This is a genomic window from Pseudomonas bohemica (assembly GCF_002934685.1).
GTDB classification, from domain to species: Bacteria; Pseudomonadota; Gammaproteobacteria; order Pseudomonadales; family Pseudomonadaceae; genus Aquipseudomonas; species Aquipseudomonas bohemica.
Map to the genome: position 1 here is coordinate 1 of NZ_NKHL01000116.1, position 57,671 is coordinate 57,671.

Below are 57,671 nucleotides of genomic sequence, written 5' to 3' on the forward strand. Positions count from 1 at the left end.
GTTCGTAACGCTTTGCCATGCGGGCCTCCAGCCAATCATGGCGGCAATCTACCCGCACCGACTTTTCGTACAAAACCTAGATAATCAAGGGACCTTGACTGAAATACTCTCTGTCGATAAGCGTCATCATCAATGATGATAACGAGGGCCAGGCTTATTGTGTTGATTCCAGTAAGAGAGTGTTGTCTGTTTTCTCTGTATTTCAGCGCAAACGACATTGAAGTGCCGGATTCGTGATTTATTTGTAGAGGCATCCGGAATAAACCCCGAGCGGGCGCGTCTTGCCTATGTACTGCACGGGACGCGAATGCGTTCACACCTTCTCCCAGCTCGAGATCATCGCTCATGTATACCCGCAAAATTCGCTCCGCACTCGTCGGCGCCGCGCTCGCCCTTGGCACTGTCGGCATCGCTCATGCCGCCCCGGCGGCCTCTGTTCACAACATCGTCCTGGTTCACGGCGCTTTCGTTAATGGCGCGGGTTGGAAGCCGGTCTACGACATTCTGGTCAAGGACGGCTACCACGTGTCTGTGGCCGCGCACCCGTTGACCTCCTTCAACGACGACGTAACCGCGGTCAAACGCATTCTGGCGATGCAGGACGGGCCGACCATTCTGGTAGGGCATAGCTACGGTGGTGCGGTGATTTCCAATGCTGGCGAGGACACCCATGTCGCGGGGCTGGTGTACATCGCCGCCCACGCTCTGGATGTGGGTGAGACCGAAGCGGCCAATGGCAAGCTTTATCCGAACGCCACCAAAGCGATAAAGAAGACCGACGATGGCTTCCTGTACCTGGATCCCGCGTTCTATCCGGCGGATTTCGCCGCAGACCTGCCCAAGGCTCAAGCTGAATTCGAGGCCAACGCGCAAGCCCTGACCTCGGCCGCGGTGTTCACCACTCCAGCGACCGTGGCTGCGTGGAAGACCAAGCCAAGTTGGTATGCAGTGGCCAAGTCTGATCGAATCATCAACCCGGATCTGGAGCGCATGTACGCCAAGCGCGCCAAGGCCCACACCATCGAGATCGACGGCGCGAGTCACGCGGTTTATGAGTCGCATCCCAAAGAAGTCGCCGCCCTGATCGAGCAGGCTGCGCAGCACGCGCTGGACGGCCAGTAATCCGACACCTGTTCGGACATTGCACGGGCTGACTGGCGCAACAAACCCGTAGGAGCAGGGCTTGCCGTCGGTGGCGTTTGCAGGATCGCCACCGGCGCACAGCCACGTCGCTGCGGCCGCCAGGTTGAAGTTGAATTCCCGGGGTCTGGCTCGCATTCCTTCATGGAATCCATGCTATGAAAAACATGAATTTTATTTATGGAGATCAACGCTCTACCGTGTGCGGATAAGCCACAAACACGGAATCAAGATGACCGTCCTGCAGACTTCCGCCGCCGTTGAGGAACACTGGAAACGCAACCTCACGGTCTGCGTTTTCGGTGCGTTCACCACCATCGTCGCCATGACCTTGCTGCTGCCGTTCCTGCCGCTGTACGTCGAGCACCTGGGTGTCACGGACCAAGCGGCCATCGTGCAGTGGTCCGGCGTAGCGTTCGGCGCGACCTTTCTCTCGGCGGCATTCACCGCACCGTTGTGGGGGCGGCTTGGGGATCGTTACGGGCGCAAGCTGATGCTGATCCGCGCAAGCCTCGGCATGGCGATTGCGATGTCGCTGATCGGCCTGGCGCAGGACATCTACCAACTGGTGGGCCTGCGGCTGTTGGCCGGGTTGCTCGGCGGTTATGCCTCCGGCGCGACGATTCTGGTCGCAACCCAGACGCCTAAAGAGCGTTCCGGCTGGGCGCTGGGCATGCTGTCCTCGGGCATCATGGCCGGGAACCTCACGGGGCCGTTGATCGGTGGGCTATTGCCACCGCTGATAGGCATCCGCAATACGTTCTTTCTGGCGGGTGGGGTTATCTTCCTGACCTTTCTTGCGACGTTGTTCCTGATGAAGGAAGCGCCGCGCCCCAAGCGCGCGGCAGGAGACTCCAGGCCCGTGGCGGTGCGACCATGGGACGTGATCCCGGACAAGAAACCGGTGATCACCATGTTCGTGGTGGCCTGTCTGGTGATGTTCTCGATCATGTCCATCGAGCCGATCATCACGGTTTACCTGACTCAGCTGCACACCGCCAACGTGACGATGATGGCCGGTCTGGTCATGTCGGCCACCGCTTTGGCGAGCGTGCTGTCGGCGTCGCGCATCGGCAAGCTGGCGGACCGCATCGGGCACTGGAAAGTGGTGATGGGCTGTCTCACCGCTGCGGCCATCACGCTGGTTCCTCAAGCCTTCGTGACCAACGAATGGCAATTGGTGGCGCTGCGGTTTCTGATGGGCATCGCCCTGGGCGGCCTGTTGCCGTGCATCGCGGCGATCATCCGCCATTCGGTGCCGGACATCGTCGCTGGGCGCATGTTGGGCTATTCGACCTCCAGCCAATACGTCGGGCAAGTGCTTGGGCCTTTGACCGGGGGCTATCTGGGTGGGCATTTCGGCATGCCCGTCGTGTTCATCGCCACCTGCGTATTGATGGCAGCGTGCGCCCTGGTGATGTTGGTCATGCGCCCACTCAAGCGCTGAGAGGCTCGGCAAAACGGCGTTTCGATGAATTTATGCCCGTCGGCATCGCGGCTTTGACAAAACCATGACATGGCATCCGGATAATCGGCCTCGGCGGCGCACAGCCCCTTGACCCGAGTATCGTTACCCACGGAACCCCATGGATATCAAACACAGCCTGAAGCAACGGATTGTGATTGTCTTCGCCTTGATGAGCACCCTGGTCGCCGGTGTATTTGCGGTCGGCATCATCGCCACCGTGCACCTGGTCGAGACTCGACTCACCATTATCAGCCTGGGCGGCAACCTGCATCGACAACTCACCCAGGACCGCATCGAAGACTGGCGCCATCGTCCGGAGAAGGATGAGCTGTTCTATGCCGATGACGGCACTGGCGATGTGGCGATGGCCGAGGACTTGAAAAATCTGAAACCGGGTTTTCAGGAGTTCTTCCGCGGTAAGAGAGCCTACTACGCGATGGTCGAGACGGTCGGAGATCGTCGTTACGTGCTGCTGCGCGATCAGCGCAAATTCGAGAAGCGCGAGCGCATTCTGTTCGGCGTGGTGCTGATCGGGTTCATCTTGAGTGTGCTGCTGGCCATTCTGCTGGGCCGGCTGTTGGCGTCCCGGGTCATGGCCCCGGTCTCGCGGCTGGCGGGACAGGTCCGCCATCGCGACCAGTTGCTTGAGCTGGCGCCAGTGCTGGCCAATGATTACGCGCAAGACGAGGTGGGCGCTTTGGCGCGTTCGTTCGACGAGACCCTCGGCCGCCTGCGTGCGGCATTGGGTCGCGAGAAGCTGTTTACCAGTGACGTCAGCCACGAATTGCGCACGCCGTTGATGGTCTTGGCGACCTCCTGCGAGCTGCTGCTGGAATATCCGCGTCTGGACGACCGCTCGCGCACGCAGGTGCAGCGCATCAGCAAGGCAACGGCAGGCATGAATCAGCTGGTCGAAACGTTTCTGTTGCTGGCGCGGACCGAGGGCAAGAATGCTCCTTCGGGTCAACGCGCCAGCCTTCTGCAAATCGCCGAGGAGCTGATCGAGATCTGGCGTCCGGCAATCGAAGAGAAAGGTCTGACCTTCATCTTCGAGTCCTGCGCAGACGCCGAAGGCCTGTACAACACGGCCTTGCTGCGCTCGGTCATGGGGAATCTGCTGCGCAATGCCTGGCACTACACCGACCAGGGTTTCATCCGCCTGGCCCTCAACCGCCATGGTTTCAGCGTCGAGGACACCGGCATCGGCATCCCGCTGGAGAAGCAGCAGGCGATGTTCCAGCCGTTCGTGCGCGGCGATGAACAACGCGGGGAAGGATTGGGGCTGGGGCTGTCCTTGGTCCAGCGCATCTGTGGCAACCAGCAATGGACCGTGACGCTGAGCAGCCGGGAGCCGGCCGGTTGCTGTTTTACCGTCGTGCTTGAGGCGCCGGGACAGCTGTCGGTTTGAAGGTCGTCACTGAAGGTTCGAGTCGGCCTTTGGCTACCAGATGTCCGACTCAGTACCGTTGCCTGGAAGATCGCTGGCAAGCCGAGCTCCTGCGCGCTACGGCCGGAGGTCGACGCCATGCGCCGCGGGATTCGTATCGCTGCCCGGCGGCGACGGCAATCTTGCGGGCACATCACCCTGTAGCGGCCGAACACCGACCAGGCGTCGTACGGCCGCCTCCGCAGGCCGGCGGATCAATCAGCAACGACGGCAATCACATCGATCTCCATCAACCATTGCGGCTGCCCCAACGCCGCCACCACCAATCCCGTGGAAATCGGAAATACGCCTTTGAGCCATTTTCCGACCTCGCGATAAACCTCTTCGCGATAGCGCGGGTCGATCAGGTAAATCGTGATCTTGACGATGTCCTGCAGCTGGCTTCCAGCTTCCTCGAGCAGCTGCTTGACGTTTTTCATGGCCTGTTCCGCCTGGGCGCGGGCATCGCCGAGGCCTACCAGATTGCCGTCGAAATCCGTGCCCAGCTGGCCGCGCACGTACACGGTGTTGCCGGCGCGAACGGCTTGGCAGAGGTCGTTGTCCAGCGACTGGTTGGGGTAGGTGTCCTTGGTATTGAACATGCGGATGCGGGTATGAGTCGGCATTTTTCTGACCTGAATATCTGAGGAAGACGAGCGCCATCCGTGGCGGAGTTCGGGAACAGGAGAGGGCGTTTACAGCGGCGGTGCGTCGAAGTAATCGGCACGTACTGCGGCACCGATCAGGTTGACGATCAGCCGTCCGGCAGTGATGCAACTGAGGTTGTTGACGTCGATGGCCGGGGTGATTTCGACGATGTCCATGCCGACCACCTTGCCCTTTTTCACCAGGCCGTGGATCAGTTGGCGAATCTGCACATAGGTGATGCCACCCAACGCCGGACCCGCCACGCCAGGCATGATCGAAGGATCGAGGCCGTCAGCGTCGATGGTCAGGTAGAAGTTGCCGCCGTCGGGGATCTTGTCGAGCACCGAAGACATGCCGTTCTCGTGCACGTCATAAGCGGTGATCAGGTGCGCGCCGTAATCCACCGCGGCCTGGAAATCCGCAGGCCGTCCGCTGCCCTGGGCGCGCAGGCCGATCTGGAAAATCTCGCCGATGTGTTCCATTTCCGATGCACGGCGGATAGGGCTGGACAGACCGTCACGAACGCCGTTGATTTCGTCGCGCCAGTCCAGGTGCGCATCGATATGGATCAGGGTGATCGGGCCGCGACCTTCGTAGGCGCGCAGCACCGGGATCGGAATGCTGTGATCGCCGCCCAGGATCACCGGCAGCGCACCGGCATCGAGGATCTTGCGCACCGCCTGTTCGGCTCGCAGGCTAGTGCTGTTCAGGTCGGTGGGGTCGGCGGGCACGTTGCCGCAGTCGACCACTTTCAACGCGCGGTTATCGTAGATCGGTCCGCCCACGTCGAAGTCGTAATGGTGCAGGGCGCGGCATATCCGGTCGCTCATGGCGCGGATGGCGTCCGGCGCCTTGCTCTGGTCGTTGCTGATGTGCTCGGCGACGTAGGCCTTGCCGAACGGGATGCCGAGGATGGCGACGTGTGCGTCGAGCTGATCGAGGTCGGTGCAGATGGGCGACCACAGAAAGCTCTGATGCTTTTTCGAGGGAGCAACGGTCAACGGGAAATCCATGGGTGTCTCCTGAGTGAGTAAGGTCCGCGGGCAGCGGTCAGTGATCCAGAGAAAGAAAGCGCCGCAGCTCGATGGTCTGCGGGTTATCGAAAAGTGCTTGAGGTGGACCGGATTCGTGGACCTGGCCCTGATGCATGAAGATCACCCGATCGCTGACGCGCCTGGCGAACGCCATCTCATGGGTGACCATGATCAACGTCATGCCCTCGGCAGCCAGGCCCTCGACCACCTGCAGCACTTCGCCTACCAGTTCGGGGTCCAGCGCCGAAGTGATCTCGTCGCAGAGCAGCACTTGCGGGTTCATCGCCAGCGAGCGAGCAATCGCCACACGCTGTTGCTGGCCGCCGGAAAGCTGATCGGGGTAGTAGTCAAAGCGCTCCGCCAGGCCAACTCGGGCCAGCAGCTTGCGCGCGTGACGTTCGGCATCGGCGCCCGAGGTTTTCTGCACCAACCGGGGCGCGAGCATGACGTTCTGTCCGGCCGTGAGATGGGGGAACAGATTGAAGCCCTGAAAGATCATGCCGACGTTCTGTCGCAGCTCGCGCAGGGCCTGGCGATTGTCCGGGCGGATCGGTTGGCCATCGACACTGACCGACCCTTCCTGCAACGGCTCCAGGCCGTTGAGGCAACGCAGCAGGGTGCTCTTGCCTGAACCGCTCTTGCCGATGATGCATACCACTTCCTTGCGCGCGATCTGCAGGTCCACACCCTTGAGCACTTCGTTGTCGCCGAAGCGCTTGCGCAGGCCGCGAATGTCGACCAGCGCGAAGGCCGCCGGAATATCGTTGTGAGGTGATGGAGTCATGTGGCGAGCCCCTTATCGGCGAAGTTTGTGTTCAAGGCGACGGCTGTACAGCGACAGCGGAAAGCACAGGGCGAAATACATCAGCGCCACCGAGCCGTAGATGAAGAACGGCTGGAACGTCGCGTTGGTGATGATTTGCCCGGCGCGGGTCATTTCGACGAAGCCGATGACTGAGGTCAGTGCGGTGGCCTTGACCACCTGCACCATGAAGCCCACGGTCGGGGCAATTGCGGCGCGTAGCGCCTGCGGCAGGATGACGTGGCGCAGCTGCTCGCCGAAACTCAGGGCCAGGCTGCTGGCTGCTTCCCATTGGCCGCGGTCGATGGACTCGACGCTGCCGCGCCAGATTTCGCTGAGGTAGGCGCTGGCGTAAAGGGTCAGGCAAATCGACGCGGCCACCAGCGCGGTCGTCTCGATGCCGAACATCGACAGGCCGAAATACACCAGAAACAGCTGCAGCAGCAGAGGCGTACCCTGGAACAGCTGCACATAGAGCATGATCAGACGCCGCAGGGTGCGCGTGCCGGTCAGGCGCAATACCACCAGCCCGCCGCCTACCAGCCCGCCGCCAATGAAGGCGATCAACGACAGGCCGACGGTCCAGCGCGCCGCCAGCAGCAGGTTGCGCGCGATGTCCCACAAGGTGAACTCGTACATGGCTGGACCTCAGCGACCGAAGATGAAATGCGGGCCGACCCAGTTCAGCAGGCGGCGCAGGGCGATGGAGAGCAGCAGGTACAACGCCGCGACGACGATGTAAGTCTCGAAGTTGCGAAACGAATTGCTGGCGATCTGATTGGCCGCGTAGGACAGCTCTTCGGCCGAGATCTGACTGCACACCGCCGAGCCGAGCATGATGATGACCATCTGCCCGACCAGTGCCGGCCACACGCGTTTGAGGGCGGGAGGCAGAATCACCCGGGTGAAAATCTGCCAGCGATCCAGGGCTAGGCTCTCTGCGGCTTCGATCTGCCCATTGGGCGTGGCCTCGATGCCGGAGCGGGCGATCTCGCTGACGTAGGCGCCGAGGTTGACCACGTTGGCCAGAATCGCGGCGGTCAACGCGGTCATCTTCAGCCCCAGACCCGGCAGGCCGAAAAAGATAAAGAACAGCTGGATGATGAACGGGGTGTTGCGGATCAACTCCACGTAGGCACCGATCAGCCAGCGCGCCCACCGCGGGCCTTTGCTGCGAATGACGCCGCAGGCAATCCCCAGCACAGTGCCGAAAACCGCCGCCAGCAGGGTGAGAAATACCGTCAGCAGCAGGCCGTCGAGCAGCAGCGGCCATTGCTTGAGTGCCACGGAAAAATCGAGGGTCATGATTCAATCGTTTCCACTGTGAGCGCTTCGGGTGCGAGCAGTCGCCGCACCTCGGGAAGTTGTTCCAGACGCAGGAGGTCATCGAAAAGCCGCTGCGCACGGATGTCGCCCAACGCATCACCGCTGCAATGCATGAACTTGTCGTGCAGCTGTTCGGCTGACAGCGGGCGTGAAGCAGCGCCCAGCGGCATGGCGCAGAAGCGCTCGACGCTGCTGCCATCGTGGCGCAAGACCCTGACCCAGGCGCCCTCGGGGGCGGTGTCGAGCAGGGCCGATTGCCAACGCTCGCTGCTGCCCATGCGGACCCGCCCCATGAGTTGCCGCAGGTCGGGGCGGGCAAGCACGCCAGGGTCGAGTGAGGCGAGGGTGATGTCGCCCAGCAATGCGGTACAGGCCAGGGCGAACGGCATGCTGAATTGCGCCTGCTGACGGGTGATGGGTGCGTCGTGGATCAGGTTCTGGATCACGATCGGTGGCACGTCGCAGATGATCTTGCCGATGTCGGAAACCCTGATCTCGCCTGGTTCCAGCATCTCGCGCAGGGCATCGATGGCTGCATGGGAGGACAGGCAGACCGGCACGCGCTTGATGTCCACGCCCGGCTCGATCAGGCTCCAGACGCTGCCAAGCTTGGGCAGCGGCATGAGCAGGCCGTCGTTGAACATTGCCGCCAGACCCTTCTCATGCTCGACCACCGCCAATGGACCGCTGCTACCGTGGCTGGCCAACAACGCGGCGACCACGCCGGCCTCGCTGCTACGCCCGGCCAGGAGCATCTTGGCGTCGCTGCCGAAGCCGGCCTTCATGCCGCCGGTTCCCGTGATGGCGATGGCCAGCGCGGCAGCGGTCTGGTCTGCGTTCAGGCCCAGCGCATGACTGGCCGCTGCGCAGGCGCCGACGACGCCGAGTACCCCGGTGGTCCACCAGCCGCGGTCGTAGATCTGTCGGCTCAGCGCCTTGGCCAGCGCGTACTCGCATTCGGCGCCGGCGACGAACGCCGCGAGCAACTGCGCGCCGCTGAGATCGCGCATCTGCGCCACCGCCAGCGCGGCGGGCATGATCAGCGCCGAGCCGTGGACGAATCCGGGATAGCAGTTGTCGTCAAAATCCAGCGCATGGGCTGCGGTGGCATTGACGAAGGCCGCGGCTGGCGCCGCCAGAGAATCGCGTTGACCGAACACCGCCGAATGGCCCTTCGCAGCACACAGACCTGCGACGGTCCGCGCCTGCTCAGCCACTGCGCTGCGACTGCCGGCCAGCGCTACGCCCAAGGTGTCGATCAGGCAACGTCTGGCAGCGGCCCGTACCGCTGGCGGGATGTCCGCCAGCTGCAAGGCCGAACTCCAGCGCGCCAGAGTGACCAATGAGGGAGTGAAGTCGCTCATGGTTACTCTGGAAGCTCGCCAGCCGGGGCGCCCAGCCATTTCTGCGAGATCGCATCCAGCGTGCCGTCAGCCTTGGCCTGACGAATGATCTCGTTGACCTTGTTGCGCAACTCAGGCTCGTCCTTGTTCATGCCGATGTAGTTGGGCGCGTTGGACAGCACGACCTTGAGCGTGATGTCCATGTTCGGATTCTTCTGTTTGAGAGCGGCTGCCACGGTCGTGCCGATGGCGACCATCTGCGTTTGTCCGGACAGGAAGGCCGAAATACTGCTGTTGTTGTCTTCGAAGCGTTTGGTGATTGCCTCGGGTGCCATGTCGGTCAGTTCGCGATCCTGCATCGAGCCGCGGGTCACGGAAACGGTTTTGCCCGCCATGTCGGCCATCGACTTGACTGGCAGCTCCGACTTGCCGAACACCGCATCGAAGAACGGCGAGTAGGCGATGCTGTAGTCGATGACCTTCTCGCGCTCAGGGGTTTTGCCCAGCGACGAAATGGTGAAGTCCGCCTTGCCGGACTGGATGTAGGCCACACGGTTGGGCGCGGTCACCGGCACCAGTTGCAGCTTCACGCCCAGCTGTTTGGCCATCAGATTGGCGACATCGATGTCCAGCCCTTGGGGCACCATGTCCGGCCCGACATAGCCGTAGGGCGGGTAATCCACGGGCACGGCGACGCGCAGCTCCTTGCTTTTGAGGATGTGGTCCAGCGCCTCACCAGCCTGGGTCAAGGTGGAGCAGAACAGGGCGCTGAGCCCTGCGAACAGGCTCGCGGTGAGAAGGGATTTGCTCAGTGGCATGCACAGTCTGGCTTTCATCAGGACGCTCCGGTAGATGAGGGTTCGAAACAGATCAAAAACGGGCAGGGACTGAAAAAAGCTCAGCCCAGGTCCCACCACTCGCCGAGGGCAAGCAGTTTTTCTTCGGTGAGGGTGACCGAGGCTTCTACGTCCCTGGTTGAGGCGGCCGACATCAACGCCACCAGCATCTCGCTGACCAGCATGGCCGGGACGATGGTGTCGTAGAACGACGGGGTCTGGTTTTTCACGATGATGCTTTCTGCTGCGAGCCGCGCGGTGGGCGAGGTCAGGCTGTCGGTGATGGTGATGATGCGCACACCCTGCTGATGCAGATAGTTGGTCAGGGTGATCAGCCGGCGCGAATAACGCGGCAGGCTGCACACCAGCGCGACATCCTTGGGGGTGGTCTGGTTGATGATCGACATGACACCGCTTTCGCCAGCGCCTTCGACCAGCCTGACGTTCTTCGCGAAGTAGGACGCCACGTGGGAGAACTGGAAGGCCACGCCGAACGATGAGCGCATGCCCAGGCAGTAGACCTGTCGCGCGCCGGCGAGCAGGGCGACGGCGCGGGAGATGGCGCGCAGGTTGTCGTTGCTGCACATCGACTGGATCTGCTCGATGGCGTTGTTGGCCATGTCCTGAATCACCCGCTGCTCGCCCACCCGCTGCTTGAGCTCCACCAGATCGTGAGCGCGAGAGCCGTAAGCGCTGTTCTGGCCGCGCAGGGAGTCGATGAACAGCTCACGCAACTGGTCGTAGCCGGTCATGCCCATGCGCTTGGCCAGACGGGTCATGGTCGAGGGCGGCACATTGGCCAGCCGGGCAATGTCGCGCATCGACATCACGGCAATTTCGTGGGGGTTGTCCAGAATGAAACTGGCAGCTGCGCGCTCCTGCCGAGGAAAGCTCTCGAACTGTTGTTTGAGCTGGGTGCATAGCAGATCGCGGTCCATCCGGCGTATCACCTGAAAGCGGAAGTTGCAGGTGAAATTGCAACGCTTGTGCCAAAAAATTTCGAAATGATTCAACTGATTCATTTCATGGGCGTGGTCATTCGCCGCACGAGGGAACAGGCGGCGAACGGACGCGGCGATTTCGATTGGAATGATTCAAAAATTGTCGGAAATGATTCAGCTGTGACGACAACGGATACCTCAGTTGCCTGTGTGGTCGCTGAAATGCGCGGGCAAGACGTGCATCAAGTGGGTGCGCCGCACCCGGTCGGTGCGAGATCCGTCCTTTGCGGAGGTTTGAGCATGGCTTTCCTTTTGTCGCGCTTTATAAACAGAAAGCGGGGCACCGCTGGCCATCGAGCTTGCGGTGTTGAACGAGGGGCTGACTGTTTTGAACAGTGCCTGGCGGAGCTTGACTGCGCGAACGGCTGATTCAAAAAACGCACGTCCCTCGCTCGGCGCACTCAAACCACTGCATTCACCACACAGAGCCAGTAGCCATGAGCAGCAAAACTCCTGCGGTCGTTCCGGATCGCGCCAACCACCTGGATGACACCCCCGAGTACCCGCTTTCAGCGCCGATCAAACCGGACGACCCGGAACGTCGCAGCGAGCAATCGAAAGCCGAGACCGAGGGCTGCGTCGAAGAGCAGACGGACGCCGGGCAAGCGCCAAAACCCTGAAGCCGATTCAGGCTTACACCGCAAGTGTTCGCCAGCCAGGATGATTGTTCTTGGAAAGCGGCGTCAAAACCGCAAGAATGGGCGTTTCGTCGTGCGCATCATTCGCACCGCTGACGATCACTGGCGGAGGAAGCACATTGAATCAGCTAAAACGCCTTCAGAGCGGAATTCAAGGACTGGATGAGCTGCTGAAGGGCGGGTTTGTCGCCGGGTCTTCTTACATCATTCAGGGGCGCCCGGGCTCCGGCAAAACCATTCTGGCGAACCAGATCGGCTTCAATCACGCCCGCGACGGCGGACGCGTGCTGTTCGCCACGTTGCTGGCCGAGCCCCATGAGCGTCTGTTCCAGTTCCTGTCGACGTTGAGTTTTTTCGACAAGGACAAGATCGGCGATCAGATCCAGTTCGTCAGTGCCTTCGACACCATGGAAAACGACGGCCTGGACGAAGTGGTCAAGCTGCTGCGTCGTGAGATCGTCCGGCAGAAATCCACCGTGATGATTCTCGACGGACTGCTCAACGCCCGCTCCAGGGCGGATTCGCCGCTCAACACCAAGCGTTTCATTTCCGAATTGCAGGGCCACGCCGCGTTTGCCGGTTGCACAGTGTTTTTCCTGACCAGTTCGCAACTGGACGACGGCAGCCCTGAGCACACCATGGTCGATGGCGTGATCGAACTGGGCGAAGAGCTGGTCGGTACCAAATCAATTCGCCGAATCAAGATGCGCAAGACCCGTGGCAGCGGCGCGATTCCCGGTTCCCACGAGTGTGAAATCACTGAAGACGGGCTGGTGGTCTATCCGCGTCTGGAGAGCACGGTCACCCACTCGGCGATGCGCGACAGCGATCAGTGCAGCCTGATCCCCAGCGGGCTCACGGGGCTGGACCCGTTGATCGGCGGCGGGCTGGTGGCGTCTTCGGTCACGCTGTTGATGGGGCCGTCGGGCGCTGGCAAGACCTCGATCGGCATTGGCTTTCTTGGCCAATCGACCGTCGAGGAACCCGGACTGCATTTCGGCTTCTATGAATCGCCGCAACGCCTGCGCATGAAAGCCGCGGCGCTGGGGGTGGATCTAGCCAGACTGGAGCAAGAAGGCGCGCTGTCGATCATGTGGAATTCCAGCACCACCGAGCTGGTCGACAAGTTGGCGCTCAATTTGTTGCGAGTCGTCGAAGAGAAGTCCATCAAGCGGGTGTTCCTCGACAGCCTGGGCGGCATGTCCCGTGCCGCGGCCGACAAGACACGCATGCTGGACCTGTACACCGCGTTGATGAGCGAGTTGCGCGCACGTAATGTCACCGTCATAGCGTCCTGGGAAGTGCGCAGTTTGTTAGGTGGCGAAATCGACGCCCCAGCGCCCGATCTGTCGGGCATCGTCGACAATCTTCTGGTGCTGCGTTTCGTTGAGGAACCGGCTGAACTTAAACGCCAGCTGTCCATTCTTAAAGTCAGGGACAACCCCTACAATCCAGCATTACTGGAGATCGTTTTCGGTGATCAGGGTCTTGACGTAAAAAAGGTTCACTTCCATGCCCTTGGCGATACCAACCACGTGTAATGCTCGCGGTCGCGATCTCGCTCCTGGCTGGTCGAGCGGACCGAGGGCGTTATGACCACGATATTGATTGTCGACGACGAATACCTGATCGCCGACGTACTGAGCTTCGCGCTCGAGGACGAGGGTTACCTGACCGTGACCGCAGGCAGCGGCAAGCGCGCATTAAGCATTCTCGATCGGGAAAAGCCGCAGTTGATCATCACCGATTACATGATGCCAGGCATGAACGGCATTGAATTCGCCGAAGCGGTGCGGGCTCACCGATCGATGCAAGGGGTGCCGATCATGCTGATGAGCGGCGCCCAGGCACATCTGGGCATGGCGCGCCCGGATCTGTTCGTGCAGGTGTTCGACAAGCCGTTCGATATCCACGCGGTGGTGTCGAAGGTCAAATCCTTGCTCAAACCTGACGACACATGAAGGCCCTGGGGCAAATTAGCCGAAGCCTGTGATCCTCATCGGTTCATAATGCGCGAACGCCACCTTCTTCGGCTCGAGGCAAATCATGCAGCAACCCGCACCACCATCAGGATTGCTCTCCCAGGAAGACCGCTACCGGTTGCTGGTCGACGCGGTTATTGACTATGCCATCTACATGCTCGACACCACTGGCATCATTTGCAGCTGGAACTCCGGTGCGCGGCGGATCAAGCAATACGAGGAAGCGGAAATCCTCGGTCGTTCATTTTCGCTTTTCTATACCGAAGAAGATCGCCGGGCGGGATTGCCTGCCAAGGCCCTGGAAATGGCCGCTACCATGGGGCGCTTCGAAGGCGAAAGCTGGCGGGTCCGAAAGGATGGCACGCGGTTCTGGGCGCTGGTGGTCATCGACCCCATACACGCCAGCGACGGCACGCTCATCGGCTTCGCCAAAGTCACCCGCGACCTGACTGAGCGTCGCATGGCGCAGGAAGCCCTGCGCCGCAGCGAGCAGCAGTTCAGCCTGTTGGTGCAGGGGGTGACCGACTATGCCCTGTACATGCTCGACCCCGCTGGCATCATCACCACCTGGAACGCCGGCGCGCAGCGAATCAAGGGCTATACGCCCGACGAAATCATCGGTCAGCATTTCTCCCTGTTCTTCGAAGCGGCCGATGCCGAAGCCGGAGTGCCGCAGCGGGCGCTGGAAGTCGCCGAGCGAGAAGGGCGCTTCGAAGGCCAGGGCTGGCGAGTGCGCAAGGACGGATCACGATTCCTGGTGCACGTGGTCATCGACCCGATCCGCGACAACGCAGGCGACATCATCGGGTTTGCAAAGATCACCCGGGACGTGACCGATTCGGTCCAGGCCCAGGCGGCGCTGAAAGAGGCAAGGGAAGCGCTGTACCAATCGCAGAAAATGGAATCCATCGGGCAGCTCACTGGCGGCATCGCCCACGACTTCAACAACCTGTTGACGGTGATTCTCGGCAGCCTGGGCATCGTCAAAAAACGCATGGTCGGGGACTCGAAAACGGCTTCCCTGCTGGACAATGCCATCGCTGCCGCTCATCGCGGCTCGTCCTTGACCCAGCGCATGCTGGCCTTCGCCCGCCGTCAGGAGTTGGACCCGCAACCGGTCGATGTCGGCCTGTTGATCAGGGGCATGTCCGAACTACTGGGTAGCTCGCTGGGTTCCAATATTACCGTGGAGACCCGTTTCCCCTTGATGCTGCGCCAGGTGTTCGTCGACGCCGGACAGGTGGAAATGGCGATCATGAACCTGATGATCAATGCCCGGGACGCCATGCCGGAGGGCGGCAACATCGTGGTTTCGGCCAAAGAAGCGTTGTTCTCGCGTTCCGGCGTGGCCTCGGAGCAGGAGAAATTTATCTGCATCTCGGTCACGGATGCGGGCAGCGGAATGGACGAGGCCACCTTGCAGCGGGCGATGGAGCCGTTCTTCACCACCAAGGGCCTGGGCAAGGGCACAGGGTTGGGCCTGTCGATGATTCATGGGCTGGCGGAACAGTCCGGCGGCAAGCTGGTGCTCAAGAGTGAGCCTGGCCAGGGCACGACCGCGGAGCTGTGGCTGCCGATATCGACGGCGGTGGCCGAGCGCTCAATGTCCGGTGAAGAACAGGGTTGTGCCGCATCCGTCAAGCCGAGACAGCTCAAGGTACTGATCGTTGACGACGATCCGCTGGTGCTGCTCAGCACCCGGGCCATGATCGAGGATCTGGGCCACCGAGCGCAGGCCGCCTGCGACGGCGACGAAGCCCTGGCCCTGATTCGTGAGCACAACGATTTCGATCTGGTCATCACCGATTACGCCATGCCGAGCATGTCCGGCTCCGAGTTGGCCAAACATATAGCGCGTCTGCGCCCGGCACTGCCGATCATCATCTCGTCGGGCTTTACCGACGCGCCATCCTTCGCCACCCTGCGCCTGCCCCGACTGCCCAAGCCGTTCAACCAGACGGAACTGGAACGGGCAATGGCGTTGATCGGATCCTGATCAATGGATTCGTGATCCATTTTCAGATGAGGTGCGGAGTCGTCCGGGGCGACGCATCGCGAATGAATTGGCAAACAGAACTCCTGCCTGACGCGACTAACGCAGCACGATGATCTTGGACACCAGATCAGCACTGTTTCTGGCCTGCAGTTTTTTCATCAGCCGGGCGCGGTGCACTTCGACCGTGCGATGGGAAATGCAGAGCTTGCGCGCCACTTCCTTGCACGTAAGGCCGTTGACGATGTGCGCGGAAATCTCGCGCTCCCTTGGGGTCAGGTTGACGGTCGGACGGAATGCACGGTCCATGCGCTCGAAATGCCAGACCATCAGCTCAAAGGGTTGCTCGGGCGTGAGCGTATAACCGTTGGCGCGGGCCCAGAACACTTCGCCACTGCGGTGCTGCATGAAACGCTCATCGCAATAGGCACCGTTGTGGGCGTTGCGCAACCAGCTCAGGCTGCGCTCGCCAATGGCCTGATAGTCCGCCTGCGAGGGGTAGAGTTTGAGGATCAACTGTTCGGCGAGGTCTTCACGGTCATATCCGAACAGCTCGAGGAAGGCGTCATTGAAGTCCAGCATTCGACGATTGCCAGTGATCACCTGAGGTGCCGGGGATACCTGGAACGCAAGTCGCTCCAGATCCTGTAGCTGATCCGATTCGTCCTTCATCGTCCTGTCTCGCTGTTTTCTTGTTTTGGGTGCGACCAGTATCGGCCGGTCCGACTACTCATCCATATACGTAGTTATACGAACTGGCGAGCGTGGTTTGTCGTGGGCCATTGTAAGGAACGCCTGTTCATAAGGAGAAAACAAAAATGGCCAATGACTCCGTATCCATCGTCGCTGCCGGCCACACGCAGTTTGGGCGCCTGAGCGAGACGACGCTTGAGGACCTGATCGTGCAGGTCACTCGCCAGGCGCTGCAGGATGCCGCGATTGACGCCGCCGAGATCGACGCGATCTTCCTCGGGCATTTCAATTCGGGGCTGGTCGCCGATGGCTTTCCCGCCTCGCTGGTACTCCAGGCCGACCCGGCCCTGCGCTTCAAACCCGCGACTCGCTGCGAAAACGCCTGTGCCTCCGGTTCGGCCGCGGTGCAGGCAGGCATCAACGCGATCCTCTCCGGGGCTGCCGAGCTGGTGTTGGTGGTCGGGGCGGAAAAGATGACTTCCAACTCCACGGCCCAGGTGACCAAGGCGCTGGCCGGTGCCGGTTATCAGAATGACCCGGAAGAGGCCAGCTTGAGCTTTCCGCAATTATTCGGCCTTGCCGCCGGGCAGTATCAGGAGCGCTACCAGAGTCCCTTATCAACCATGGCCGCCATTGCCGCGAAGAATCACGCCAATGCGATGAGCAACCCCTTGGCGCAGATGCACAAGGCGATGACGTTCGAGCATTGCAACGCCGTGTCAGAGAGCAACCCGTTGATCGCTGCACCCTTGCGCTTGAATGACTGTTCGCTGATCAGCGATGGCGCGGCGGCGATCGTCCTTGCCTCGTCGAAACGCGCCCGGCAGTTTCGCCGGGAAGTGCAGATCCGCGGCACCAGTCAGGTCAACGATGTGCTGCCTATCGTCCAGCGCGACATCCTGGCGTTCGAAGGCCCGCAGCGGGCGATCGTCACGGCGTTGCGCAAGGCAGGCACGACTCTGGCCGATATCGATTTTGCCGAGGTGCATGACTGTTTCACCATCGCCGAATTGCTGATTTACGAGGCCATGGGACTCACGCCCAGAGGCGAAGGTCATCGCGCGGTGGACGAAGGCATCGTGCAAGCGGGGGGGCGTCTGCCAGTGAATCTCTCGGGCGGGCTCAAGGCCAAGGGGCACCCAGTGGGCGCAACCGGGGTTTCGATGCACGCATTGGCGTTTCATCAACTGACCGGCGATCCCATTGGGGTTGCTGCGCCTGACGCCGAATTTGGCCTGCTGTTCAACATGGGCGGCATGGCCGTCGCCAACTACGCCACCGTATTGCAAGCGCGGAGGGCTTGAGGATGAATATCGCCAATTGGCTGAATGAAGCGGCGCGCCGCTGGCCCGAGCGTCCGGCGTTGTTCCGGGGCGAGGTGGAAGTGGCCGACTACGCAGGATTTGCCCGGCGTGCCAGGCTTCGAGCCGCGCAGCTCAGGGCGGTGCACGGCGTTGAGGCAGGCGACCGTGTCGGGTTGTTCATGAAGAACTGCTGCGAATACCTGGAGCTGTTCTATGCGATCTGGTGGATCGGCGCGGTGGCAGTGCCGATCAACTGTAAGCTGCACGCCAGTGAGGCCGGCTGGATCGTCGAGAACGCCCAGGCGCGCTTGATCTTCACCGATGACGGGCAGGTGTTCCCCCCCGGTGAACTGCCCGAAGAATGCCTTGAGCTGGCGGCGTTCGGCGACTTCGCTTCGGCGTCCCTGCAGGCCGATTCGCGCGAACTGGCCGATCCGCTGTCGCGTAGCGCCGGTGACCTGGCCTGGCTGTTCTACACCTCTGGCACCACCGGGCGCTCCAAGGGCGTGATGTTGTCTCACGGCAACCTGATGGCCATGTCGCTGTGTTACCCGCTGGACGTCGATCAGGTCAACGCTGAGGATGCCGTGGTCTATGCCGCGCCGATGTCCCATGGCGCCGGGTTGTACAACTTCATCCACGTGCGGTGTGGCGCGCGGCATGTGGTGCCCGACTCTCGCGGGTTCAAGGCGGCCGAGCTGTTCGAGCTGGCCCGTGGTCTCAAGCAGGTTTCGCTGTTCGCCGCGCCGACGATGGTCAAGCGCATGGTCGAAGAAGCCCGGCGCCAGGGTTATTCCGGCGAGGGCCTCAAGAGTGTGATCTATGGCGGCGCGCCGATGTACGTCGCCGATCTGCGCGAGGCCGTGGAGGTGTTCGGGGCGCGTCTGATCCAGATCTACGGTCAGGGTGAGAGCCCGATGACCGTCACCGCCCTGGGGCGCGCCGCCATCGCCGACCGCCAAAGCCCGCAGTGGGAGCGTCTGGTCGCGTCGGTGGGCATGGCGCAATCCTGCGTGGAAATCAAAGTGGTCGATGCCCAGCGACAGACCGTCCCCACAGGCCAGGCCGGAGAGATCGCCGTGCGCGGGGCAACGGTGATGCAAGGTTACTGGCGCAACGACGCAGCGACTCGCGAAACGCTGGTCGATGGCTGGTTGTTCACCGGCGACATCGGCTATCTGGACCCGGACGGCTGCCTGACCCTGACCGATCGCTCCAAGGACGTGATCATTTCAGGGGGCAGCAATGTGTACCCCCGTGAAGTCGAAGAAGTCCTCGCCACCCATCCTGGGGTATTCGAAGTCTGTGTGGTCGGTGAAGCCGATGCGGAGTGGGGTGAGTCGGTGGTGGCGTTCGTGGTGGCGCGGGAAGAAAGCACCGTGGATCAGAACGCCCTGAACAGCTGGTTCGTTTCGCGCATGGCCTCCTTCAAGAAACCGAAAAAGTACGTGTTCTGCGCCGAGCTTCCCAAGAACAGCTACGGCAAGGTGCTCAAGACCGATCTGCGAACGTGGCTAAAGGAGCGCAGCACAGCAACTGCGTGAAAAAACGATTCTTCACCTGCTGGTTTTCCTTGAATAACAACAAAATACGGGAATACGAACATGGCAACTCAACTGCAAAATCCTGGGCGTCAGCGTCGTCGCGCCTTTATCGGGGCCATCTCCGGCCACCTGATCGAGTGGTATGACTATGGCGTCTACGGCTTCCTGGCGGTGTATATCGGCCAGGCGTTTTTCGTCTCTGACAACCCCACCACGAGCCTGCTCAGCAGCTTTGCCGCGTTTGCCCTGAGCTTCTTCATCCGGCCGTTGGGCGGGCTGTTCTTCGGTCCATTGGCCGACAAGATCGGGCGGCGCAAAACCCTGGTCACCGTGCTGGTGATGATGGCCGGCTCGACCTTTCTGCTTGGGTTTCTACCGACCTACGCGACCATCGGACTGGCTGCGCCAGTACTGCTGATCCTGATCCGCTGCTTGCAGGGCTTTTCCGCGGGTGGAGAGATCGGCACCATCACCAGCTTTATTTCCGAATATGCAGGGCCCGGCCGGCGCGGCTTCTCGACCTGCTGGCTGATGGTCACCGCCGTATTGGGGTTGCTGCTGGGCGGCGCTGTGGCCAATGGCATGACTTGGGCGCTGGGCGCCGATGTGATGCAGTCCTGGGGCTGGCGCATTCCGTTCATGATTGCAGGCCCCATGGGACTGATCTCCATGTACATCCGCCTGAAGCTGGAAGACAGCCCTGAATTTCTCGCCCTGCAAAAGGCAGGTGAAACCTCCAAGGCACCGCTGCGTGAAGTCTGGCAGTGGAAGCGGGCGATTGCGCTGGTGTTCTTCATCATCACGCTGCACAGCTCGATCTTCTATCTGGTGCTGACCTTCGCCTCGACCTACATGTCGCGCCTTCTCAAGTTCGACAGTGGCACCACGCTGTTCTACGTGTTCATCGCCAGCCTGGCCGCGGCTTTCGTGATGCCGCTGGGTGGGGCGTTTACCGACCGTTACGGCCGTAAACCGTTTCTGATGGTGGTCGGCGTGCTGGCGACACTGGCGATGTACTGGTTCTTCAAATCCGCCCCGACCGCGACGCCGGCCTCGTTCTTCTGGCCGCTGATGGCGGTGGCGATCCTCTTCGGCCTGTACGCTTCGTCGACCTACGCCACCATGAGCGAGCTGCTGCCGACGCGCATCCGCTCCACCGGCATTGCCGTGGCCTACAACATTCCGGTCGCGGTGTTTGGCGGCAGTGCGCCGTTGATTTCGACCTGGCTAATCCAGCAGACCGGCGATATCAGCTCGCCCTGGTATTTCTATATCGGCACGGGGGTTGCGTCGCTGATTGCGCTGACGGTGTTGCGCCAGGAGGACTTCGTTGCCTGTACAGGTGCTGCGCAGGTTCCAGCGGTGCCGGTGGGGCGTGTGGTTACCGAGCAGGTTGCAGCGTCGGGCAGTCAGGTTTAAGGCTCGTCTGGCGACTGCATTCGCGCTCTCGGGGGAGGACGTTACCCCTGTCACAGCATGGCTTGCCAAAGACAGCGGTCTTCAAATCGCCGCTGCCGCCAAGCCGTACTGCGACAGGATCGGTGTCTGTACATTCCCACGGAAAGCAAGGTCCGAGGCTGGAACCCCCTACCGGTTGAAGCGCTCTGCCAGGCTATGAAGATATTGCGCCATCTGCTCCAGCTCGCGGCTTATGTTCGAACCTTGCTGGGCCTGGCCTGCGCTTTGATCGCACAGTTGGGCGATGCGGTTGATCTGCTGGTTAATGCTTTCCGCGACGTGGGTCTGTTGCTCTGATGCCGAGGCCATTTGCTGACTCATGCCGGTGATCCGCGACACCGCCTGACTGATGCCGCTCAAGGCGTGCTGGACCGCCTCGACACTGGCCACGCTTTCCTGGGACATCGCCTGCCCACGCGTGGCGGTGGCGACCGCGCGGCTGGCGCCTTCACGCAGCTCACCGATGATGCCCTGGATCTGTTCGGTCGAGGTCTGGGTGCGCGATGCCAGCGAGCGCACCTCATCGGCCACCACGGCAAAACCTCGGCCCTGCTCACCGGCACGCGCCGCCTCGATCGCTGCGTTGAGCGCCAACAGATTGGTCTGCTGGGCGATGGAATTGATGACATCGACGACGCTGCCGATCGATTGCGTGGCAGTGGCCAACTCACCCACGGCCTGACCGATTTCCGACACCGCATTGGCCATGTGCCGAATCGCCAGCAGACTGTCGTCCGCCAGGCCTCGACCTTCTTGCGCCAGGGTATCGGCCTCAAGGGCCGCATGCGCGGTGTTCTGAACGTTGTGGGTGACTTCCTGGATGCTCGCCGCCATCTGCGTAATCGCCGTGGCCGATTGATCGGTTTCATTGCGTTGCTGGTCAAGTGCTTGGGCCTGCAGCAGCGACAGGCTGGCGGACTGTCCCGCACGCAATTTGACGCTTTCGCCGGCATCTACCAGGCGGGTCAGCGCCGTCTGCAGGCGCGCTTCTTCGCTGAGCAAGGCCAGGTCAAGGCGCGCCTGAGGGCCTCGGTTGTCGCTGTAGGTCAGTGCGATCAGCGGGTCGGTGAAAGCTTTGGGATGGTCGTTGAGCAGGGCCTTGAGGGTCTGGTTCTGACGCCATTCCAGCAGCGCGCTCAGGGCGATCAGAGTCAGCAGCATCACCACCAGCACGGCGTGATCGTTCAGCAGGTAATTGCACACGCCGAGCACCACTGCGGCGATGATCAGGGGTAACTGACGCGCCAGATGGTAGCGCGCCGTACTGAGCGGCGAGACCGCCGGTTTACCCACGCGCAGTCGCGCGTACAGGGCCTCGGCCCGGCGCACCTGATGCCGGCTGGGCAGCGAGCGTACGGATTCGAAGCCGGCGATCTTGCCCTGTTCGTAGATCGGTGTGACATAGGCGCTGACCCAATAGAAATCGCCGTTCTTGCTGCGATTCTTGACCACACCCATCCAGGGCTTGCCCTGCTTGATGGTCTCCCACATATGGGCGAACACCGAGGGCGGCATGTCCGGGTGGCGTACGAGATTGTGTGGCTGGCCGATCAGCTCCTCGCGGGTGAAACCGCTGAGAGTGACGAAGGCGTCATTGCAGTAGGTGATGTGGCTGCTCAGGTCCGTCGTGGAGATCAGGCGCTCATCGGCGGAGAAGGTTCGTTCCTGCTGTGTGACCGGCATGTTCAAACGCATAAGGCCGTTTCATCCTTGATATCGCGGGACGGGTTAATTGCCAGTAGGTGTACCACAACATTGCCGGAGGCCGAACGGCAGATGCCCGGCAATGGGAAATCGTTCCCAAAAACCGGGCGCCATGGAGCATCGCGGTCAGTTGCCGTCGGCGACCTTGCGCTCGATTTCCGCGGTTTTGCGTTCCAGTTCCTCGGCCTCCTGCTCTTTGGTGCGAATGGACGTGGGCGTGATGACCTCATCCACGCCGCGGGTGTCATTGTCACGGTCCTCGAGATCACGCTCGACCACGTTGACCGGTTTGCCGGAAGCATCGGTGGGCGGCGCGTTGAAAGGGCGGTTGGACGACTCGGGGGTGCTGCGGTTGTCGTTGCTCATGTCGATATCCTCGGGTGGCTTGTTGATTGGATGCCAGGGCCTGAGACGAGTTCGAGAAATTTGCGGGCAAGCGAGCAGCGCTGAATGGCGGGCATAAAAAAGCCCGCTGGGGAAGACGGGCTTAAAGAGGATCAAAAGGAGTAAGTGCAGACTGAACCCCCTGGCGTGAACATTTCGTGAAAACGGTTTTATGACTGATTCCTATTTATAAAAAGGCGACGGACGGTCTACTGCTGACTGGGCTCACTGAGGCTCAGGGGTCGAATGCACCGGCTTGTGCCAGAGCGCTGGATCAGCGCTCTTGACCCATTCCACTGCATTCTCGTTATGCCTCAGCGCGGCGTGGCGGGCGGCAGGGCGGGCGCTCGCGCAACGGCGTCAGTTCATTCCCGAGCACCCGCTTCCAGGCACGTGAACGTCTGCCTCTATATGTCACGTGGCCGTATAGGTCGGGGCGCCTAAACGTGCTCTAATCACCTCCACTCAAACAGGGGAACGGCCAACGCTTTGTCTGTGCTGACAGGCACCTGCGGCACGTTCCTCGATACCCTCAGGTTTTTCGCAAAGGGCTGTCATGGATACGGGGTCACGACTCAAGTTGGTGCGGGAAAGCTACAAGATGTCCCAGCGAGAGCTGGCCAGACGCAGCGGTGTCGCCAATGGCACGATCTCGTTGATTGAGTTGAATCGCGTCAGCCCCTCGGTCAGCTCGCTGAAAAAACTGCTGGAAGGGTTTCCCATGACCCTGGCGGATTTCTTCTCCTTCGACCAGCCGCCCCAAGAGCAACGCTACGTGTTCCGCGCCGGTGAACAGCCGGACCTGGGCCGAGACGGACTGCGCCTGTTGCTGATCGGCGCATCGGTGCCGAGCCGCCAGATGCGCATGTTGCGTGAGCAATACGCTCCCGGCGCCGGTTCCGGTGACGAGCCCATCGTTCACGCGCAAGGCGAGGAGTGCGGACTTGTCACACGCGGCACCATCGAGCTGACGGTGGACGGGCAGATCAGCATCCTCAATGCTGGCGACGGCTACTACTTCCCGACCACGCTGCCCCACGGTTTTCGCAACATCGGGCAAGACGAGGCCGAGATCATCAGCGCCAATACGCCTGCCAACTTCTAAGAACCCTACTCGGGCGCCGTGAGTGCTGTAGCGGCAGGCTGGCCGGCAGTAGCGATATTGCGGATGTCACCGCCGGCCAGCCGGACGGCTATCGGAGGGTGATCCGCGCGGTGGGGGGGCGACGGAACAGATTGCCTGCACGCCATCAGCCAAGCCAAACGCGGCCAACGCGCGGTCTACAGCATCCCCGCTCAAAAAGACCTTGGTTTCTGGATGTAACACTAATTAGAATCAGTCTCATCTGTGACATCCCAACCAGGCTTTCTATACATGAGCGACGCAGCGACGCCTTCGGAGCACACTCTGCATGCCCTTTATCGCGATCATCATGGCTGGCTGGAAAGCTGGCTGCGGCGGCGCATGGGCAATGCCTGGGATGCGGCGGATCTGAGTCAGGACACGTTTGTGCGGGTCATCTCAAGCTCGCAACAGATCGCCGACCTTCGCGAACCGCGTGCTTACCTGTTGACTGTCGGCAAGCGTCTGTTGAGCAATTTCTACGCCCGGCAAAGCCTGGAGCAGGCCTATCTCGAAGCCTTGGCACAGTTGCCGGAAGCCTGCGCGCCGTCACCGGAGCAACGTTGGGCGCTGCTGCAAACCCTGCAAGCGCTGGATGAGTTGCTCGACGGTTTACCGACAGTGGTGCGCAAGGCGTTTCTGCTCAGTCAGCTCGAAGGGCTCGGCTATCGCGAAATCGCCGAACGCCTGCAGGTCAGCGAACGCACCGTCAAACGCTACATGGCCCAGGCTTACGAACACTGCCTGCTGGTGGATTGGTGAGCCGCGCCGCTCTGTCCAGCGAAGAGCGTGACGTGCTGCGCAAGGCTGCGCAGTGGCTGGCGCTGCTGGAGTCCGGTGCGGCTTCTGACGACGATCACGACGCGCTGCAACGCTGGCGCAACAGCGATGGCAACCACGAGCGCGCCTGGCAGAAGGCGCAACAGTTGCGCCAGCGCTTCAGTGACCTGCCGACGAGCCTGGCCATGGCGACCCTCGATCGACCGGATCAGGCGCGCCGCGCCGTGCTTAAACGCGCGCTGGGCATCGCCGCCCTGGCGCCAGCGGTGTGGCTGGTGGGGCGGCAACTGCCCATTGATGTCTGGCGCTCAGATCTGCACACCTCAACCGGTGAACAGAAACGCTGGCAATTGGCCGATGGCAGCACGCTGCAACTGGACACGGCCAGCGCCGCCAACGTCGATCTTGTCGCCCGCCGCGTGACGCTGATACGCGGTGAAATAGCGCTCAAGGTGCCGGGCGAGATACCGTTGACGGTCGACGGGCCCTATGGCCGGATCATCGTCAGCCACAGCGAAGTCTGCGTGGCTTTGCGCGATGACCAGTGTCGGGTTCAGGTGGTCAGTGGCAGTGTGCAGGTGCAACCGTTGCAAGGTCCGCTGGTGACGTTGCAGGGCGGTCAGCAGGTAGAACTGCGGCGCGGTGGTGCCGGAGCCGTCCGTGCGTTCGATGCGACGCTGCCGGGTTGGCGCCAGGGTGTGCTCACTGCGCAGAATCAGCCGCTGGGGGATTTCCTGCGGGAGCTGGGCCGCTATCGCAGTGGATTATTGCGCTGGGAGCCCGAGCTTGAAGCCCTGCGCGTCACCGGCAGTTTCCGCCTCGATAACACTGACCGCATCCTTTCGCTGCTGGCTGCCAGTCTGCCGCTGGACGTACACGCGCGCACCCGCTACTGGATCACGCTGGTGCCGCGCGCGAACCCATCGCCGAAAAAAAACGCGTGAAGCCTGTCCCTTTTTTTCACCTCGCCGGTCATTCCAGGTAAGTGAACAAAATACGAGAGCTTCCTTCCATGTCCGCAGTTTCGCCGTACCGCTTGCGCCCGTTGTTGCATATCAGTCTATTGTTGACGCTGAGCTCCAGTCCGCTGTTCATCTCGCCCAGTTGGGCGGAAACCGCAGGCCGCCGCAGCTATGAGGTCCCTGCCGGTAGCCTGGGCGCGGCGTTGACCCGGTTTGCCGGGCTTGCCGGAGTCAACTTGTCCGTCGATCCGGCGCTGGTCCGCGGTCGTAACAGCACCGGTTTATCAGGCAACTTTGAGGTCGAGGAAGGCTTTGCCCTGCTGCTGCAGGGCTCGGGTCTGCAACTGGTGGCCGTGGGCGAGCAAGCGTACACACTGATCCCGGCGCCGGACGGCAGCAGCTTGCAGCTGGCGCCAACCTCGATTCTCGGTGCCAACGACAGCACCGACGGGCAGTCTTACCCCGGTGGCCAGGTTGCACGCCGCGGGTCGCAAGGTCTGCTCGGCGCCCGGGACTTCATGGAGACGCCGTTCAGCCAGACCACCTACACCAGCGAAACGGTGAAAAACCTGCAAGCGCGAACACTTGGCGACCTGGTCGCCAGCGACCCTTCGGTGCGCGCCACCAACCCCGCTGGCGGGCGGTACGAGCAGTTCACGATTCGCGGCTTCAGCCTGTTCAACAGCGATGTGTCCTATAACGGTCTGTACGGCATTCTGCCGACGTACACCATCGACATGGAAATGGCCGAACGGGTCGATATCCTCAAGGGCCCGAGCCAACTGATCAATGGCATCTCGCCCCGGGGCAGCGTCGGCGGAGGCATCAACGTGGTGCCCAAGCGCGCCACCGACAAGCCGATCACTGAATTCACCACCAGCTACGCCTCCAATAATCAGATCGGCGCGGCGGTGGACGTGGGGCGTCGGTTTGGCGAAGAAGACAAGTTCGGCATTCGCTTCAATGGCGTGAAACAGTCCGGTGACACCGAATGGGACCACCAAAGCGTCGATCGCGAGATGGCCGTGCTGGGCCTGGATTTTCGTGGCGAGCGCTTGAGGCTCTCGACCGACATCGGCCACACCGAGCGCAACACCGATGCCCCCCAGGAGCGGGTGCAAATCGGTGCCAACGCCAAAGTGCCTAACCCCAACGACGTACGACACAACTACGCCCAGGCCTGGAGCAAGGCGCGAACCGAGGACACCTTCGGCGCGGTGAATGGCGAATATGACGTCAGTGACTCGGTGATGCTCTACGGCGGCGTCGGCGCGCGCAAGAGCGACCACGACTTCCTCCGGCACGCGGTTTCGATCACCAACAACGCCGGTGATTTCAGCGTGCAGCCCCGGGATTTCACCCGTGACGAAAATGTTCGGACGGCCACCGCCGGGGTACGCAACTGGTTCCAGACCGGCCCGGTGAGCCATGAGGTCAATCTGGCGGCCAGCTATTTCTACATGGACTTCGAGAACGGCGGTGCGCGTTATGCGGCCGCACCGAGCAACCTGTTCAACCCCGTGGATACGCCCACGCCGGGTACTCCGACTCGGACCGATGCCAAGGTCTACACCGAAAACCGTTTCAGCGGCGTAGCGTTGTCCGACACGCTGGGTTTCTTCGAGGACCGCTTGCTGCTGACCCTCGGTGCGCGATGGCAGCGGGTCAAGGTTGATGACTGGACCGACGGCGTCAAAGGCGATACGTCGTATGACGAAGAGAAGGTCTCGCCGTCGGGCGGGCTATTGTTCAAGGCGACCGATCGACTGTCGCTGTATGTCAACTACATGGAAGGCTTGAGCCAGGGCAAGATCGCGCCATCGACTTCGGTCAACGAGGATGAAATCTTCCCGCCGTTCATCAGCCGTCAGGTCGAAGTCGGCGCCAAATACGATCTGGGTTCGTTCGCGCTGACGGCTGCGGCGTTTCGGATCAAGCAGCCCGCCTATGAGACCAATGCCACCTCGCGGGTGTTTGGGCCTAACGGCAAGCGTGAGAACAATGGCGTGGAGTTGAGTGTGTTCGGCGAACCGCGCGAAGGCTTCCGTCTGCTCGGGGGTGTGATGTACATCGACAGTGAGCTGACCCATACGGTCAATGGCGCGTTCGATGGCAACCGGGCGCCGGCCACGCCCAAATATAACGTGAACCTGGGCGCAGAGTGGGATGTGCCGAATGTTCGGGGGCTGACGCTGACCGGGCGGGGGCTCTATTCGAGTTCACAGTATCTGGATCAGGCCAATAGCAAGGAGATTGATTCGTGGGAGCGTTTCGATGTGGGCGCGCGTTATGCGTTCAAGGTCGAGCAGAAGGATGTGACGGTGCGGGCCAGTGTGGAGAACGTGCTGGATAAACGTTATTGGAGTTCGGCGGGCGCCTCGGATGACAGCGAGCCAGGGCTGACGCTGGCGACGCCAAGGACCTATTTGCTGTCGGCGACGATCGGGTTTTGATCGAATCGTCCAGCTGCGCGCCAGGATTTGGCTCACACGCCTGGTAGCAATACAGATTGCGGGCGGCAGCGATATGACGGGCGCCACCGCTGGTAAGCCAAGCTGCCATGAACCAATGTCCGCACCCAAAAAAGCCCCACCTGACGTAATGCCAGGCGGGGCTGTCCGCCAGGGGTTGGTTCTATATCACGCTACATCCACCAACACGATCTCGCTGTCTTCGATGGCTGTCACCCGCAACACCCGCTCATCCTCGACGGCGACCCCATCACGCGCCTCGGCGCGCAGGCCGTTGACCTCGATGATCCCGGTCGCTGGTACCAGATACGCCCGGCGGCCTGCGTCCAGCGTGTACTCGGCCGTTTCGCCGGCCTTGATGTTGGCCGCCACCAGGCGCGCATTGGCCCGGATACGCAGCGCGATATCATCGCCCACCTTGCCACTGGCCAACGTCACGAAGCCCTCGCGATTGCCTTTCGGAAACGGCTTGGCGCCCCAGGAAGGAGGAGCCCCGACCTCGTCCGGCATGATCCAGATCTGGAAAATCCGCGTTTGCTTCGACTCCAGGTTGTACTCGCTATGGGCCACGCCGGTGCCGGCGCTCATCACCTGCACATCGCCCGCTTCGGTACGGCCGCGGTTGCCCAGGCTGTCCTCGTGAGTGATCGCGCCTTCACGCACATAGGTGATGATTTCCATGTCGCGGTGCGGATGACGCGGGAAGCCGGTGCCAGCCTCGATCACGTCATCGTTCCACACCCGCAGTTGACCCCAGTTCATGCGGTTCGGGTCGTAGTAGTTGGCGAACGAAAAGTGATGATGGGCGTTCAGCCAGCCGTGATCCGCGCCGCCAAGGGATTTGAAAGGACGGAGTTGCAGCATGATCAGTTCCTCCATAGCAGGGCCGGCCTAGGCAGCAGCGCCGCTGGTGATGACTTTTCAGTCGATGGAGCAATGATCTGCCAAATTTCTATCGATAAAAAGCGTAAGTTTTGCGTTATTCCAATCGAAATATCGAATATCTTTGCCGCGCCTGAGCTGCGTCTTTACCTGCACTTGATCGGCTAACCCCATGAGCATCCAGCATTTCGCTGGAGCTTGACGGCGAATGGGGCGACCATAGGCGCCTTCTCGTTCAATGCTGATAGACGGAGCCTGCGTGTCGCACGATTTTCCCGCCGAGCCACCCCACGATCCAGCCACTGATTTGCCTCCCGACCTGACCGTTCCCGAGCGTCTGCCCTTCTTCAAACGCCTGCTGGCCCGGATCATCGGCCGCGGGCTGTCGCGCATGCAGGCCCAGCACGTGCCGTCGTGGCGACAGGGGCATGCCGACGGCTTCCTCAACGGTCACGCCGAGGGGATGAACGAAGGCTACGCCGAAGGGCATCTGGACGGCATCGAAGAGGGCCGTCGCGTGCTGGTGATTCGCGACACTCGCCCACTGGAGCACCGTGGGCCGCGCGTTGACGATCACCTGTTCGATGACTGGCGACTGCCGCTGACCAACGAGCTGAAGAAACGCATCAAGGCCGACGTCGCCGAAAAGCTGCCCGCCCACGCTCAGCCGACCGCCGCTCAATGGAAGATGATTTTCAGCGACACTCCGTCGACCTACGTCATCGCCGGAGCCGGGGCAGGAAAGTCGACCTCGTTGGTGCTGCGGGTCCTGCTGCTCAACCACTATTTGGGTTTCGAGCTGGATTCCATGACCGTGGTGACCTTCACCCGCGAGTCGCGCAAGGACTTCATCACCAAGCTCATCGAGGTCATGGGGCTGTGGGGGCACAACCTGTCGCTGCGCGAGGCCCGTGACGTAGTGCTCACGTTCCATTCGCGCATCCTGCCGCTGGTTCGCAGCCTGCCGGGTTTCGAGCAGTTGCAGGCGTTCGAAAACCTCGGCAGTCAAAACGCAAATGTGCCTGGCGGCGATCTGTTCGGCGGCAAGCTGCTCGACGACGGCGCTGACAGCAACCCGTTCGACCTGCGCATCAACGACGCCCAGCGTCAGCGGATGAACCTGTGCTACCGCGATCTCTACGCTGCAAACCCGCGCTTTCGCGAGGTGATGGCGCCGCTGTATCGGCATTCGTTGCAGCTCAAGGCGCTGGACCGTGATCATCCGGACGTGCAGAAACGCATCACCGTGATGGGCCTGTCGTCCAGGCGCGACGAGGAATTGTGTGACGTGATCGAGGACCTGTGGATCCGCGCAGGCGCTTGGCCAATCCAGGGTGTCGAGCCGATGCGACAGACGGTCGAGGTCAGCGGGCTGACCTTCCACGTACACGGTTACGCCGCAGAGCTGGATGCGTGGATCGTGCTGGGCTTTGACCCCAGCGAAGACCAGCACCTGCGTCGTCCGGATGCCAAGCTGCCGGTCTGGGCCGAATGGGTGATCAAGCGCACGCTGTTCCAGGCGTTCTGCCGCAAGCCGGTGATCTGGCTCGAGAACTACGAGGCGTCTCGGGGGATGATGCAGTCGCTGTCCGGTGCCGCGGTGGCCGGTCCGGGTTTCGATTACAAGGTCAAGGGCGAATTGAGCGCGGCGCCGCTGCTGGACTGTTTCGTCGCTGCGGCCGGCTTCATCGAAAACCTGGGGCTTGATGTGCCGGATGCCGTGTCGCAGATGAATTTCTCCGATCAGGACCCGGACCGATTCTTCTTCGAAGCCCTGAGCCTGTTCTGGAAAGCCTTCGAAGACCATCTGCTCGAGCAAACGCCGCCAGTAATGACCTATAACCGAATGTTCGCGCTGTTTGGCGAGAAGTCACCGGAGAACCTCAAGCTGGTCAGCGACGAGGGCTTGCGCCCGCTGTCGCACCTGATGATCGACGAGTTTCAGGACGTGTCGCCGCAAATCGTCTCCTGGATTCGCGCCAGCCTTCGGGAAGTGCGCAGCCGCGGCCCGGCTTTGCATGGGGGGCGTGGCGCCCAGCGTTCGTCGTTGCTGTGCGTGGGCGATGATTGGCAGTCGATCTACGGCTGGCGGGGTAGCTCGCCGAAATTCTTCATGGAATTTCCCAAGGAGTTCTCGTCGCCCTCGACCACCAGGGTCATGCTCAGCGACAACTTCCGCAGCCATCAGCACATCATCGATGCCGCCGAGCACATCGTCCGTGCCGCCCCTGCGATCAGCGGCAAGAAAGCTCGCGCCAGTGGCGCAGAACAGGAACTGCTGCCGGTCACGGTGCTGGATCGTGATGACGATCGACTCGTGGCGACCCTGATCGAGCACTACAACGCGGGTGAATCGGTAATGCTGCTCTATCGCAAGGGCAGCGAACGCAGCAAGTTGCCCGAGTCGCTGCAAGCGCTGATGCAGGCTGATTATGCATTGCCTCCCCAGGAGCGACGTCTCAAGCAATTGACTTACCACAGCTCCAAAGGCTTGCAGGCCGACGCGGTGTTTCTGCTCGGGGATTGTCAGCACCTGACCCAGTCGCCGTACAAAAATCAGGTTTACCAGCTGGCCGGCTTGGGCAAGGAGGGCGATCTGGAAGCGTTCGACAATGCGCAGAAAGACGAAGTGCTGCGCCTGGCTTATGTGGCAATTACCCGCGCGGTGCGGCATTGCTACTGGTTCATCGATGCGGTGGGGAACGATGATGCGGCGGTGCCGAGAGCATCGGCGAGGATTGCCGGGGACAAGGCGTTTTTCGAGGATCGACGCGGGGCCGTCGTGGAGCAGTAATAGAGTTCTGTAGCAGCACGGCTCGCCGGCGATCGCAAGCCTGAGGATATCGGCGCCGGCAAGCCGTGCTGCTAAAAATGGGGGTTCGAGTTCGGTGGCGGCCGGTTTCAGGCCCGGTTCAGATACGACGTCTGCTGCGGCACGAAGGTCTCCAGCTCAAGCTCGATCGCTTCGATGATGCGCTCCACGTCCATGGCGTTCATCACGGTCGCACAGGGGATCCCGGCAATCGCGATCACCGTTTCGCCACTGGCGCGATCAAAAAGACGCGCGACCATACTGCTGGGTGCATCCATGTTGGCTTCGAAGCCCACTGGATGAAAATGCCAGCGCATCAGCTGACAAGCGTTGGGGAATGTGACTTTGTTCATGAGACCCACCTCGTTCAATCGAGCAATTCCAGAGCTCCGCAGGGCAGGGAAAACGGGATCTGTCAGCCAGCTTCGAGGAACGGCGCAACACGTGTGGCAGAGCACAGCGCAGCTTTGTTTTCGTTCCGTGTTGGTCGAAGCGCGGACCCCACAGATCGCGAATCAGATAAAGGTAGCACCGAGTTCTGACAAGAATGAGAAAAAAATCCTACAAGAAGCAATATTTACCCTTTAATGATGCAGGTCATATTTCGTTATAGCTGAACAGTATTTAAAAAGTTTGCTGAATCGTTATTTTTTTAATAAGGCATTGAGCTATCACTGTGCGTCCGGTCTGGACCGTCTCAAATGTGATTCATGTACTGGACTCACGGATGTGAAACGGTGTGAAAAATCGTGCTATTGCGGTGTGAAGTGTATTAAGAAAGTTACAGCCAAACGTTTTATTTGTTATTTTTGACGCCAGAAAAAAATCCGAAAAAAAATATTAAAGTCCACTGAATAAAACAGCAGTGCCTGCCGATAGCCCATCAAGTGCAAGCGAACTGTTCTAAATCACTTTTCGAATTGCAGTCATCATTTACCAACGAGACCCTGAAGTTTCTGGTGTTTGATCGTCGCAGGGATGCTTTGAGCCCCGCATCTATAATGAGAGAAGTGCCATGTCGATAAGAAACATGAATATTGCGCCACGCGCGTTCCTGGGGTTTGCCTTTATTGCCGTTCTGGTGATCGGGCTCGGTTTTTTCTCTCTCAACCGCATGGCCCTGATTCGCCAGGCCACCACCGACATGGAAACCAACCAGCTCCCCAGTGTGGGTTACCTGGGCAACATGCTGGAAAACACCTTGCGCCTGCGCATCACTTCTTTCCGCACGCTGGTCAACCGTGAGCCAGCCGCGCTGCGCGAAACCGACGGGCGTATCGCCGAGCTGATCGGCAAGTTACAGGAGGCCAGGAAAAACTACGCTGCGCTGCCTGCCGACGGCGAGGAGCTGTCGGTGTTTCGGCAGTTCGAGGCGACGCTGGCGACTTTCCTCGATGTCCAGGCCCAGGTGCTGGATTTGTCGCGTCAGGAAAAGATCGAAGACATGCGGACCCTGATCAATACGCGCATGAAAGATGCGACTGACCTGATGGGTGTTCAGATCAACCAGCTGATCAGTATCAATAAGGCTGCCGCAACAGCTGCTGCAGTTGTCTCCAAACAACAATATGACGGTGCCAATGTCGGGGTTATTGTCATGTCGGTTATCGCCGCGCTGCTGACTGTCTTACTTGCCTGGTTACTGACTAAAAGTATCGTGAACCCGCTTTCCAGAGCAGTGCGCGCGGCTGAAGAAATCGCTGCGGGTGATCTGACCCGGCCTATTGAAGTCGATGGTAAAGACGAAGCGGCGCAACTGTTGAAGGCCTTGGCCACCATGCAGCAGAACTTGCGCAAAACCATTGAGTTGATTTCTGGCTCTGCCACACAACTGGCCTCTGCCGCCGAAGAATTGAGCGCGGTGACTGAAGAATCCTCCCGTGGTCTGCAACAGCAAAACAATGAAATCGAGCAGGCGGCGACCGCTGTCAACGAGATGACCGCTGCCGTCGAAGAAGTGGCGCGCAATGCGGTGTCGACTTCCGAAGCGTCGCAGCAGTCAAATCAGACCGCTCGCCAGGGGCGTGATCGGGTGGTCGAGACGGTCAAGTCGATTCATGCCATGACTCAGCAGATCCAGGCGACCACAGGCCTGGTTGAAGGCCTGGCGGAGCAGGGGCGTGATATTGGCAAGGTGCTGGATGTGATTCGCTCGATTGCCGAGCAGACCAACCTGTTGGCGCTGAACGCAGCCATCGAGGCAGCGCGCGCCGGTGAGGCAGGACGTGGGTTCGCGGTAGTGGCCGATGAAGTGCGGGCACTGGCCCATCGTACGGCGCAATCGACCACCGAAATCGAGCAGATGGTGGCCGGGATTCAAACCCGCACTGGCGATGCGGTGCAATCGATGTCGCGCAATACTGACAGTACGCGCAGCACATTGAGCCTGGCCAGTTCAGCAGGGGATGCGCTGGAACTCATTACTGAAGCGATTGCCCAGATCAACGAACGCAACCTTGTGATCGCCAGCGCTTCGGAGGAACAGGCACAGGTTTCCCGTGAAGTGGACCGTAATCTGGTGAACATCCGGGATCTTGCCGCGCAAACGGCGGCAGGCGCGAATCAGACCAGCGCGGCCAGTCATGAGTTGTCACGCCTGGCGGTGGATCTCAAGGCGATGGTGACGCGGTTTGTGGTTTGACGCGGTTCACGGTTAAACGCTGATTGTCCTGCAAATCCGCGTTGCAACACATTCATATGTAGGAGCGCGCGTGCCGCGATGGCGTCATACCAGACATCTCAAGGGTTGCTGATGTGAGCTATCGCGGCAAAGCGCACTCCTACAGGTTATGCGTGTTTCCAGGCCTCTTTATTCACCAAGTCCTTCGGCCGGTCCCCGGCCAACGCACTCAGCAGATTCTCCACCGCACATCGAGCCATGGCTTCTCGGGTTTCGAAGGTCGCCGAGCCCATGTGCGGAGTTGCCACCACGTTATCCAGTTGCAGCAGGGGAGAGTCCGCTGCCAGTGGCTCGCGCTCGAACACGTCCAGGCCCGCCGCGCGGATTTGCTTGTTGCGCAGGGCTTCGATCATCGCCTGTTCATCTACCACCTTGCCCCGGGCGATGTTGATGAAGATGGTCTCCGGACGCATCAACGCGAACTGCTCGGCTCCAATCAGACCTTCGGTCTCGGCCGTCAGCGGCAATGTCAGGCAAACGAAATCGGCTTCCTGCAACAGCGCCTCAAGGCTGCGGTACTGCGCATTGAAACGGGCTTCGACAGCCGGCTTGGGCGAGTGGCTGTGGTAGATCACCGGCATGCCGAAGCCGAAATGCCCACGTTGCGCCAGCGCCTCGCCAATCCGGCCCATGCCAATAATGCCGAGGGTTTTGCCATGCACATCGGTGCCAAAATGCGTCGGGCCGATATTTTCCTTCCATTGGCCGTCGCGAACCATGGTCGCCAGTTCCACCACCCGCCGCGCCGTGGCCATGAGCAGCGCAAAACCGGTGTCGGCGGTGGTTTCGGTCAGCACGTCCGGAGTATTGGTCAGCAGGATGCCGCGTCTGGTCAGGTAGTCGATGTCGTAGTTATCGACTCCCACCGAGACGCTGGATACCGCCTTGAGCTTCGGGGCGAGATCCAGCAACTGCGCGTCGAGCTTGATACTGGCTCCCAGCAGGCCGTCAGCCCCGGGCAGGGCATCACGCAGACGAGCGAGGCCCTCCGCGCTTTTAGGGTTTTCGATCAGCGTCACCTGCGCGACCGCTTCAAGACGTTCCATGAGGGGCGCCGAGAGTTTTTTGTACAGAACCACATGCTTTTTCATCGATTGTCTTCCAGATCAAGGGTGCGCAGGTGTGCGACGAACATTCGTCTCATCGCGCAGGGGCTTTGCGCTGTTGTCCGGTTTGAGCAGCAGCGTGAGCACCACCGACAGCAGCAGTGCGCCGCTCATGAACAGGTACGAAGCGCTCAATGTCCCGGTGACGCCGTTCAGGTAACCGACCAGATACGATCCGGCGAACGAACCCAGTGCGCCGAGGCTGTTGATCAGCGCCATCGCACCACCGGCGACGTTGGCCGGCAGGATTTCCGGGACGATGGCGAAGAATGGCCCGTAAGGCGCATACATGCAGGCACCGGCGATCACCAGCAGCGAATAGGACCACCAGAAATGCTCGGTGCCCAGCGCGTATGAGCCGTAAAACGCGAAGGCTGCCAGCAACAGGGGCGGCCAGACGAACAGTTTGCGTTTCTGCAGTTTGTCCGATGCCCACGACACCACCACCATGCCGATCACCGCAGCCAGATAAGGCATGGCCGACAACCACCCGGCTTCGACCATGTCCATCTGCATGCCTTTCTTGATGATCGTCGGCAGCCACAGCACGAAGCCATAGACGCCGATGCTCCAGCAGAAATACTGCGCGGCCAGCAGTAGGACTTTCGGCGAGCGGAAGGCTTCGGCATAGTTTTTCACCGGCTTGATGCCGACTTGCTCGGCGTCCAGACGAGCTTGCAGTTCGGTCTTCTCTTCGGCGGTCAGCCACTTGGCCTGCGTCGGGCGTTCGTCCACCAGGCGCCACCAGATGAAAGCCCAGATGATGGCGGGCGCGCCTTCGACGATGAACATCCAGCGCCAGCTGAAATGCGCCACCAGATAACCGGACACCACCGACATCCAGAGCATGGTCACCGGGTTGCCGAGGATCAGTACGGTGTTGGCCCGCGAGCGTTCGGCCTTGGTGAACCAGTAGCACAGGTACACCAGCATGGCGGGCATCACCGCCGCTTCGACCACGCCGAGCATGAAGCGGATGCCGATCAGCATGTAGGCGTTGGAGACGATCCCGGTCAGGGTCGCCAGGCCACCCCAGAGGATCAGGCTGACGAAAATCAGTTTCTTTACGCTCTTTTTCTGCGCATAGATCGCACCCGGCACCTGAAAGAAGAAGTAGCCGAGGAAGAACAGTGCCCCCAGCAACGACGACATGCCGGGGGTTATGTGCAGGTCTTCGGCCATGCCCGATGCGGTGGCGAAGCCGTAGTTGGCGCGGTCAAGATAGGCCAGGCTGTAGGTGATGAACACGATGGGCATGATCAGCAGCCAGCGGCGCTTGAGGCCTGCGTGTTTCACGGTTTCGAGTAGCTTTTCCATGTCGGGCTCCCTGAGGATGTTGTTTTTGTCGCAGCAGGTGATGGGAACGGTGTGTGCAAATCGATGGTTCTGATTGAAAAGGCTCAGGCCGTCTGTCGTCGCGCTGCAGACGCGGCTTCGGCGGTACGCAGCGCGGCAAGCGTCGGCAGGCCCTCCATGTCGCCGCGGCTCTGCACCGCCTGACTGCCGATCCAGTTGCCGCGAGCGGTGGCCTGGGCGAAATCGAGGTTTTCCAGCAGCGCACTAATCACGCCCACCGCGAAGCCATCGCCCGCGCCGACGGTGTCGACGACCTCAGTCACCGGCACGCCGGGCACGAACGCTTCATTGAGTTGGGTGCGGTAATACGCGCCTTTCGCGCCGAGTTTGATCACCACCGCTTCGACGCCCAGGTCCAGATAGAACTTCGCGATGTCGGCCGGGGTGTCGAAACCGGTTAGCAACTCACCTTCGGCCATGCCTGGCATCACCCAGTGAGCAAGGCTGGCGAGGTGGTTCACTTCACGGATCATCGTCGCCTGGCTCGACCACAGCGAAGGCCGCAGGTTGGGATCGAACGACACGCTGCGACCCGCGTCGCGCATCTGCGTCATCAGCACATGCGACAGCTCGCGACAGGTGTCCGACAAGGCTGCCGGAATACCCGTGGCGTGCAGGTGACGGGCTTTCAGCAGTTCGGGCACGATGTCGTTCACCGACAGATGACTGGCCGCCGAGCCGCGGCGGAAATACTCGACTACAGGGTCCGCGCCTTCGAGTTCCAGCGACTTGAACTGAAAGCCCGTGGGGTGCGCCGGGTCAACCGTCACATGGCGACAATCGACGCCTTCATGCTGCAGGCTGTCGGTGACGAAGCGGCCCATGGAGTCATTGCCCACACGGCTCAGCCACGCCACTTTGAAGCCAAGCCGGGACAGGCCAATGGCGACGTTGCTGTCGGCGCCGGCGATGCGTTTTTCGTAGTGACGGACGGCGGCCAGATCACCGGTCTGTTCGGCGACCAGCATGGTCATGGTTTCGCCGAAGGAGAGGATATCGATCTCAGACATGGCTCAGGGCTCCCGACGTTTGCTGGCTGAGAGGAGGCTGATGCAGGCGTTGTCCGAGGCTGGCGAGGGCGTCGACTTGGGTACGGGTCACCTCCAGCAGATCGTCGCCTTGTAGCGGGTATTCGACGGCGCGGGGCACGCCGACCGGCATGTGCTTGAGCAATTGCTCCCACAGATGCAGATCCGTCTGACGCGGAGGCACGGCGACCAGTTTGCTGGCGGCATTGCGCGACACTGCCTTGCAATGCAGGTATTCAACGTAGCGGCCCAGCTGTTGGGCGGCGGCGCTGGCCGATTGTTCCTGCCACATCCAGTTGCCGATATCGAAGGTCATGCCAATAGGCATCTGCAGCGCGTCGATGCGGGCGAAGAAGTCGATGAAAGGCTCGATGCGTCCGCCTTGTGGCGTCTGGTCGTTTTCCACCAGCAGATGCACATCGTGGTGAGCCAGACGATCGGCCAGGGCGGCAACATCGCTGTCTTGGCTCAGATGTCCCAAAGAGACCTTGAGCCAGGCGGCGCCACAGGCGGCTGCCCGTTGCAGGGTCGGTTGCAGTTCGGGGTTGGGCAGGTTCTGGCCTTCGAGCCACAGCTCCAGCGGCGCCGAATACAGGCATTCCAGGCCCTGGGAGCGGATGGCTTCGGCCAGCGCCGGCAGGTCCTGACGGGCGAGGTCGCCGGTGAACAGTTCTTCACGCAACTCGATGCGGGTGACGCCGGCCTCGACCAGCAGCGGGATGAAGCTGGCCTGGCCGCGCTCACGCACGAGGTCGGCACCGAAGGCGCCCAGGCTGATGGCAACGGGGAATCGGTTCATTATTTTTGTCCTCTGAAACCGGTTTCATTTTTGTTCGAACTGACGAACTCGGGAAAAGTTCGCCGGAAAATCGATCGACTGACCTGCGGTGTTATCGGATGTATACAGCCGGAGCGATCAGGGGCGCTGTCGCGTCGAGCCGCGCACGATCAAACGGGCAGGGAAGTCGTACAGCCGCACCGGCTCCTGATCGCCACGCAGCCGGTTGAGCAAGCATTCGAAGGCCGTCACGCCGATGTCGTGGGTGGGTTGAGCCAGGGAAGTGATGCCGCTGCCCACCAGCGGGTACCAGTCGAGTTCGTCGAGGGCGATCAGGCCGATGTCGTCGAACAGCTGGCAGCCCAGATCGTGCAACTGGCGTGTGGCGCTCAAGGTGGCCACGCCGTTGCCGGTGAAGAGCGCCTTGGGGCCGTGTTCGCTCTGGTCGAGAAATGCGCTTAACGCACCGCGCAGCATTTCACCGGTTTCACACACCTGGCCACGCATGCCGGCACGTTGGGCAATCCCTCTCTCGAACGCCTCGACCCGCTCGACACGTGAACTGGTGCCGTCCCGGGGTTCGGTGACCATGAGAATGTCGCGATAACCGGCTTGCTGCAGATGATCCAGCGCCTGCTTGACCGTGGCGATGTTATCCAGACCCACCAGGTCGCTTTCCAGTTGATCGACCTTGCGGTCCACCAGCACCATCGGCAATTCGCTGTGCAGTTCGCGCAGTTCGTCGAGGTGATGGCCAAGTGTGTTCACGATCAGGCCTTCGATGTTGTACGAGCGCAGCGCCGCCAGATGCAGGCGTTCCTGTTCGTCGTCGCGATCGGTGTTGCACACCACAAGGCTGTAGCCGTGTTTGCGGCAGGCGGTTTCGACGCCATGCATTACGGCGATGGAGTAGGGATTGCGGATGTCGGCCACCAGCATGCCGATCAGGCGGGTACGGCCGCGTTTGAGGCCACGGGCCATCTGGTTGGGGCGATAACCGAGGGTTTCGATAGCGTTTTCGATGCGCCGGGCGATGGCTTCGGACAGCAATTGACGATCTTCGCCAATGAAGCGCGAGACGCTGGCTTTGGAGACGCCGGCCATATCGGCAACGTCATTCATGGTGACGCGGGCGCGCGTCGGCGTGGGAATACTGTTCACGGCCTGACCCTTATTGGATTTGTCAGCAGGCTTTATTACGCAGAGCGTGTGTGGCTCTGAAACCGGTTTCAGGAAACACCAAAGTGCGAGCGTCGTCAACTCGGGATCGGATGAAAGGTGATGTGGGCAGAGGTTGAGTCAGCTTCGGACACAATCCTTGTTGGAGTGAGCTTGCTCACGAAGGGCGGTACATTCACAGCAGATGCAGGTTTTGGAGGTCAGTCTTCGTGAGCAAGCTCACTCCTACAGGATCAAGCGTCATCGCCATAACCGGTATGGATCTTGGAATGCAGACTTGTGGGAGTGAGCTTGCTCACGAACGGGACGGTACATTCACAGCAGGTGCAGGTTCTGCAGGTCAGCATTCGTGAGCAAGCTCACTCCTACAGGGTTAAGCGTTGGAGCCATAACGCCGTACGGGCCCTGGAATGCAGACTTGTGGGAGTGAGCTTGCTCACGAAGGGGCAGTACATTCACAGCAGATATAGGTTTTGCAGGTCAGCATTCGTGAGCAAGCTCACTCCTACAGGGTTAAGCGTTGGAGCCATAACTCCGTATGGACCTGGAATGCAGACTTGTGGGAATGATCTTGCTCACGAAGGGGCCGGTACATTCACAGCAGATGTAGGTTCTGCAGGTCAGTCTTCGTGAGCAAGCTCACTCCTACGGGGTCAATCGTTGGAGCCATAACTCCGTATGGACCTGGAATGCAAACCTGTGGGAGTGAGCTTGCTCACGAAAAGGGCGGCACATTCACAGCAGGTGCAGGTTCTGCAGGTCAGTCTTCGTGAGCAAGCTCACTCCTACAGGGTTAAGCGTTGGAGCCATAACGCCGTACGGGCCCTGGAATGCAGACTTGTGGGAGTGAGCTTGCTCACGAAGGGGCAGTACAGTCACAGCGGATGCAGGTTCTGCAGGTCAGCATTCGTAAGCAAGCTCAATCCCACAGGTCTTGCTTCGCTCTTGGGGTCACTGATTACCCTTGAACGTATCTCGCCACGCCAGCAGGCGTTTCTCCAGCATCGCCAGCACGCCGTCGCTGAGCTTGCCCAGCAGTGCGAGGACGATGATGGCGGCCAGCACGATGTCCGGGCGTGACGTTTCGCGGCCATCGCTGAGCAGGTAGCCAAGGCCTTTGGTGGCGGCGATCAACTCGGCCGCCACCAGAAACATCCAGGCCAGGCTCAACCCCGAGCGCAACCCGGTAAACAGGCCGGGCAGGGCTGCTGGCAGGAACAGATGCAGGATCATCTGGCGCTGGCTGAAGCGATACATCTTGCCGACTTCCACCAGCTTGCGATCGATGCCGCGAATGGCCGCGACGCCATTGAGGTAGACCGGAAAGAATGCACCGATGGCGATCAACACTATTTTCGAAGTCTCGCCGATGCCCAGCCAAAGCAGCAACAACGGCACCCAGGCCAGGCTGGGAATCGAGCGCAGGCCGGCGAAGGTCGGCTCCAGGTAGGCTTCGGCCTCCCGACTCAGGCCAACCCACGCGGCGAACAGCAGGGCCAGGCTCGCGCCGATGGCAAATCCGCTCAACACCCGCAACAGACTGGCGCTGATGTGTTTCCACAGCGCACCGTTGGCCAGGTCTGTGAGCGTTGTAAAGATCTCGCTGGGCGCAGGCATCTGGTAGGACTGCACCCAGCCGATGCGCACGACGATTTCCAGCAACAGCAAAACCGCGACCGGCACCGCCAGACCCTTGAGCCGTACATGCCAGCGAGTAGGCGCCGCTGGCAATGCGGTTGGTGCGGCCTCTTCAGACTTCAGCGTTTCGGCTCTGGAATCGCTCATGGTTTACCGATGACAGCTTGGCCGAAAGCAGGATCGATCAACTGGTCGATGACCTGATCGACATTGGTGCCTTTACGCACCAGCTCTTCGGACACCAGAATCGGCGCCGCAGCCTTGGACGCTGTCACGTCCTTGTCCGTGAGTTGCGGGCTGCTGAGGTCGGTACGGGTCAACTGCAGTTTGGCCACGTCCAGCGGCAAACCGGATTCGGTGGCCAGTAATTTGGCGAACTCCTCAGGGTTTTTCAGCGACCACTCACGGGCTTTTTCATAGGCGCCGATCACGGTCTTGATCGCTTCCGGATGCTCCTTGGCAAAGCGCTCGGTCACGCTGACCACGCCGTAGCTGTTGAAGTCCTTGTTGCGATACAGCAAGCGCGAACCGGCCTGGATTTCGCTGGCGGCCATGTGCGGATCGAGACCGGCCCAGGCATCGACATCACCTTTTTCCAGAGCGATACGGCCGTCCGGGTGTTGCAGGTGCAGCAGTTCGACGTCGTCTTTGGTCAGCTTGGCCTGTTGCAGCGCGCGCAGGGTAAACAGGTAAGGATCGGTGCCCTTGGTGGCGGCGATCTTCTTGCCCTTCAGATCGGCGACGGTGTTCAGCGTTGAGTCCTTGCGCACCACCAGGGCGGTCCATTCGGCGCGGCTGTAGACGTAGACCGACTTGATCGGGCTACCGTTGGCGCGGGCCAACACGGCAGACAGGCTGGCAGAGGAGGCGAAATCCACGCCGCCGCTGTTCAGGTACTCCAGCGAACGGTTGCTGCCCTGGCTGAAGACCCAACTGACTTTGGTGTCCGGCAGGGCTTTTTCCAGCCAGCCGAAATGCTTGAGCACAAGGCTTACGGGCGAGTAATAGGCGTAATCCAGATGCACTTCGGCAGGCGGCGCTTCGGCGGCGTGGGCAAAGGGTTGCAGCGTCAGAGCGAGTGCTCCGGCCAGGAGTTTCAGCGAAGTGGGTAGGCGAGGGAACGCGGTCATGATCAAGTCCAGTCGAGGGGCGGAAGCTGCACAGGGCTGCTTATGTCGAAATCTGCAGTCAGCGCGATTCAGCCTGCGTAAATGGAATAATGCAGGCTCTGTGCCATGAGCGTTTTTCGAGGGTTGGAGAGGCGTTTCTACGCGTGAGAGCAGCGTTTCAACAGTTGCCTGGCAGGCAGTGTGCTGAGTCGTTGTTGCTGGGGAAACAGTTGTGCGACCGCAGGTTTCAGCCCGGCTGGATAGCCATCGTCTACCCCGCATGCTGCTGAAAAATCGGGATCGACAGATAGAAATCAAAACAGTTGTCAGGCGCGCCTGCGGTCTGCATGCTGTTTTTTTTAATTGTGTTACAGGACTTTTCTACGAATGTCTGCCACTGCCCGAGATGCCGATTCAGCCTCCCGCCGTTCGGCGACCGTGCTCAGCCTGTGCCTACCCAGCGATGTCCTGCTGTACCTGCTGCTGCCGATGAACGCCGATGCGTTCGGCATCAGCCTTGCCGAGGCCGGGGTGCTGCTGGCGGCCAACCGCCTGGTGCGGATCTTCGGGTACAGCTACGTGGTGCGGTTCTATGCCAATCGAGGCGACCGAGCCGCGGTAATGCTGGCGGCCGCCGTGTCGATGCTGTGCGCGCTGGGCAACTCATTCATTTCGGGCTTCTGGTGGTTGCTCATTCTGCGTCTGGGCTGGGGCCTGTGTTACGCGGCCTTGAACCTCTCGACCCAGGCGCTGGCAACCTCGGAACCTGCGGGGGCCGCGAGAAGATCGGGCACATCGAGGGCGATCATTGCGATCGGGCCGATGCTGGCCTTGCCTCTGGGTGCGCTGGTCAGCATGTATTTTGGACCGCGCGTCATCTTCCTGATCCTGGCGTTCTCTTCCCTGGCCGGATTGTTCATCGCCAAAGGCTTGCCCGCCATTCCCCATGCCATGCCGAGCGTCACCGGCCGCCGTTTCAAGGCCCCGGACAGTATCGCCACGTGGTCATTCATCGAAGGCGTCGCATTGGACGGCTTGTTCATTTTCGGGCTCTCGTTGCAGGCGCAGACGGTGCTGGGCGGCAACGCGGTGTTCATCGCCGGGGTGCTGCTGGCGCTGCGTTACGTCTCGGAAATGCTTCTAAGCCCACTGGGCGGACGTGCAGCCGCCAGCTATGGGGCGGTTCGCATGCTCGTGGTGTTTTCGGCGCTTACCACGCTGGCGCTCACCGCATTTGGCTTCCATTGGCTGATCCTCGGCGCCGGCGGCGTGCTTATCCTGCGCGCGCTGCAACTGCCGCTGGTGACCACCCTCGTGGCGGAGCGAAACCCCGGTGCGGGCCGGGTTCAGGCGCTGGCGGGGAATGCCGTCTGGCGTGATGTCGGCGCGGGGGTCGGGCCTTTGCTGGCCGGGGTCCTGCTACCCATCGCCTCGCCGTCATGGGTGTATAGCCTCGCGGGCCTTGCGGTGGTCATCAGCGCCGTGGTGTGCAGTCGTTACAAGGCACGCGAAGTCATCGCATAACGGCTTTTCGACACATTCGGTTACATACCGCTGGGCGATTAATTCCAAAAATCAGGGGCTTGCGCGCAACCTCTGATGTCATTTCACATCTGATGGTCATTCTTCATACGGACATCAAGCTTAGTTAGGCTGCATCCGCTAGCGAAATGCCAGTTCACAGGGACGTTGCAAAGGGCGATCAGCCCCTCACGCATCATCAGCACCCAGGCCATCATGACCTTTTTCAAATCACCGGTTTCTTCTTCTGCGCTGCAGCGTATTGCCTATTTCCTTTTGCCGATTCTGCTGATCTGTTCAGCGGTGTTCTGGTTCACCGTGGGCAGGGGCGTTCAGGCGGAGCCGAAAAACGGCACACAGACCCTGGTCTTCCTGCGGCATGCGGAAAAGCCCGACATGGGGCTGGGGCAGTTGAACTGCCAGGGCCTGAACCGCGCCATCGACCTGTCCACGGTGCTGCCCGAAACCTTCGGCAAGGCGGACTTCATCTTCGCCGCCAACCCAAGCCGTCATGTAGAGGAGGGTGAAGGTGATCGTTCCTACAGCTACCTGAGACCCTTGATGACCGTCGGCCCGAGCGCGATCAAACTCGGCTTGCCGATCAACATCGACTTCGCCGCCAACGACACCGGCGACCTGGCCGATGAGCTGATGCGCGACAAATACCACGACGCCACCATCTACACCGCCTGGTCCCACGGCTACTTGCCGGAGCTGATCAACAAGGTCGCCAAAGAGGCCTCGGGCAAGGATCTCAAACTGGTCACGGACTGGATGGGCGACGACTTCGACTCGGTGCTTGTCCTGACCCTGAAATGGAACGACGGCAAGGCCACGCTGGAATATGAAAACTACAAACAGAATCTGAATGATGGGGCGGTGGGGTGTCCGACGTAATAGGGTGCGGACGAACAGATCCTCTCGTCCTCGCGCACTATCTGCAGGGGACGTCGCAGGTTTCGACGACAGCGAACGCGTGGGGTCGGCCACCAAGCGTTTGCTGACCGACGCGTTCGCCAGCATGCAGACTCCTACACTGACGTGATTGTCCTTGAGCTTTGTATTCGGGCTGCAACTGCGGTAGCGTTCAGCTGGTCCGAATTCCTGCCGGTTTTTCCCATGCTCGAAACCACCCACCTCCAGGCTACACGCCTCCTACCGTTCAATCCTCCCTTCGACTGGCAACGCATGCTCAACTTCTTTGCCGCTCGCATGACCGCGGGCGTCGAGGCGGTGATCGATGGGGCGTATATGCGCAACATCGAGTTCAAGGGCAGCCTCGGGACGCTGTCGGTGGCGATGGCGCCGCAGGGTGATCATTTGATCGCGACGGTGCACGGCGAGGTCAGCCGGCATATCGATGATCTGGTTGAGCCGATCTCGCACATGTTCGATCTGTACGCCGTACCGGATGCGATTGATCGGGGCCTGTCCAGCGATCCGTGGCTGGCATCGCTGGTGCAGCGACGGCCAGGATTGCGGGTGCCAGGGTCTTTTTCGGGGTTCGAGCTGGTGGTACGGACCATCGTCGGCCAGCAGGTGAGCGTGAAGGGCGCCACTACCATTGTCGGGCGGCTGGTGCAGCGGGCGGGGGTACAGGTTCCCGACAGTCCCGTGGAGCAACTGGCCTGGCGCTTTCCGACGCCCGATGCGCTGGCGCGGGTCGATCTGGACAAGATAGGCATGCCCGGCAAGCGGGTGGAGACCTTGCAACGGGTGGCAGCCGCCGTGGCCAGTGGCGAGATTGCGTTGAATGTCAGCCATGGCGATGTCGGTGAGTTGCGGCGTCAGTTGCTGGCGATGCCCGGCATCGGTCCCTGGACCGTCGAGTACATGGCCATGCGTGCCTGGCGCGACCCGGATGCCTGGCCTGCGTCGGATCTGGTGTTGATGAACCTGATGACCTTGCAGGACCCGAGCCTGACCCGACTGCCTTTGCACAAGGCGCGCGCCGAAGCCTGGAAGCCGTGGCGGGCCTATGCGGCCATGCACATCTGGAATTCCGCCGCTGACGTGGCAGGCAAGGCCAAGGGCGGATAAGGTCGAATCCGAGCGCAAGAACTGGATGGACCTGAAAGTCCGAGCCGCTAGTATGGACACATCGCGAAGACGAGGAGCCTTCCCATGACCTTCACTTATCGCTTCATCGACTCGCCGGTCGGCCAGTTGAAACTGATCGCCAAGGGGTCGGCCCTGGCGGCCGTTCTCTGGGAAAACGATCGTCCCAACCGCGTGTTGCTTGGCGCCATGAGCGAAGATCAGGGCAGCGAAATCCTCAACCAGACCGAGCAACAACTGGCCGAATATTTCGCCGGGGCCCGCAACCGTTTCGATCTGGAACTGGACTTTCAAGGCACCGAGTTCCAGAAAAAGGTCTGGGAAGCGTTGCTGACGATTCCTTTCGGCGAAACCCGCAGCTACCTGGAAATTGCCATTCAGATCGGCAACCCCGCAGCAGTTCGCGCAGTGGGTGCCGCCAATGGCAAGAACCCGATTTCCATCATTGCCCCCTGTCATCGGGTGATTGGCAGTTCGGGGGCATTGACCGGTTTTGCGGGCGGACTGATGGCCAAACAAGTGCTGCTAACGCTGGAGGGTGGGATGCCGACGCTGTCGAAAAAGCGCACGCAAAGTCCTCCCTCTGCCCAGGCGTCACTGTTCTAGCGTCAAGCACGGGTTCAAAACTGTGAGAGCGAGATCTGCAGATTCAGGCGTTGTTTCAGGAATGCGCCGTTCTCTGTAGGAGCGCGCTTGCCCGCGATTGCGATTAAGGGTTGGGGGCAGGGTCGGATCTGACGCCATCGCGGGCAAGCGCGTTCCTACAGGGATGATTCATGCCTTCGATCTGCCAACGCATCCAAACCACGATTCCATCTGCAGATGGATGGCCCTAGCCAGATCCGTTGGGAAAGAGTACAAATGTACTCCATGACGACTTTATCTCCCCGACGCGCTGCCATCCTGACGTTCATTCGTGATCGCATCGCAGACAATGGCCAGCCGCCCAGCCTTGCGGAAATATCCGAAGCCTTTGGCTTCGCTTCGCGCAGCGTGGCGCGCAAACATATCCTGGCGCTGACTGAGGCAGGTTTCATCGAAGTCATGGCCAATCAGGCCCGGGGCATTCGCCTGATCGAACCCAAACGCCGGGCAGATATGTTGGAAATCCCGGTGCTGGGGCGAGTAGCGGCCGGTGTGCCCATCGGCCCTGATATCGACATCCACGACACCTTCATCCTCGACCGCCGAACCTTCCTGCGCGTCCCTGATTACCTGCTGCGGGTCAAGGGCGACTCGATGGTCGAAGACGGCATCTTCGACGGCGATCTGGTGGGCATCCTGCAAAGTGCCGAGGCCAGGGACGGTCAGATCGTCGTAGCCCGGCTCGATGGAGAGGTCACTATCAAACGGCTGGAGCGCGGCGATGACCAGTTTCGTCTGCTGCCGCGCAACCCGGCCTATGCCCCCATCGTCGTGCGTCCCGATCAGGAATTCGCCATTGAGGGCGTGTTCTGCGGTCTGGTGCGGCGGGAATGATGGGCGCGGTGGTCAGCCTCGATGCGCTGCTGGACGAGCGTCGGGTCTGGAAAGGACGTCCACAGGTTCAGCCGGTTGCCGCACAACCGACAGGGCATGCCTTGCTGGATGCCGCTCTGCCCATCGGCGGCTGGCCTCCTGCTGCCTTGACCGAAATTCTCATCCCGGCCAATGGGAGTGGTGAGTTGCGTCTTTTATGGCCGACCCTGGCGCGACTGGCCGACAGTGGCGAGCGCATCGTGCTGGTGGCCCCACCTTATGTGCCCTATCCCCAGGCCTGGCAGTCAGCGGGTGTCGACGTGCGTCAGTTGTCGGTGATCAACGCCAACGACACCGACGCCTTGTGGGCCGTAGAGCAATGCTTGCGTTCCGGCAGTTGCGGCGCAGTGTTGTGCTGGCCTTCCAAAGTCGATGACCGTGCCTTGCGTCGCTTGCAGGTGGCGGCGGAAACCGGGGAAACCCTGGCCTTCGCCTGTCGCGGCCAGCAGGCCGCTGCCAATCCATCGCCAGCGGCCCTGCGCATCGCCATCGATGTGCGCCCGAGTCAGTTGCGGGTGCTCAAGTGCCGTGGCGGGCTGGCACCTTCTTCACCGATTCCCTTCACTACCGACGCCTGAGGTTTCCATGCTCTGGGCCTGTGTCCTCTTGCCCCAACTGGCGCTGGACGGCGTCATGCGTCGTCGCGCCGAGCCTGACCGGCCGCTGGCACTGATCAGCGGCACGGCCCAGCGCCGGGTGCTGCAAACCGTCAACGCTACGGCCCGGGAGTTGGGCCTGCGTCCCGGCCAGTCGCTCACCTCGGCCCATGCCATGACTCGCGAGTTCGATACGGTCGAATACGATCCGAAGCAGACCGAGCACTGGCACCGTTTGCTGGCGGCGTGGGCCTATCGCTTCAGCTCTCAGGTCAGCCTGAAATACCCACGGGTTCTGTTGATGGAAGTTGAATCCAGCTTCGGACTGTTCGGTCCCTGGCCGGTGTTCGAGGCTCGCCTGCGTCAGGAGCTGACTGCCATGGGCTTCAGTCATCGCATAGTCGTGGCGCCCAATCCGCTGGCGGCGCGGATGCTGGCCAATGCTCACGACGGTCTGGCGGTGACCTGCAACGATAGCCTGCTGCAGAGGCTGGAACAGATGCCGGTCAATCGCCTGGGTTTGTCTCAGGAGGTATCGACGGCGCTCGGGCGCATGGGGCTGCAGTGTCTGCGCCAGGTGCTGGCCTTGCCTCGCGATACCTTGGCTCGGCGCTTTCCTGCGCACGTGCTGCAGCACCTGGACACCTTGATCGGGCGCCGGCCCATGGCCCTGGAGTGCTATGTGCCGCCGGATCATTTCGAGACTCGCATCGAGCTGAATTTCGATGTGGAATCCCATCAGGCGCTGCTGTTTCCGCTCAAGCGCATGATCGCCGATCTGGCGCTGTTTCTCGGCGGCCGAGACAGTGGCGTGCAGCGTTTTGTCATTCACCTGGAGCACGTGCCGAGTGTCGGCAGCACAGCCCCGGATACGCTGATCAACGTGGGCCTGCTCAGTGCCGAGCGCGAGGCCAACATGCTGTTTGAACTGGCTCGTGGACGTTTGGAACAAGTGGTGGTGCCGTCACCGGTGCGCGCCTTGAAGCTGCAAGCCAAAGACCTGCCTGCGTTCGTGCCTTCCCATCGCGAATTGTTCGATGAACGCCCGCAGCAGAGCATGCCCTGGGAGCAACTGCGTGAGCGACTCAGGGCTCGCCTTGGCGATGAGGCCGTAAGCGGTTTGAGTTTCCATGCCGATCATCGTCCTGAATGCGCCTGGCAACCGACTGCACTGAGCAAACCGGCCTCGGGGTTCAACCCGGTTCTGCGTCCGGGCTGGTTGTTGCGTAAACCCGAACCACTGGCAGAGCCTGGCTTGCGTGTGCTGGCCGGCCCCGAACGAATCGAGTCCGGCTGGTGGGACGGCGGGGATGTACGCCGCGATTATTACCTGATCGAAACCCGCAGCGGCCAGCGCGGCTGGGCCTATCGCAGCGTGGGCGGTGACAGCGGTCTGTTACTGCATGGCTGGTTCGCATGAGTGGCGAATACGTCGAACTGCACTGCCTGTCCAACTTCAGTTTTCAACGGGGGGCCTCCAGCGCCAAGGAGTTGTTCGAACGGGCGAGACTGCATGGCTATCAGGCCTTGGCCGTCACCGACGAGTGCACGCTGGCAGGAATCGTGCGAGCCTGGCAGGCGGCGAAGGAATGCAAACTGCCCCTGATCGTCGGCAGTGAGATCACCCTCGAACACGGGCCGAAAGTGGTATTGCTGGTCGAGAGCCTTGAGGGCTATCAGGCTTTGTGCCGTCTGATCACCCAAGCTCGAAGGCGCAGCAAGAAGGGTGAGTACCGGCTATTGCGCGAGGACTTTCAGCAGTCTGTGACCGGCCTGTTGGCGCTGTGGGTGCCGGATCTGGACAGCTCCGACGAAGTTCTACAGGAGCAAGGTCGCTGGTTGCGGGACACCTTCACTCGGAATCTCTGGCTGAGCGTGCAACTGCATTGCGGGCCGGACGATCGGCAGCGTCTTGCGCGGTTGCTGGCGCTGGCCCGGCAACTCGACCTTCCCGCTGTTGCCAGTGGCGACGTGCACATGCACGCCCGGGGTCGCCGTGCATTGCAGGACACCATGACTGCCATCCGCCACCACACCACCGTGGCCGAGGCCGGGCACCGACTGTTTCCCAATGGCGAGCGGCATCTGCGACCGCGCGCGGTGCTCGCCGATCTATACCCCTGCGAGTTGCTGGCAGAAACCCTGAACATTGCGCGGCGCTGCACCTTCGATCTGAGCCAGTTGCGCTATGAGTACCCACGGGAACTGGTGCCGACCGACCACACGCCGAGCAGCTGGCTGCGTCATCTGACCGAAGAGGGCGCGCGCAAACGCTGGCCCAAAGGCATTCCGGACATAGCGCGGCAGAATATCGAACATGAGTTGGGGATCATCGCCAAAAAAGAGTACGAAAGTTACTTCCTCACCGTTCACGACATCGTTCGTTTCGCCAGAGAGCAATCGATCCTTTGTCAGGGCCGCGGCTCGGCGGCCAACTCCGCGGTGTGTTTCGCCTTGGGGATCACCGAACTGGACCCAGCCAAAGGCAAATTGCTGTTCGAGCGTTTCATCTCCGAAGAACGCGATGAGCCCCCGGACATCGACGTCGATTTCGAGCACGAACGCCGCGAGGAAGTCCTGCAATACATCTTCCGCCGCTATGGCAGGGGGAGGGCCGCCCTCACCGCTGTGGCGAGCACTTATCACGGCGCCGGCGCCATCCGGGACGTGGCGCGCGTGCTGGGTTTGCCGCCGGACCAGATCAACGCCCTGGCCGATGCCTGTGGACGCTGGACCGACAATCTGCCACCCGCCGAACGCCTGCGCGAATGTGGCTTCGAGCCGGACAGCCCTGTACTGCGCAGGGTGCTGACGTTGACCGGTGAACTGATTGGCTTCCCCCGGCATTTGTCCCAGCATCCCGGTGGCTTCGTCATCTCCGAGCACCCGCTGGAGACGTTGGTGCCGGTGGAAAACGCCGCCATGGCCGACCGCACCATCATTCAGTGGGACAAGGACGATCTGGATCTGGTGGGCTTGCTCAAGGTCGACATTCTGGCCCTGGGGATGCTCAGTGCGTTGCGCCGAACTTTCGATCTGGTGACCCGCTATCGAGGCTACGACCTGACCATCGCCAGCATTCCCAGCGAGGACAAACCCACGTACGACATGATCAGCCGCGCTGACACCATCGGCGTGTTCCAGATCGAGTCCCGGGCGCAGATGTCGATGTTGCCGCGCCTCAGGCCGCAGACGTTCTATGACCTGGTGATCGAAGTCGCCATCGTGCGGCCCGGGCCGATTCAGGGCGACATGGTGCACCCGTATCTGCGGCGCAGGAATAAAGAAGAACCCATCACTTACCCGGCACGCCTCAAAGAGGTCTTCGAACGCACCCTGGGTGTGCCGCTGTTTCAGGAACAGGTGATGGAAGTGGCCATCATCGCGGCCGATTACACGCCGGGCGAGGCGGATCAGTTGCGCCGCTCGATGGCGGCCTGGAAGCGCCATGGCGGGCTGGAGCCGCACAGGGAACGGTTGGCGACCCGCATGAAGGCCAATGATTACCCCGAAGATTTCATCGATCGTATCTTCGAACAGATCAAAGGCTTCGGCAGTTATGGTTTCCCGGAGTCCCACGCCGCCAGTTTCGCCTTGCTGACTTACGCCAGTTGCTGGCTCAAATGCCACGAACCTGCAGCTTTTACTTGCGCCCTGATCAACAGCTGGCCGATGGGTTTCTACAGCCCTGATCAATTGCTGCAGGATGCTCGCCGACACCAGATCGACGTACACCCGGTCGACGTACGTTACAGCGACTGGGATTGTTCTCTGGAACCGGTTCCGGGCCGTGAGTACAACCAGAATCTGGCGATTCGCATGGGGCTGCGCATGATTCGCGGATTTCGCGAAGAGGACGCGCGGCGCATCGAACAGGCGCGCGATCAGCGCGAGTTCAAGGACGTCACCGATTTGTGTGTGCGTGCCGACCTGGACAACCGCGCAAGGGCGTCCCTGGCCGATTCCGGCGCGTTGCGCGGTTTGGTGGGCCATCGTCATCGTGCCCGATGGGAAATTGCCGGGGTCGAGGTACAACGGCCGCTGTTCGGCGATGAGTGTTTTGCCGAGGAGGCACAGGTGCCATTGCCGCTGCCCAGCGTGGCGCAGGATCTGATGGCCGATTACGACACCCTTGGCACCACGTTGGGCCCGCATCCTCTGTCGTTGTTGCGCAACAAACTGGCCGCAAAGCGTTTTCGCAGCTCCAGGGATTTGTTCAATGAAGAGCATGGGCGCAATTTCAGCGTCGCCGGTCTGGTGGTCGGCAGGCAGCGACCCGGCACCGCCAGCGGCGTGATCTTCGTCACCCTGGAAGACGAACACGGCATGATCAACGTCGTGGTCTGGCGCGACCTGGCCGAACGTCAGCGCAAGGTGCTGGTGGGCTCGCAGCTGATGCAGGTGTTCGGCAAGTTCGAATACCAGAAAGGCGTGCGCCACATTATCGCGCAACGCCTGTTCGACCTGACGCCGTTGCTGACGGGACTTGATGTGCGCAGCCGGGATTTCAAGTGAAGTCTTCGCAGCCACGTTTTGTAGCAGCGCGCTTGCCCGCGATAGCGATCTGTCCGTCACAGATGCGCTGACAGACACTGCGTGATCACGGGCAAGCGCGCTTCTACAGACTGCATACGACGCAAGGGCGCGGTATCAAACCTCGACCCTCACCGCCCGCCCGGTCTTGATCGATTCCAGCGCGCAGTTGGCCAGATGCAAGGCCTTCAAACCATCTCGCGCATTGGTTGGCAGCGGCTCTTTGGCGCGCACGGCGTCGATGAACCGGTTCAGTTCGTTGCGGTAAGAATCGGCGTAGCGCTCGAGGAAGAAGTTCTCCAACGGTTGGCGCACTTCGGTCTGAGTGGCACTGTAGCTGCGCACGGTGCTGGGGCGATGGTTGTCGTTGAGGATCATGCCCCTGGAGCCAAACACTTCCAAACGCTGGTCGTAGCCGTAGACCGCTTCACGGCAGCAATTGATGTGGCATTGTTTGCCGGAGGCGGTGCGCAGCAGCACCATCACGCTGTCGTAGTCGTCCAGTTGCGCCAGGGCAGGCTCGACCAATCGGCTGGCAATGGCCAGCACCTCGACCGGCTCTTCCGCGAGCAGAGTGCGCGCAGTGTCGAAGTCATGAATGGTCATGTCGCGGAAGATGCCACCGGAATGCTTGAGGTTGTCCAGCGATGCCAAGCCCGGGTCGCGGCTGGTGATCACCACCTGACGTACTTCACCTATGTCGCCCTGGGCAATGGCTTTGCGCATTTGCAACGTGTCGGGGTCGAAGCGGCGATTGAACCCCAGCATGACCTTGCCGTTCAGGCGTTCGACGTCCTCCACCGCTTTAGCGGCCTTGGCGAAATCGAGATCGATGGGTTTCTCGCAGAGCACCGGCTTGCCCAGTTTGACCGCACGCAGCATGTAGTCGATGTGGGTGTCGGTGTGAGTACCGATCACCACCGCGTCGACATCATCGCGCTCGATGGCCTCGGCGCAGTCGTAGGCCGCCGCGCAGCCCAGCTTTGCCGCCAGTTTGTCGACGCCTTCGCGCCAGGGGTCGGCGATCACCGACAGTTGCACATCGGGATTGGCCGCGACGTTGGCGGCGTGGATGTTGGCGATGCGGCCTGCGCCGAGGACTGCGATGCGTAGCATGGGTGGATCTCCTGGGATTGTTCTTGTGGGGGTATCGGGTAGATCGGTTGAACAGCGAAAGCGGTTTCAGTGCGCCAGATTGAACGGGGTGACGATCTGCACCGGCGATGCGGGAATCGGATCGACCTTCCACAATCGATGAAATTGCAGGATGTGCAGGAACGCGTGACGTGCATCGACCTGAAGGTTGTGGTCGATGATGGCGGCGATTTTTTCTTCGGCGAGCAACTGGCGGTTTTCCTGATCCAGGTCGTGACCGATGAACACGGCAAGGGGCCGGTCCAGGGCGGCGAACGCATCGACGATAGCGCGATTGCCACCGCCGACGCTGTAGATAGCCTTGATCGACGGGTTGGCCTGCAATGTCTGGGTCACGCGTTCAAGAGTGGGCTCGTACACCCCGAAGCCGCCGCTGATGTCGACCACCCGCAAGTGCGGGGCACGGCTGCGCAGCCAGGTTCGAAAGCCCATCTCGCGTTCTTCTTCGCCACGAAACAATTCGCTGCTGATGACCACCGCGACGTCTTGAGCCGCATCATCCAGCCAGCGCGACATCAGGTAAGCGGCGGTCTGCCCGGCCGTGCGGTTGTCCATGCCGATGTAGCCGATGCGTTCGCTTTGCGGCAGGTCAGACACCAGCGTCACCACCGGAATGCCCGCTGCCGTGACCTGATTCACCGCCTCGTTGATCTGCGGCTCGTCGGCGGCCTTGAGGATCAGCCCCTGACTGCCTTTGCCAACACAGCGCTGGATCAGGTCGCTCATCTGCTGCGTGTCGATCTCCTGATACAGGTGAAAGCGCGGAAAAACGCGAAACGGCGCCAGGCTGCCCAGTTGAGCGTGAATGGCTTCCTGCACCGCGTCGCTGAAGCGTGTCGGGGTGTGCAGGATGATGTCGATGTGAAAGGTGCGACCCATTGCCGGCCCGGATTTCTCCTGGGCTTCGAGTTCTTCCAACGCTTGCCGGATACGCCGGTGGGTCTGGTAATGCACGCTGCCGCGCTCGTGCAGTACACGATCGACCGTAGCTTTGCTGACCCCGGCCTGAGCCGCGATCTGCTTGATGGAAAAACGTCTGGCGCGGTCGAGCATCCAATCCCCTTAGCCTCTGGTTGAGGTCTTGTTGAGGTCGATTCGGGTCTCTGTGAAGTGAGCGCAATGCTAGTCTCAGTTCTATTCGTTGTACAGATGGAATTTAAATTCTATTGTGATGACGATTCATCCGCAGCCAAAAACAACAAAAGCAGGAGAAGGGCATGTCAGGTTTCGATCTTTCCACTTCGTTCACCGGTCAATATTTCATCGTCACCGGCAGCACTCAGGGGCTGGGCGCCGCGGTGGCGCATACCCTGGCCCGGCGTGGCGCCGCGGGTCTGATCATCTGCGGACGCAGCCGGGACAAGGGCGAGCAGCAGGTTCGGCAACTGGCCGAACTGGATTGTCAGGCATTCTTCGTCGAAGCCGACATGGAAAACGTCGATGACTGCCGCCGGGTAGTCGCCGCTGCCAGGGAGCATTTCGGCACCGTGCACGGGCTGGTCAACTGCGCGGGGATGTCCGATCGCGGCAGTATCATCGACACCTCACCGGAGCTGTTCGACCGCATCTTCGCGGTCAACGTCAAAGCGCCGTTTTTTCTCATGCAGGAATGCATCAAGCTGATGATCGCCACCCAGGTCGAAGGCTCGATCGTCAGCATCCTCAGCGTGTCCGGTCATGGCGGCCAGTCGTTCCTCACCGCCTACGCTGCGTCCAAGGGCGCGCTCGCGATCCTGACCAAGAACGTCGCATTCAGCACCTTGCGCAATCGGATTCGCGTCAACGGCCTGAATATCGGCTGGATGGACACCCCGCACGAAGACCAGATACAGCGCCAGTACCATGGCGCCGACGACGGCTGGTTGCAGCGTGCCGAGGCTCAAGCGCCGTTTGGCCGTCTGCTCAAACCGCAGGAAGTGGCCAACAGCGTTGCCTATCTGTTGTCCGATCAGTCGGGCCTGACCACCGGCGCGGTGATCGATATGGAGCAGGGCATTATGGGCTGCGGCGACGGCTCGACCCCGCGCCCTGATGCGCCGCTGACCCTGGATGGGGTGACCGGAGCAGGCCGGTGAGCCTGTTCGCCAGCGCGGCAGATATCGATGTTCAGGCGTTCGCCGCGCTGTGCGAACGACAGGTGAATGCCGCTGATTACCCCCATGCCCAGGAGGTGATCAGTCGAGTGGTGATCTACCACGCGGACACCCTGCGCAACGCCATGTGGCATGAGCGCAGGGCGCTGATGAGCGAACTGCACGGTCTGTTTCGTGACGGCCCCGGGGTGCTGGTGGTGCGCGATGCTTACCCTGACACGGCAGTGATCGACCGGCACAGCGACGTGTTCCGGCAGATCATCGCCGAGGAGGCGGCGAGCGTGGTGCGCGCCGATCACTTCGCCAAGGCCGGGGCCAATCAGCGGATCTGGAATTCCTTGCAGAAGGCCGCCGAGCACTCGCCGGATTCCTTCATCGAGTACTACGCCAATCCATTGCTCGGATTGCTCGCCGAGGCCTGGCTGGGGCCGTATTTCCAGGCCACGGCGCAGGTCAACGTGGTCACGCCGGGCGGACAGGCGCAGCAGCCGCATCGGGACTACCACTTGGGTTTTCAAAGCGACGAGGTGGCTGCGCGTTTCCCGTTGTCGCTGCATTGGCTGTCGCAGAACTTGACCCTGCAAGGGGCTGTCGCGCATACCGACATGCCCCTGGAGAGCGGGCCGACCTTGCTGCTGCCGTTCTCGCAACTGTACGAGCCGGGCTACCTGGCCTGGCGTGATCAGCGCTTCATCGATTACTTCGCCAGCCACGCGATTCAGCTGCCGTTGAGCAAGGGTGATCTGCTGTTCTTCAACCCGGCGCTGTTCCATGCGGCGGGCACCAACCGCACGGCCGATCAATACCGGATGGCCAACCTGCTGCAGATTTCCTCGGCGTTCGGCAAACCCATGGAAACCGTCAATCGCGAGCGGATGATGCTGGCGCTGTATCCGCTGTTATTGAAGCGAGTGGAGCAGGGCGAACTGGATGATGAGGAACTGCAGGCGGTGGTTGCGATGAGCGCGGATGGCTATTCGTTCCCGACCAATCTGGACACCGACCCGCCACTGCACGGTATGGCGCCGCAGACCGGGCAACAGTTGCTGGAACAGGCGTTGCACGAGCGGTGGGCAATGGACAGGTTTGCTGAGGCGGTGGCAGCCATGAGGAGCAAGCGCCTGGCGTGACTGCCATACGCTGGCTTTTGATTCTGATTCTGCCCAGGGGCGTAGGCACGCGGCCAGAATCAAGAGCACAGCGGCGGGTCGCCTAGATATTCTCCGGCGTCACAATCTGCAACGGCACGCACACCCGATGCCGTTGCGGATCTATCTCGGTCACGCTGGGAAGTTCCACCATCAGCTGGATCAGCTCCTTGGCGATCAGCTGCGCTTGTGAGTCGATGACCAGTGTCACCAACCCCTTGCGCATGGCTTGACGCGACTCCACCGTCGGCTCGTGCAGGATCACGCACAGCTGCGGGCGTTGCGGCGTCGCGGCCAATGCGCTGATGACTCCTTCGACTCCGCCACCGGCGACATAGATACCGCGCAGGTCCGGATAACGGGCCAGCAGATCAAGGGTGGCTTCTTCGGTAATCGCGCCATTGTCCAGGGTGACGATCGC

General features: G+C 61.1%; 50 protein-coding genes and 1 pseudogene (1 of these 51 running past the window's edge). 28 read left to right on the forward strand and 23 right to left on the reverse strand.

Translation table 11 applies throughout. From position 1 onward, the window contains the following. Positions 1-345: 345 nt before the first annotated feature. The 3 genes from CE491_RS20775 to CE491_RS20785 all read left to right on the forward strand — a co-directional run bounded on the left by CE491_RS20775 (position 346) and on the right by CE491_RS20785 (position 4,016). Positions 346-1,122, forward strand: coding sequence for an alpha/beta hydrolase (locus tag CE491_RS20775; RefSeq protein WP_110950220.1), 777 nt, complete (start codon positions 346-348; stop codon positions 1,120-1,122). A 250-nt stretch (positions 1,123-1,372) separates the two neighbouring features. Then, positions 1,373-2,587, forward strand: coding sequence for an MFS transporter (locus tag CE491_RS20780; protein ID WP_110950221.1), 1,215 nt, complete (start codon positions 1,373-1,375; stop codon positions 2,585-2,587). Between the two features lie 139 nt (positions 2,588-2,726). Continuing rightward, positions 2,727-4,016: a sensor histidine kinase gene (locus tag CE491_RS20785; RefSeq protein ID WP_110950222.1), complete on the forward strand. Its 1,290-nt coding sequence runs from the start codon at positions 2,727-2,729 to the stop codon at positions 4,014-4,016. A gap of 233 nt (positions 4,017-4,249) precedes the next feature. Here CE491_RS20785 and CE491_RS20790 read toward each other — a convergent pair whose 3' ends face one another. The 8 genes from CE491_RS20790 to CE491_RS20825 form a co-directional block, all read right to left on the reverse strand. After that, positions 4,250-4,660: a RidA family protein gene (locus CE491_RS20790; protein WP_110950223.1), complete on the reverse strand. Its 411-nt coding sequence runs from the start codon at positions 4,658-4,660 to the stop codon at positions 4,250-4,252. Between the two features lie 69 nt (positions 4,661-4,729). After that, complete coding sequence (locus tag CE491_RS20795; RefSeq protein WP_110950224.1) at positions 4,730-5,695, reverse strand: agmatinase; 966 nt, start codon at positions 5,693-5,695, stop codon at positions 4,730-4,732. A 37-nt stretch (positions 5,696-5,732) separates the two neighbouring features. Then, positions 5,733-6,500 carry an amino acid ABC transporter ATP-binding protein gene (locus CE491_RS20800; protein ID WP_110950225.1) on the reverse strand — a complete coding sequence of 256 codons (768 nt, stop codon included), beginning with the start codon at positions 6,498-6,500 and terminating at the stop codon, positions 5,733-5,735. 12 nt (positions 6,501-6,512) lie between these two features. Beyond that, on the reverse strand, positions 6,513-7,157 hold the full coding sequence (locus tag CE491_RS20805) for an amino acid ABC transporter permease (protein WP_110950226.1): 645 nt from the start codon (positions 7,155-7,157) through the stop codon (positions 6,513-6,515). A 9-nt stretch (positions 7,158-7,166) separates the two neighbouring features. Further along, a complete protein-coding gene (locus CE491_RS20810) occupies positions 7,167-7,823 on the reverse strand; it encodes an amino acid ABC transporter permease (protein WP_110950227.1) in 657 nt (218 codons plus the stop codon). Next, positions 7,820-9,208: an MmgE/PrpD family protein gene (locus CE491_RS20815; RefSeq protein WP_110950228.1), complete on the reverse strand. Its 1,389-nt coding sequence runs from the start codon at positions 9,206-9,208 to the stop codon at positions 7,820-7,822. Before CE491_RS20815 ends, CE491_RS20810 begins: the two co-directional genes overlap by 4 nt. A gap of 2 nt (positions 9,209-9,210) precedes the next feature. Next, the gene (locus CE491_RS20820) at positions 9,211-10,005 is read right to left on the reverse strand and encodes a transporter substrate-binding domain-containing protein (protein WP_199885205.1); all 795 of its coding nucleotides are present in this window, start codon (positions 10,003-10,005) and stop codon (positions 9,211-9,213) included. An 80-nt stretch (positions 10,006-10,085) separates the two neighbouring features. Continuing rightward, the gene (locus CE491_RS20825; protein WP_110950403.1) at positions 10,086-10,961 is read right to left on the reverse strand and encodes a MurR/RpiR family transcriptional regulator; all 876 of its coding nucleotides are present in this window, start codon (positions 10,959-10,961) and stop codon (positions 10,086-10,088) included. 66 nt (positions 10,962-11,027) lie between these two features. On the opposite strand from CE491_RS20825, the gene CE491_RS30360 reads away from it, so the two are divergent. The 5 genes from CE491_RS30360 to CE491_RS20845 all read left to right on the forward strand — a co-directional run bounded on the left by CE491_RS30360 (position 11,028) and on the right by CE491_RS20845 (position 15,640). Next, the gene (locus CE491_RS30360) at positions 11,028-11,393 is read left to right on the forward strand and encodes a hypothetical protein (protein ID WP_199885197.1); all 366 of its coding nucleotides are present in this window, start codon (positions 11,028-11,030) and stop codon (positions 11,391-11,393) included. A 68-nt stretch (positions 11,394-11,461) separates the two neighbouring features. Beyond that, positions 11,462-11,644 (forward strand): hypothetical protein, encoded by a 183-nt coding sequence (locus CE491_RS20830; protein WP_110950230.1) that lies wholly within the window; start codon positions 11,462-11,464, stop codon positions 11,642-11,644. 137 nt (positions 11,645-11,781) lie between these two features. Beyond that, positions 11,782-13,203 (forward strand): ATPase domain-containing protein, encoded by a 1,422-nt coding sequence (locus tag CE491_RS20835; protein ID WP_110950231.1) that lies wholly within the window; start codon positions 11,782-11,784, stop codon positions 13,201-13,203. Between the two features lie 51 nt (positions 13,204-13,254). Next, positions 13,255-13,623: a response regulator gene (locus CE491_RS20840; protein WP_110950232.1), complete on the forward strand. Its 369-nt coding sequence runs from the start codon at positions 13,255-13,257 to the stop codon at positions 13,621-13,623. Between the two features lie 85 nt (positions 13,624-13,708). Next, positions 13,709-15,640: a hybrid sensor histidine kinase/response regulator gene (locus CE491_RS20845; RefSeq protein ID WP_110950233.1), complete on the forward strand. Its 1,932-nt coding sequence runs from the start codon at positions 13,709-13,711 to the stop codon at positions 15,638-15,640. A gap of 96 nt (positions 15,641-15,736) precedes the next feature. Here the strand turns inward: CE491_RS20845 and CE491_RS20850 are convergent, their stop codons facing one another. Next, positions 15,737-16,309, reverse strand: a complete 573-nt coding sequence (locus CE491_RS20850; protein WP_110950234.1) for a PAS and helix-turn-helix domain-containing protein — start codon at positions 16,307-16,309, stop codon at positions 15,737-15,739. Positions 16,310-16,455: 146 nt separating this feature from the next. Between CE491_RS20850 and CE491_RS20855 the strand changes: the two genes are divergently transcribed. Genes CE491_RS20855 through CE491_RS20865 form a run of 3 tightly spaced genes read left to right on the forward strand, consistent with a single transcriptional unit; the run spans position 16,456 to position 20,597 of the window. Further along, positions 16,456-17,634: a thiolase domain-containing protein gene (locus CE491_RS20855; protein ID WP_110950235.1), complete on the forward strand. Its 1,179-nt coding sequence runs from the start codon at positions 16,456-16,458 to the stop codon at positions 17,632-17,634. A gap of 2 nt (positions 17,635-17,636) precedes the next feature. Beyond that, a complete protein-coding gene (locus CE491_RS20860) occupies positions 17,637-19,178 on the forward strand; it encodes a class I adenylate-forming enzyme family protein (RefSeq protein WP_110950236.1) in 1,542 nt (513 codons plus the stop codon). A gap of 60 nt (positions 19,179-19,238) precedes the next feature. Then, complete coding sequence (locus CE491_RS20865) at positions 19,239-20,597, forward strand: MFS transporter (RefSeq protein WP_110950237.1); 1,359 nt, start codon at positions 19,239-19,241, stop codon at positions 20,595-20,597. Positions 20,598-20,765: 168 nt separating this feature from the next. Here CE491_RS20865 and CE491_RS20870 read toward each other — a convergent pair whose 3' ends face one another. Next, positions 20,766-22,274, reverse strand: a complete 1,509-nt coding sequence (locus tag CE491_RS20870) for a methyl-accepting chemotaxis protein (protein WP_456107155.1) — start codon at positions 22,272-22,274, stop codon at positions 20,766-20,768. 192 nt (positions 22,275-22,466) lie between these two features. Continuing rightward, positions 22,467-22,706: a hypothetical protein gene (locus tag CE491_RS20875; RefSeq protein WP_110950239.1), complete on the reverse strand. Its 240-nt coding sequence runs from the start codon at positions 22,704-22,706 to the stop codon at positions 22,467-22,469. 574 nt (positions 22,707-23,280) lie between these two features. Here CE491_RS20875 and CE491_RS20880 point away from each other — a divergent pair. The 4 genes from CE491_RS20880 to CE491_RS20895 all read left to right on the forward strand — a co-directional run bounded on the left by CE491_RS20880 (position 23,281) and on the right by CE491_RS20895 (position 28,042). After that, complete coding sequence (locus CE491_RS20880) at positions 23,281-23,829, forward strand: cupin domain-containing protein (protein ID WP_110950240.1); 549 nt, start codon at positions 23,281-23,283, stop codon at positions 23,827-23,829. Positions 23,830-24,099: 270 nt separating this feature from the next. Continuing rightward, the gene (locus CE491_RS20885; RefSeq protein ID WP_110950241.1) at positions 24,100-24,609 is read left to right on the forward strand and encodes a sigma-70 family RNA polymerase sigma factor; all 510 of its coding nucleotides are present in this window, start codon (positions 24,100-24,102) and stop codon (positions 24,607-24,609) included. After that, positions 24,606-25,571, forward strand: a complete 966-nt coding sequence (locus CE491_RS20890) for a FecR domain-containing protein (RefSeq protein ID WP_110950242.1) — start codon at positions 24,606-24,608, stop codon at positions 25,569-25,571. The genes CE491_RS20885 and CE491_RS20890 overlap by 4 nt, the downstream gene beginning before the upstream one ends. A gap of 68 nt (positions 25,572-25,639) precedes the next feature. Continuing rightward, positions 25,640-28,042, forward strand: coding sequence for a TonB-dependent receptor (locus CE491_RS20895; RefSeq protein ID WP_110950243.1), 2,403 nt, complete (start codon positions 25,640-25,642; stop codon positions 28,040-28,042). 186 nt (positions 28,043-28,228) lie between these two features. On the opposite strand, the gene CE491_RS20900 is transcribed toward CE491_RS20895, so the two are convergent. Then, positions 28,229-28,924 (reverse strand): pirin family protein, encoded by a 696-nt coding sequence (locus tag CE491_RS20900; protein ID WP_110950244.1) that lies wholly within the window; start codon positions 28,922-28,924, stop codon positions 28,229-28,231. A gap of 256 nt (positions 28,925-29,180) precedes the next feature. On the opposite strand from CE491_RS20900, the gene CE491_RS20910 reads away from it, so the two are divergent. After that, complete coding sequence (locus CE491_RS20910) at positions 29,181-31,736, forward strand: UvrD-helicase domain-containing protein (RefSeq protein WP_199885199.1); 2,556 nt, start codon at positions 29,181-29,183, stop codon at positions 31,734-31,736. Positions 31,737-31,843: 107 nt separating this feature from the next. Here CE491_RS20910 and CE491_RS20915 read toward each other — a convergent pair whose 3' ends face one another. Continuing rightward, on the reverse strand, positions 31,844-32,125 hold the full coding sequence (locus CE491_RS20915) for a DUF1652 domain-containing protein (RefSeq protein WP_110950246.1): 282 nt from the start codon (positions 32,123-32,125) through the stop codon (positions 31,844-31,846). 659 nt (positions 32,126-32,784) lie between these two features. Between CE491_RS20915 and CE491_RS31285 the strand changes: the two are divergent. Continuing rightward, positions 32,785-33,537: pseudogene (locus CE491_RS31285) on the forward strand (MCP four helix bundle domain-containing protein); the annotation flags it as partial. Further along, entirely contained in the window at positions 33,532-34,395 is an 864-nt protein-coding gene (locus CE491_RS31290; protein WP_407681357.1) for a methyl-accepting chemotaxis protein, read from the forward strand. The pseudogene CE491_RS31285 and the gene CE491_RS31290, both read left to right, overlap by 6 nt. Before the next feature lie 146 nt (positions 34,396-34,541). Here CE491_RS31290 and CE491_RS20925 read toward each other — a convergent pair whose 3' ends face one another. The 7 genes from CE491_RS20925 to CE491_RS20955 form a co-directional block, all read right to left on the reverse strand. Then, positions 34,542-35,525 (reverse strand): 2-hydroxyacid dehydrogenase, encoded by a 984-nt coding sequence (locus CE491_RS20925; RefSeq protein ID WP_110950248.1) that lies wholly within the window; start codon positions 35,523-35,525, stop codon positions 34,542-34,544. Positions 35,526-35,540: 15 nt separating this feature from the next. Then, on the reverse strand, positions 35,541-36,857 hold the full coding sequence (locus CE491_RS20930) for an MFS transporter (protein WP_110950249.1): 1,317 nt from the start codon (positions 36,855-36,857) through the stop codon (positions 35,541-35,543). An 83-nt stretch (positions 36,858-36,940) separates the two neighbouring features. Next, the gene (locus tag CE491_RS20935; protein ID WP_110950250.1) at positions 36,941-37,906 is read right to left on the reverse strand and encodes a sugar kinase; all 966 of its coding nucleotides are present in this window, start codon (positions 37,904-37,906) and stop codon (positions 36,941-36,943) included. After that, entirely contained in the window at positions 37,899-38,723 is an 825-nt protein-coding gene (locus tag CE491_RS20940) for a sugar phosphate isomerase/epimerase family protein (RefSeq protein WP_110950251.1), read from the reverse strand. The genes CE491_RS20935 and CE491_RS20940 overlap by 8 nt, the downstream gene beginning before the upstream one ends. Positions 38,724-38,840: 117 nt before the next feature. Then, positions 38,841-39,824, reverse strand: a complete 984-nt coding sequence (locus tag CE491_RS20945; protein ID WP_110950252.1) for a LacI family DNA-binding transcriptional regulator — start codon at positions 39,822-39,824, stop codon at positions 38,841-38,843. A 1,008-nt stretch (positions 39,825-40,832) separates the two neighbouring features. After that, positions 40,833-41,666 (reverse strand): ABC transporter permease, encoded by an 834-nt coding sequence (locus CE491_RS20950; RefSeq protein WP_110950253.1) that lies wholly within the window; start codon positions 41,664-41,666, stop codon positions 40,833-40,835. Next, positions 41,663-42,649, reverse strand: coding sequence for an aliphatic sulfonate ABC transporter substrate-binding protein (locus CE491_RS20955; RefSeq protein WP_110950254.1), 987 nt, complete (start codon positions 42,647-42,649; stop codon positions 41,663-41,665). Before CE491_RS20955 ends, CE491_RS20950 begins: the two co-directional genes overlap by 4 nt. Before the next feature lie 366 nt (positions 42,650-43,015). Between CE491_RS20955 and CE491_RS20960 the strand changes: the two genes are divergently transcribed. From CE491_RS20960 to CE491_RS20995, 8 genes are all read left to right on the forward strand, one after another. Next, complete coding sequence (locus CE491_RS20960; protein ID WP_110950255.1) at positions 43,016-44,152, forward strand: MFS transporter; 1,137 nt, start codon at positions 43,016-43,018, stop codon at positions 44,150-44,152. A 213-nt stretch (positions 44,153-44,365) separates the two neighbouring features. Continuing rightward, positions 44,366-45,046, forward strand: coding sequence for a hypothetical protein (locus CE491_RS20965; protein WP_110950256.1), 681 nt, complete (start codon positions 44,366-44,368; stop codon positions 45,044-45,046). Between the two features lie 222 nt (positions 45,047-45,268). Then, positions 45,269-46,189: a DNA-3-methyladenine glycosylase family protein gene (locus CE491_RS20970; RefSeq protein ID WP_110950257.1), complete on the forward strand. Its 921-nt coding sequence runs from the start codon at positions 45,269-45,271 to the stop codon at positions 46,187-46,189. Between the two features lie 84 nt (positions 46,190-46,273). Beyond that, on the forward strand, positions 46,274-46,813 hold the full coding sequence (locus tag CE491_RS20975) for a methylated-DNA--[protein]-cysteine S-methyltransferase (protein ID WP_110950258.1): 540 nt from the start codon (positions 46,274-46,276) through the stop codon (positions 46,811-46,813). Between the two features lie 255 nt (positions 46,814-47,068). Next, complete coding sequence (gene lexA / locus CE491_RS20980; RefSeq protein ID WP_110950259.1) at positions 47,069-47,686, forward strand: transcriptional repressor LexA; 618 nt, start codon at positions 47,069-47,071, stop codon at positions 47,684-47,686. Next, positions 47,686-48,303: a translesion DNA synthesis-associated protein ImuA gene (imuA, locus tag CE491_RS20985; protein ID WP_199885206.1), complete on the forward strand. Its 618-nt coding sequence runs from the start codon at positions 47,686-47,688 to the stop codon at positions 48,301-48,303. Before lexA ends, imuA begins: the two co-directional genes overlap by 1 nt. 7 nt (positions 48,304-48,310) lie before the next feature. After that, positions 48,311-49,741 carry a Y-family DNA polymerase gene (locus CE491_RS20990; protein WP_110950261.1) on the forward strand — a complete coding sequence of 477 codons (1,431 nt, stop codon included), beginning with the start codon at positions 48,311-48,313 and terminating at the stop codon, positions 49,739-49,741. Then, positions 49,738-52,836 (forward strand): error-prone DNA polymerase, encoded by a 3,099-nt coding sequence (locus CE491_RS20995; RefSeq protein WP_110950262.1) that lies wholly within the window; start codon positions 49,738-49,740, stop codon positions 52,834-52,836. Before CE491_RS20990 ends, CE491_RS20995 begins: the two co-directional genes overlap by 4 nt. Before the next feature lie 135 nt (positions 52,837-52,971). Here CE491_RS20995 and iolG read toward each other — a convergent pair whose 3' ends face one another. Both iolG and CE491_RS21005 read right to left on the reverse strand, forming a co-directional pair. Next, entirely contained in the window at positions 52,972-53,970 is a 999-nt protein-coding gene (iolG, locus tag CE491_RS21000) for an inositol 2-dehydrogenase (protein ID WP_110950263.1), read from the reverse strand. Between the two features lie 66 nt (positions 53,971-54,036). After that, positions 54,037-55,062 carry a LacI family DNA-binding transcriptional regulator gene (locus CE491_RS21005; protein WP_110950264.1) on the reverse strand — a complete coding sequence of 342 codons (1,026 nt, stop codon included), beginning with the start codon at positions 55,060-55,062 and terminating at the stop codon, positions 54,037-54,039. A 164-nt stretch (positions 55,063-55,226) separates the two neighbouring features. Between CE491_RS21005 and CE491_RS21010 the strand changes: the two genes are divergently transcribed. Next, positions 55,227-56,084: an SDR family oxidoreductase gene (locus CE491_RS21010; protein ID WP_110950265.1), complete on the forward strand. Its 858-nt coding sequence runs from the start codon at positions 55,227-55,229 to the stop codon at positions 56,082-56,084. Then, on the forward strand, positions 56,081-57,232 hold the full coding sequence (locus CE491_RS21015; protein WP_110950266.1) for a phytanoyl-CoA dioxygenase family protein: 1,152 nt from the start codon (positions 56,081-56,083) through the stop codon (positions 57,230-57,232). The genes CE491_RS21010 and CE491_RS21015 overlap by 4 nt, the downstream gene beginning before the upstream one ends. An 82-nt stretch (positions 57,233-57,314) precedes the next feature. Here the strand turns inward: CE491_RS21015 and CE491_RS21020 are convergent, their stop codons facing one another. Further along, positions 57,315-57,671 carry the final stretch of a LacI family DNA-binding transcriptional regulator gene (locus CE491_RS21020; protein ID WP_110950267.1) on the reverse strand. It continues 687 nt past the right edge of the window, so the window shows 357 of its 1,044 coding nt (coding positions 688-1,044); the start codon falls outside the window, past its right edge — the gene reads right to left on this strand; its stop codon occupies positions 57,315-57,317.

Excerpts from the sequence above, each read along its gene's own strand:
- CE491_RS20995 (WP_110950262.1), top strand. The coding sequence starts at position 49,738 with ATGAGTGGCGAATACGTCGAACTGCACTGCCTGTCCAACTTCAGTTTT.
- CE491_RS20855 (WP_110950235.1), top strand. The coding sequence starts at position 16,456 with ATGGCCAATGACTCCGTATCCATCGTCGCTGCCGGCCACACGCAGTTT.
- CE491_RS20820 (WP_199885205.1), bottom strand. The coding sequence starts at position 10,005 with ATGCCACTGAGCAAATCCCTTCTCACCGCGAGCCTGTTCGCAGGGCTC.
- iolG (WP_110950263.1), bottom strand. The coding sequence starts at position 53,970 with ATGCTACGCATCGCAGTCCTCGGCGCAGGCCGCATCGCCAACATCCAC.
- CE491_RS20795 (WP_110950224.1), bottom strand. The coding sequence starts at position 5,695 with ATGGATTTCCCGTTGACCGTTGCTCCCTCGAAAAAGCATCAGAGCTTT.
- CE491_RS20885 (WP_110950241.1), top strand. The coding sequence starts at position 24,100 with ATGAGCGACGCAGCGACGCCTTCGGAGCACACTCTGCATGCCCTTTAT.
- CE491_RS20975 (WP_110950258.1), top strand. The coding sequence starts at position 46,274 with ATGACCTTCACTTATCGCTTCATCGACTCGCCGGTCGGCCAGTTGAAA.
- CE491_RS20970 (WP_110950257.1), top strand. The coding sequence starts at position 45,269 with ATGCTCGAAACCACCCACCTCCAGGCTACACGCCTCCTACCGTTCAAT.
- CE491_RS20810 (WP_110950227.1), bottom strand. The coding sequence starts at position 7,823 with ATGACCCTCGATTTTTCCGTGGCACTCAAGCAATGGCCGCTGCTGCTC.
- CE491_RS31290 (WP_407681357.1), top strand. The coding sequence starts at position 33,532 with ATGCAGCAGAACTTGCGCAAAACCATTGAGTTGATTTCTGGCTCTGCC.
- CE491_RS20895 (WP_110950243.1), top strand. The coding sequence starts at position 25,640 with ATGTCCGCAGTTTCGCCGTACCGCTTGCGCCCGTTGTTGCATATCAGT.
- CE491_RS20910 (WP_199885199.1), top strand. The coding sequence starts at position 29,181 with ATGCTGATAGACGGAGCCTGCGTGTCGCACGATTTTCCCGCCGAGCCA.
- CE491_RS20865 (WP_110950237.1), top strand. The coding sequence starts at position 19,239 with ATGGCAACTCAACTGCAAAATCCTGGGCGTCAGCGTCGTCGCGCCTTT.
- lexA (WP_110950259.1), top strand. The coding sequence starts at position 47,069 with ATGTACTCCATGACGACTTTATCTCCCCGACGCGCTGCCATCCTGACG.
- CE491_RS20860 (WP_110950236.1), top strand. The coding sequence starts at position 17,637 with ATGAATATCGCCAATTGGCTGAATGAAGCGGCGCGCCGCTGGCCCGAG.
- CE491_RS20785 (WP_110950222.1), top strand. The coding sequence starts at position 2,727 with ATGGATATCAAACACAGCCTGAAGCAACGGATTGTGATTGTCTTCGCC.
- CE491_RS20940 (WP_110950251.1), bottom strand. The coding sequence starts at position 38,723 with ATGAACCGATTCCCCGTTGCCATCAGCCTGGGCGCCTTCGGTGCCGAC.
- CE491_RS20900 (WP_110950244.1), bottom strand. The coding sequence starts at position 28,924 with ATGCTGCAACTCCGTCCTTTCAAATCCCTTGGCGGCGCGGATCACGGC.
- CE491_RS20935 (WP_110950250.1), bottom strand. The coding sequence starts at position 37,906 with ATGTCTGAGATCGATATCCTCTCCTTCGGCGAAACCATGACCATGCTG.
- CE491_RS20805 (WP_110950226.1), bottom strand. The coding sequence starts at position 7,157 with ATGTACGAGTTCACCTTGTGGGACATCGCGCGCAACCTGCTGCTGGCG.
- CE491_RS20800 (WP_110950225.1), bottom strand. The coding sequence starts at position 6,500 with ATGACTCCATCACCTCACAACGATATTCCGGCGGCCTTCGCGCTGGTC.
- CE491_RS20875 (WP_110950239.1), bottom strand. The coding sequence starts at position 22,706 with ATGAGCAACGACAACCGCAGCACCCCCGAGTCGTCCAACCGCCCTTTC.
- CE491_RS20780 (WP_110950221.1), top strand. The coding sequence starts at position 1,373 with ATGACCGTCCTGCAGACTTCCGCCGCCGTTGAGGAACACTGGAAACGC.
- CE491_RS20845 (WP_110950233.1), top strand. The coding sequence starts at position 13,709 with ATGCAGCAACCCGCACCACCATCAGGATTGCTCTCCCAGGAAGACCGC.
- CE491_RS20955 (WP_110950254.1), bottom strand. The coding sequence starts at position 42,649 with ATGACCGCGTTCCCTCGCCTACCCACTTCGCTGAAACTCCTGGCCGGA.
- CE491_RS21010 (WP_110950265.1), top strand. The coding sequence starts at position 55,227 with ATGTCAGGTTTCGATCTTTCCACTTCGTTCACCGGTCAATATTTCATC.
- CE491_RS20825 (WP_110950403.1), bottom strand. The coding sequence starts at position 10,961 with ATGGACCGCGATCTGCTATGCACCCAGCTCAAACAACAGTTCGAGAGC.
- CE491_RS20945 (WP_110950252.1), bottom strand. The coding sequence starts at position 39,824 with ATGAATGACGTTGCCGATATGGCCGGCGTCTCCAAAGCCAGCGTCTCG.
- CE491_RS20790 (WP_110950223.1), bottom strand. The coding sequence starts at position 4,660 with ATGCCGACTCATACCCGCATCCGCATGTTCAATACCAAGGACACCTAC.
- CE491_RS20960 (WP_110950255.1), top strand. The coding sequence starts at position 43,016 with ATGTCTGCCACTGCCCGAGATGCCGATTCAGCCTCCCGCCGTTCGGCG.
- CE491_RS20840 (WP_110950232.1), top strand. The coding sequence starts at position 13,255 with ATGACCACGATATTGATTGTCGACGACGAATACCTGATCGCCGACGTA.
- CE491_RS20950 (WP_110950253.1), bottom strand. The coding sequence starts at position 41,666 with ATGAGCGATTCCAGAGCCGAAACGCTGAAGTCTGAAGAGGCCGCACCA.
- CE491_RS30360 (WP_199885197.1), top strand. The coding sequence starts at position 11,028 with ATGATTCAACTGATTCATTTCATGGGCGTGGTCATTCGCCGCACGAGG.
- CE491_RS20990 (WP_110950261.1), top strand. The coding sequence starts at position 48,311 with ATGCTCTGGGCCTGTGTCCTCTTGCCCCAACTGGCGCTGGACGGCGTC.
- CE491_RS20925 (WP_110950248.1), bottom strand. The coding sequence starts at position 35,525 with ATGAAAAAGCATGTGGTTCTGTACAAAAAACTCTCGGCGCCCCTCATG.
- CE491_RS20850 (WP_110950234.1), bottom strand. The coding sequence starts at position 16,309 with ATGAAGGACGAATCGGATCAGCTACAGGATCTGGAGCGACTTGCGTTC.
- imuA (WP_199885206.1), top strand. The coding sequence starts at position 47,686 with ATGGGCGCGGTGGTCAGCCTCGATGCGCTGCTGGACGAGCGTCGGGTC.
- CE491_RS20775 (WP_110950220.1), top strand. The coding sequence starts at position 346 with ATGTATACCCGCAAAATTCGCTCCGCACTCGTCGGCGCCGCGCTCGCC.
- CE491_RS20815 (WP_110950228.1), bottom strand. The coding sequence starts at position 9,208 with ATGAGCGACTTCACTCCCTCATTGGTCACTCTGGCGCGCTGGAGTTCG.
- CE491_RS20930 (WP_110950249.1), bottom strand. The coding sequence starts at position 36,857 with ATGGAAAAGCTACTCGAAACCGTGAAACACGCAGGCCTCAAGCGCCGC.
- CE491_RS20830 (WP_110950230.1), top strand. The coding sequence starts at position 11,462 with ATGAGCAGCAAAACTCCTGCGGTCGTTCCGGATCGCGCCAACCACCTG.
- CE491_RS20880 (WP_110950240.1), top strand. The coding sequence starts at position 23,281 with ATGGATACGGGGTCACGACTCAAGTTGGTGCGGGAAAGCTACAAGATG.
- CE491_RS21005 (WP_110950264.1), bottom strand. The coding sequence starts at position 55,062 with ATGCTCGACCGCGCCAGACGTTTTTCCATCAAGCAGATCGCGGCTCAG.
- CE491_RS20965 (WP_110950256.1), top strand. The coding sequence starts at position 44,366 with ATGACCTTTTTCAAATCACCGGTTTCTTCTTCTGCGCTGCAGCGTATT.